41 protein-coding genes are annotated in these 45,828 nt (G+C 73.9%); 23 read left to right on the plus strand and 18 right to left on the minus strand.

Features of this window, described 5'->3' with window-relative positions:
* On the plus strand, positions 1-83 hold an 83-nt coding region (locus ACIGZJ_RS35605; protein WP_396461206.1), incomplete at its 5' end, for an acyl-CoA dehydrogenase family protein.
* 114 nt (positions 84-197) lie between these two features.
* Here the strand turns inward: ACIGZJ_RS35605 and ACIGZJ_RS35610 are convergent.
* Complete coding sequence (locus tag ACIGZJ_RS35610; protein ID WP_396461174.1) at positions 198-1,076, minus strand: LysR family transcriptional regulator; 879 nt, start codon at positions 1,074-1,076, stop codon at positions 198-200.
* 124 nt (positions 1,077-1,200) lie between these two features.
* Here ACIGZJ_RS35610 and ACIGZJ_RS35615 point away from each other — a divergent pair, with 124 nt between their 5' ends.
* The 3 genes from ACIGZJ_RS35615 (at position 1,201) to ACIGZJ_RS35625 (ending at position 4,030) form a co-directional block, all read left to right on the plus strand.
* Entirely contained in the window at positions 1,201-2,058 is an 858-nt protein-coding gene (locus ACIGZJ_RS35615; RefSeq protein WP_396461175.1) for an oxidoreductase, read from the plus strand.
* Positions 2,059-2,234: 176 nt separating this feature from the next.
* Positions 2,235-3,458 (plus strand): beta-ketoacyl-[acyl-carrier-protein] synthase family protein, encoded by a 1,224-nt coding sequence (locus tag ACIGZJ_RS35620; RefSeq protein ID WP_396461176.1) that lies wholly within the window; start codon positions 2,235-2,237, stop codon positions 3,456-3,458.
* A 98-nt stretch (positions 3,459-3,556) separates the two neighbouring features.
* Positions 3,557-4,030: a GNAT family N-acetyltransferase gene (locus tag ACIGZJ_RS35625; protein ID WP_396461177.1), complete on the plus strand. Its 474-nt coding sequence runs from the start codon at positions 3,557-3,559 to the stop codon at positions 4,028-4,030.
* A gap of 21 nt (positions 4,031-4,051) precedes the next feature.
* On the opposite strand, the gene ACIGZJ_RS35630 is transcribed toward ACIGZJ_RS35625, so the two are convergent.
* The 3 genes from ACIGZJ_RS35630 to ACIGZJ_RS35640 all read right to left on the minus strand — a co-directional run bounded on the left by ACIGZJ_RS35630 (position 4,052) and on the right by ACIGZJ_RS35640 (position 5,489).
* Positions 4,052-4,297 carry a DUF397 domain-containing protein gene (locus tag ACIGZJ_RS35630; RefSeq protein ID WP_396461178.1) on the minus strand — a complete coding sequence of 82 codons (246 nt, stop codon included), beginning with the start codon at positions 4,295-4,297 and terminating at the stop codon, positions 4,052-4,054.
* A gap of 102 nt (positions 4,298-4,399) precedes the next feature.
* Complete coding sequence (locus tag ACIGZJ_RS35635) at positions 4,400-5,008, minus strand: NAD(P)H-dependent oxidoreductase (protein ID WP_396461179.1); 609 nt, start codon at positions 5,006-5,008, stop codon at positions 4,400-4,402.
* Between the two features lie 85 nt (positions 5,009-5,093).
* On the minus strand, positions 5,094-5,489 hold the full coding sequence (locus ACIGZJ_RS35640; protein ID WP_396461180.1) for a MerR family transcriptional regulator: 396 nt from the start codon (positions 5,487-5,489) through the stop codon (positions 5,094-5,096).
* 70 nt (positions 5,490-5,559) lie between these two features.
* Here ACIGZJ_RS35640 and ACIGZJ_RS35645 point away from each other — a divergent pair, with 70 nt between their 5' ends.
* Complete coding sequence (locus ACIGZJ_RS35645; RefSeq protein ID WP_396461181.1) at positions 5,560-6,798, plus strand: alkene reductase; 1,239 nt, start codon at positions 5,560-5,562, stop codon at positions 6,796-6,798.
* On the opposite strand, the gene ACIGZJ_RS35650 is transcribed toward ACIGZJ_RS35645, so the two are convergent.
* Both ACIGZJ_RS35650 and ACIGZJ_RS35655 read right to left on the minus strand, forming a co-directional pair.
* On the minus strand, positions 6,699-7,277 hold the full coding sequence (locus tag ACIGZJ_RS35650; protein WP_396461182.1) for a hypothetical protein: 579 nt from the start codon (positions 7,275-7,277) through the stop codon (positions 6,699-6,701). The genes ACIGZJ_RS35645 and ACIGZJ_RS35650 overlap by 100 nt on opposite strands.
* Positions 7,278-7,350: 73 nt before the next feature.
* Positions 7,351-8,745 (minus strand): LCP family protein, encoded by a 1,395-nt coding sequence (locus ACIGZJ_RS35655; RefSeq protein ID WP_392941793.1) that lies wholly within the window; start codon positions 8,743-8,745, stop codon positions 7,351-7,353.
* 464 nt (positions 8,746-9,209) lie between these two features.
* Between ACIGZJ_RS35655 and ssuE the strand changes: the two genes are divergently transcribed.
* From ssuE to ACIGZJ_RS35670, 3 genes are all read left to right on the plus strand, one after another.
* The gene (ssuE, locus tag ACIGZJ_RS35660; RefSeq protein WP_396461183.1) at positions 9,210-9,764 is read left to right on the plus strand and encodes an NADPH-dependent FMN reductase; all 555 of its coding nucleotides are present in this window, start codon (positions 9,210-9,212) and stop codon (positions 9,762-9,764) included.
* A 314-nt stretch (positions 9,765-10,078) separates the two neighbouring features.
* On the plus strand, positions 10,079-10,867 hold the full coding sequence (locus tag ACIGZJ_RS35665) for an ABC transporter ATP-binding protein (RefSeq protein ID WP_396461184.1): 789 nt from the start codon (positions 10,079-10,081) through the stop codon (positions 10,865-10,867).
* A gap of 13 nt (positions 10,868-10,880) precedes the next feature.
* A complete protein-coding gene (locus tag ACIGZJ_RS35670; RefSeq protein ID WP_396461207.1) occupies positions 10,881-13,454 on the plus strand; it encodes an FtsX-like permease family protein in 2,574 nt (857 codons plus the stop codon).
* A gap of 100 nt (positions 13,455-13,554) precedes the next feature.
* Here ACIGZJ_RS35670 and ACIGZJ_RS35675 read toward each other — a convergent pair whose 3' ends face one another.
* Positions 13,555-15,036, minus strand: a complete 1,482-nt coding sequence (locus ACIGZJ_RS35675) for an LCP family protein (protein ID WP_396461185.1) — start codon at positions 15,034-15,036, stop codon at positions 13,555-13,557.
* Between the two features lie 164 nt (positions 15,037-15,200).
* Here ACIGZJ_RS35675 and ACIGZJ_RS35680 point away from each other — a divergent pair, with 164 nt between their 5' ends.
* Together ACIGZJ_RS35680 and ACIGZJ_RS35685 are read left to right on the plus strand one after the other, a co-directional pair.
* A complete protein-coding gene (locus ACIGZJ_RS35680) occupies positions 15,201-16,244 on the plus strand; it encodes a glycosyltransferase family 2 protein (protein WP_396461186.1) in 1,044 nt (347 codons plus the stop codon).
* Between the two features lie 60 nt (positions 16,245-16,304).
* Positions 16,305-16,928, plus strand: coding sequence for a DapH/DapD/GlmU-related protein (locus ACIGZJ_RS35685; RefSeq protein ID WP_396461187.1), 624 nt, complete (start codon positions 16,305-16,307; stop codon positions 16,926-16,928).
* A gap of 39 nt (positions 16,929-16,967) precedes the next feature.
* Here the strand turns inward: ACIGZJ_RS35685 and ACIGZJ_RS35690 are convergent, their stop codons facing one another.
* The 3 genes from ACIGZJ_RS35690 to ACIGZJ_RS35700 form a co-directional block, all read right to left on the minus strand.
* On the minus strand, positions 16,968-18,620 hold the full coding sequence (locus ACIGZJ_RS35690; RefSeq protein WP_396461188.1) for an LCP family protein: 1,653 nt from the start codon (positions 18,618-18,620) through the stop codon (positions 16,968-16,970).
* Positions 18,621-18,834: 214 nt separating this feature from the next.
* Positions 18,835-20,151: an LCP family protein gene (locus ACIGZJ_RS35695; RefSeq protein ID WP_396461189.1), complete on the minus strand. Its 1,317-nt coding sequence runs from the start codon at positions 20,149-20,151 to the stop codon at positions 18,835-18,837.
* Between the two features lie 36 nt (positions 20,152-20,187).
* Positions 20,188-20,979, minus strand: a complete 792-nt coding sequence (locus tag ACIGZJ_RS35700) for a TIGR03089 family protein (RefSeq protein WP_392941769.1) — start codon at positions 20,977-20,979, stop codon at positions 20,188-20,190.
* 102 nt (positions 20,980-21,081) lie between these two features.
* Here ACIGZJ_RS35700 and ACIGZJ_RS35705 point away from each other — a divergent pair, with 102 nt between their 5' ends.
* Positions 21,082-22,260, plus strand: coding sequence for an N-acetylmuramoyl-L-alanine amidase (locus ACIGZJ_RS35705; protein ID WP_396461190.1), 1,179 nt, complete (start codon positions 21,082-21,084; stop codon positions 22,258-22,260).
* Between the two features lie 26 nt (positions 22,261-22,286).
* Here the strand turns inward: ACIGZJ_RS35705 and ACIGZJ_RS35710 are convergent, their stop codons facing one another.
* Positions 22,287-22,778 (minus strand): SgcJ/EcaC family oxidoreductase, encoded by a 492-nt coding sequence (locus tag ACIGZJ_RS35710; RefSeq protein ID WP_396461191.1) that lies wholly within the window; start codon positions 22,776-22,778, stop codon positions 22,287-22,289.
* Between the two features lie 6 nt (positions 22,779-22,784).
* On the opposite strand from ACIGZJ_RS35710, the gene ACIGZJ_RS35715 reads away from it, so the two are divergent.
* A complete protein-coding gene (locus ACIGZJ_RS35715; RefSeq protein WP_396461192.1) occupies positions 22,785-23,750 on the plus strand; it encodes a DNA-3-methyladenine glycosylase family protein in 966 nt (321 codons plus the stop codon).
* Between the two features lie 137 nt (positions 23,751-23,887).
* Here the strand turns inward: ACIGZJ_RS35715 and ACIGZJ_RS35720 are convergent, their stop codons facing one another.
* Genes ACIGZJ_RS35720 through ACIGZJ_RS35730 form a run of 3 tightly spaced genes read right to left on the minus strand, consistent with a single transcriptional unit; the run spans position 23,888 to position 26,826 of the window.
* Positions 23,888-25,186, minus strand: coding sequence for a coenzyme F420-0:L-glutamate ligase (locus tag ACIGZJ_RS35720; RefSeq protein ID WP_396461193.1), 1,299 nt, complete (start codon positions 25,184-25,186; stop codon positions 23,888-23,890).
* On the minus strand, positions 25,183-26,142 hold the full coding sequence (gene cofD / locus ACIGZJ_RS35725) for a 2-phospho-L-lactate transferase (RefSeq protein WP_396461194.1): 960 nt from the start codon (positions 26,140-26,142) through the stop codon (positions 25,183-25,185). The genes ACIGZJ_RS35720 and cofD overlap by 4 nt, the downstream gene beginning before the upstream one ends.
* A gap of 42 nt (positions 26,143-26,184) precedes the next feature.
* Positions 26,185-26,826: a cysteine dioxygenase gene (locus ACIGZJ_RS35730; RefSeq protein ID WP_396461195.1), complete on the minus strand. Its 642-nt coding sequence runs from the start codon at positions 26,824-26,826 to the stop codon at positions 26,185-26,187.
* A gap of 631 nt (positions 26,827-27,457) precedes the next feature.
* Here ACIGZJ_RS35730 and ACIGZJ_RS35735 point away from each other — a divergent pair.
* The 3 genes from ACIGZJ_RS35735 to ACIGZJ_RS35745 all read left to right on the plus strand — a co-directional run bounded on the left by ACIGZJ_RS35735 (position 27,458) and on the right by ACIGZJ_RS35745 (position 33,527).
* Positions 27,458-27,730, plus strand: a complete 273-nt coding sequence (locus tag ACIGZJ_RS35735) for a WhiB family transcriptional regulator (RefSeq protein ID WP_148644569.1) — start codon at positions 27,458-27,460, stop codon at positions 27,728-27,730.
* 208 nt (positions 27,731-27,938) lie between these two features.
* On the plus strand, positions 27,939-31,817 hold the full coding sequence (locus tag ACIGZJ_RS35740) for a glycosyltransferase (RefSeq protein WP_396461196.1): 3,879 nt from the start codon (positions 27,939-27,941) through the stop codon (positions 31,815-31,817).
* A gap of 6 nt (positions 31,818-31,823) precedes the next feature.
* A complete protein-coding gene (locus tag ACIGZJ_RS35745) occupies positions 31,824-33,527 on the plus strand; it encodes a DUF5719 family protein (protein ID WP_396461197.1) in 1,704 nt (567 codons plus the stop codon).
* A 64-nt stretch (positions 33,528-33,591) separates the two neighbouring features.
* Here ACIGZJ_RS35745 and ACIGZJ_RS35750 read toward each other — a convergent pair whose 3' ends face one another.
* Positions 33,592-34,044, minus strand: a complete 453-nt coding sequence (locus ACIGZJ_RS35750; RefSeq protein ID WP_392941744.1) for a metallopeptidase family protein — start codon at positions 34,042-34,044, stop codon at positions 33,592-33,594.
* 163 nt (positions 34,045-34,207) lie between these two features.
* Between ACIGZJ_RS35750 and ACIGZJ_RS35755 the strand changes: the two genes are divergently transcribed.
* The 6 genes from ACIGZJ_RS35755 to ahcY all read left to right on the plus strand — a co-directional run bounded on the left by ACIGZJ_RS35755 (position 34,208) and on the right by ahcY (position 40,651).
* Positions 34,208-34,573: a DUF3499 domain-containing protein gene (locus ACIGZJ_RS35755; RefSeq protein ID WP_396461198.1), complete on the plus strand. Its 366-nt coding sequence runs from the start codon at positions 34,208-34,210 to the stop codon at positions 34,571-34,573.
* A 183-nt stretch (positions 34,574-34,756) separates the two neighbouring features.
* A complete protein-coding gene (locus ACIGZJ_RS35760) occupies positions 34,757-36,142 on the plus strand; it encodes a phosphomannomutase/phosphoglucomutase (RefSeq protein WP_392941740.1) in 1,386 nt (461 codons plus the stop codon).
* 86 nt (positions 36,143-36,228) lie between these two features.
* Positions 36,229-36,411, plus strand: a complete 183-nt coding sequence (locus tag ACIGZJ_RS35765; protein WP_387951742.1) for a Trm112 family protein — start codon at positions 36,229-36,231, stop codon at positions 36,409-36,411.
* Between the two features lie 82 nt (positions 36,412-36,493).
* Entirely contained in the window at positions 36,494-37,747 is a 1,254-nt protein-coding gene (locus ACIGZJ_RS35770; protein ID WP_396461199.1) for an SIS domain-containing protein, read from the plus strand.
* Positions 37,748-37,846: 99 nt separating this feature from the next.
* Positions 37,847-38,821, plus strand: coding sequence for a cation diffusion facilitator family transporter (locus tag ACIGZJ_RS35775; RefSeq protein WP_396461200.1), 975 nt, complete (start codon positions 37,847-37,849; stop codon positions 38,819-38,821).
* Positions 38,822-39,202: 381 nt separating this feature from the next.
* Positions 39,203-40,651: an adenosylhomocysteinase gene (gene ahcY / locus ACIGZJ_RS35780; protein ID WP_392941731.1), complete on the plus strand. Its 1,449-nt coding sequence runs from the start codon at positions 39,203-39,205 to the stop codon at positions 40,649-40,651.
* A 132-nt stretch (positions 40,652-40,783) separates the two neighbouring features.
* On the opposite strand, the gene ACIGZJ_RS35785 is transcribed toward ahcY, so the two are convergent.
* Together ACIGZJ_RS35785 and ACIGZJ_RS35790 are read right to left on the minus strand one after the other, a co-directional pair.
* Positions 40,784-41,875, minus strand: coding sequence for a hypothetical protein (locus ACIGZJ_RS35785; RefSeq protein WP_396461201.1), 1,092 nt, complete (start codon positions 41,873-41,875; stop codon positions 40,784-40,786).
* Positions 41,872-42,384 (minus strand): SigE family RNA polymerase sigma factor, encoded by a 513-nt coding sequence (locus ACIGZJ_RS35790; RefSeq protein WP_396461202.1) that lies wholly within the window; start codon positions 42,382-42,384, stop codon positions 41,872-41,874. Before ACIGZJ_RS35790 ends, ACIGZJ_RS35785 begins: the two co-directional genes overlap by 4 nt.
* Positions 42,385-42,507: 123 nt before the next feature.
* Here ACIGZJ_RS35790 and ACIGZJ_RS35795 point away from each other — a divergent pair, with 123 nt between their 5' ends.
* Positions 42,508-43,143, plus strand: coding sequence for a hypothetical protein (locus ACIGZJ_RS35795; RefSeq protein WP_396461203.1), 636 nt, complete (start codon positions 42,508-42,510; stop codon positions 43,141-43,143).
* A gap of 31 nt (positions 43,144-43,174) precedes the next feature.
* Here the strand turns inward: ACIGZJ_RS35795 and ACIGZJ_RS35800 are convergent, their stop codons facing one another.
* Complete coding sequence (locus tag ACIGZJ_RS35800; protein WP_396461204.1) at positions 43,175-44,137, minus strand: RDD family protein; 963 nt, start codon at positions 44,135-44,137, stop codon at positions 43,175-43,177.
* A 291-nt stretch (positions 44,138-44,428) separates the two neighbouring features.
* Here ACIGZJ_RS35800 and ACIGZJ_RS35805 point away from each other — a divergent pair, with 291 nt between their 5' ends.
* Complete coding sequence (locus ACIGZJ_RS35805; protein ID WP_396461205.1) at positions 44,429-45,433, plus strand: stage II sporulation protein M; 1,005 nt, start codon at positions 44,429-44,431, stop codon at positions 45,431-45,433.
* The last annotated feature ends 395 nt before the right edge of the window (positions 45,434-45,828 follow it).

Here is a 45,828-nt window from a genome sequence, read left to right on the forward strand (position 1 = left end):
TGATGCGGGACGCGAAGATCACGCAGATCTACGAGGGCACCAACCAGATCCAGCGGATCGTGATGGCCCGCAACCTGCCGTAGCCCACCCGCGGCCCCCGATCCCAGACCACCGGCCCCCGACCACCGTGCGTGGCCGGGGGCCGGTCGTCTGCTCAAGGCCTGTTCAGGACCTGCTCAGGACCTGCCCGGGCCTGCTCAGGAAGCGAGTTCGCGGACGACGTCGGCGAAGCCGTGGGTCAGCGGGTTGGTGGTGCCCTCGGGCCAGGCGAGGGCGACCCGCAGCGGCTCGACGTCCGTGAGCGGCACCCAGACGAGGTCGGGGCGGGCGTAGTAGCGGGCCATGCTGGCGGGGGCGAAGCAGATCGCGGCGCCCTGGGCGACCTGTTCGAGCATCTCCTCGACGTTGTCGTTGGTCGGCCCCCAGCGCGGGGTGGAGCCGTCCGGGCGCGGGTTCACCGCCCACCAGTCGACCCAGGCGCGCGGCGCGCGCTCGGTCCACATCAGCGGCTCGTCGTTGACCTCCAGGACGGAGATGCCCTCCCGCCCGGCGAGCCGGTGGCCGAGCGGGAGGCCGGTGATCCGGGGCTCGCTGTGGACGGTCTCGGCGTGCAGTCCGGTGAGGTCGGCCGGCAGCCAGACGAAGGCCACGTCCACCCGGCCGTCGCGCAGCGCGTCCGCCTCCTGGCCCCAGTCGAAGCGCTTGGGCTCGACCCGGACGCCCGGCAGGCGGCGGGCGAACTCGGCCCGCGCCCGGGTGGTCAACTCGCCCGCGCCGCTGGCCTCGAAGCCCACCCGCAGCACCCCGCTCTCGCCGCGCCGGTGCCGGTCGGCGGCCGCCGTGATCCGCTCCGCCTGGACCACCGTACGGCGGGCCTCGGCGACCACGTCGAGCCCCGCCGGGGTCGGGCTCACCCCGCCGGAGTGGCGGTCGAAGAGGCGCAGGCCGAGCTCGGACTCCAGGTTTCGCAGCGCGTAGGAGAGGGAGGGTTGGCTCACGTACAGGCGGGCGGCGGCCCGGCCCAGGTTGCCCTCGTCGGCGATGGCGATGAGGTAGTGCAGCTGACGCAGCTCCATCCGGTGATCATAAGTCGTCTCTATCGGGCGGCCGAAGCTTTGTCTTGGACGTCCCAGGGGCTGGACTGGCATAAAAGTGATCGTCAACTCCGTACCACGGCAGTCACTTGAACGGGAGAGCCCGATGACCACCTCCACGAAGAACCCCGCCGGCCGGGTCTGGCTGATCACCGGCGCCAACTCCGGCTTCGGCCAGGCGATCGCGGAGGCGGCCGTCGCGGCCGGTGACACCGTGGTGGCCGCCGCCCGCCGCCCCGAGACGCTGGACGCGCTGGCCGCCGCCCACCCCGACCGGGTCGTCCCGGTGCGGCTGGACGTCACCGACCAGGCCGCGATCGCCTCCGTGGTGGCCGACACCCTGCTCTGGTACGGGCGGATCGACGTCCTGGTGAACAACGCCGGGCGCGGCCTGATCGGCGCCGTCGAGGAGTACACCGACCGCGAGCTGCGCGAGCTGATGGAGCTGCACTTCTTCGGCCCGGCCGCGCTCACCCGCGCCGTGCTGCCGCACATGCGGGCCCAGGGCTCGGGCGCCGTCGTCCAGATGAGCAGCATGGGCGGCCGCTTCTCCTTCGCCGGCGTGGGCGCCTACTCGGCCACCAAGTTCGCACTGGAGGGGCTGTCCGAGGCCCTCGCCCAGGAGGTCGCCGGGTTCGGCGTCAAGGTGCTGATCGTCGAGCCCGGTGCCTTCCGGACCGGTTTCGCCAAGGCCGACGCCCTCGCCCAGGCGGCGGTGATCCCCGCGTACGAGCCGGTCGTCGGCTACGTTCGCAGCGGGCTGCCGGACAGCGACGGCAAGCAGGCGGGCGACCCGGCCAAGGCGGCCGCCGCGATCCTGGCCGCCCTGGACGCCGAGCACACCCCGCTGCGGCTGGCGCTCGGCAACGACGCCTTCGACGGGATCCTCGGCGCCCTCGACAACTCCCTCAAGGAGGCCGGGGACTGGGAGTCGGTGAGCCGCGGCACCGACTTCGACGCGTAGTGGGTCGACCGGTGGAGAGGTTATGGGAACCCTCCAAATACGTAGTGGTCGAATCGGTTGGTCTGCGCACCTGATCGCCCATCACCCCCCTGGCAGAGTGGCGGATAGGTCGACCGCTTCCCGTACCTACCTGAACGGGGAGTTGTATCTCCACGACAATTCTGGGGGTTTCCTCGATGAGTGATGACACCAACCGCGCAGTGGTCACCGGCCTCGGCGCGACGACGCCGCTCGGCGGCGACGTCGCGTCGACCTGGGCCGGGATGCTGGCCGGGGAGTCGGGCATCCGCGCGATCGAGGAGGACTGGGCGGCCGGGCTGCCGGTGCGGATCGCCGGGCGCCTGAAGGTCGAGCCCTCCGAGGTGCTGGACCGGGTACAGGCCCGGCGGCTGGACCGCTGCGAGCAGGTGGCGCTGATCGCCGCCCGGCAGGCCTGGGCCGACGCGGGAGCGCCCGAGGTCGACCCGGAACGGCTGGCCGTGGTGATCGGCACCGGCACCGGCGGTGCGCTCACCATGCTGGGGCAGGACGACGTGCTGGAGACGTCCGGGGTGCGCAAGGTGTCGCCGCACACCGTGCCGATGCTGATGGCGAACGGCCCGGCCGCCTGGGTCAGCATCGAGCTGGGCGCGCGGGCCGGCGCGCACACGCCGGTGAGCGCCTGCGCGTCCGGCGCCGAGGCCATCGCCATGGGCCTGGACCTGATCCGCCTCGGCCGGGCCGACGTGGTGGTGGCGGGCGGTGCCGAGGCGTGCGTCCACCCGCTGCCGCTGGCCGGGTTCGCCCAGGCCAGGGCCCACTCCACGCGCAACGACGAGCCCGGGCGGGCGTCCCGTCCGTTCGACGTCGACCGGGACGGCTTCGTGATCGGCGAGGGCTCGGTGGTCGTCGTCCTGGAGCGGGTGGGCTTCGCCGCCGCCCGGGCCGCCCGGGTGCACGCCACCCTCGCGGGCGCGGCGGTCACCTCGGACGCCCACCACATCACCGGGGCCTCGGCCGAGGGGCAGGTCCGGGCGATGCGGCGGGCGGTGAGCGAGGCCGGGCTGGCTCCGCAGGACATCGCACACGTCCATGCGCACGCCACCTCGACCCCGCTGGGCGACCTGGTCGAGGCGGAGTCGGTCGCCGAGGCGATCGGTCTGCACCCGGCCGTCACCGCGACCAAGTCGATGACCGGCCACCTGTTCGGTGCGGCCGGTGCGATCGGGGCCCTCGCCGCGATCCTGGCGCTGCGCGACGGCGTCGTCCCGGCCACCCGGAACCTCGACAAGCTCGACCCGGCCGTCCGGTTGGACGTGGTGACCGGTGCCCCGCGCCGGGGCGCCCTGGCCGCCGCGCTCACCAACTCCTTCGGCTTCGGCGGCCACAACGCCTCGCTGGTCTTCACCCCGGCACCCTGAGCCGGCCCGCCGTCGGCCCCGCCGCCTGCCGCCCGCCCCTCGTGGCCGGCCCCGAAAACCGGGGGACGCCCCCGGCCGCCGTGGCTAGGGTGACCTGCATGTCTACGTCATTGCGGCTGGAGCCGGTCACCCCCGACAACGTCGATGCCGCGCTCGCGCTGAAGGTGCGTCCGGACCAGGAGGGGCTGGTGGCGCCGGTGGTGAAGTCGCTGGCCGAGGCCTACGCGTACGGCGACACCGCCTGGCCGCGGCTGCTGTTCGACGGGGAGGAGCCGGTCGGGTTCGTGATGGCCTTCTTCGACGTCCGCTTCTACCCCGACCAGCCGGGCGACCGCCCGCGCTCCGGCCTCTGGCGCCTCAACATCTCCGCCGGGGCGCAGGCCCGCGGCTACGGCCGCTTCGCGGTCGAGCAGGTCTGCGAGGAGGTCCGCCGTCGCGGCGGCACCCGGGTGACGGTCACCTTCGTCCCCGGCGACCACGGCCCCGCCGGGTTCTACGAGCGCCTGGGCTTCCGCCTCACCGGCGAGCTCAGCGGCGACCAGGTCGTGGCCGAGCGCGAGCTCGCGGCGTAAGGCCGGACAGGCCGGCCCCCGTCAGACCAGGTGGTCGAACTCGCCGGCCTTCACACCGAGCAGGAAGGCGCGCAGCTTCGCCTTGCTGGTGGTGACGACGGTGTCCGGGTCGTCGGACTCGCGCAGGTGGATCAGATCGCCGTCGGAGGTGATCTCCAGGGCGGGCGGCTCCTCCCCGGCGCTGCGGGAGGCCGTCGGCCATACGGGCTGCGGGCGGTCGGCATTCGGCATGAGGTCGTCACCCGGCACGCGGTCGTCACTCGGCATGGGGGCAGGCTACCCGTCCCCGGCCGGTCCGACGCACGGCGAGGCGGATGGGCCGCAGGCTCGCCGGTCCGCACGGTCCGCACGGTCCGCACGGCCCCGCGCTCAGTCGAGCAGTGCGGCCGCCTCCTGGCGGGCCTGGCGCAGCCACTGCGCGCGGGCGTCGTCGGCCGAGTCCGTCACCGTGCGCAGGACGAGCCGGCGGACGTCCTCGACGCCCACGTACGGCAGGACGCAGGCCGCCCAGATGCGCTGCAGCGGATCGCCGAACTCCTCGCGCTCGCGCTCCTCCGGGGTGTCGGAGGTGTTCAGCACCAGCGCCCGGCCGGCCTTGAGCAGTCCGGCCGGTTCGCCGTCCGCCGAGCCCAGCTTGTAGGCCACACCGGGGGCGAGCACCCGCTGCACCCAGCCGGTCAGGACGGCGGGCGGCATGCCCCACCAGTTCGGGTGGACGAACACCAGGGCGTCCAGCGTGGCCAGCTCGGCCCGGTACAGCGCCAGTTGGGGGTCGTCGGCGTCGGCGGCGGCCGCGACCGTCCCGGTCTCCCCGGCGGTCAGCGCCGGCTGGAACCCCTCCGCGTACAGGTCGTGCGCCCGCACCTCGCAGCCGCGCCCGCGCAGTTCGTCCACCACGGCCTCGAACAGCGCGTGGTTGAAGCTGCCCGGCCTCGGGTGTGCCAGATAGACCCCGACCCGCGTCACCGCACCGCCCATGTCCCGTTCCCCCCTCGTGATCGGTCCGAGGGCGATGCTAGGCCATGCCAGGAGCCGGGTGCGGTCGGGGAGTTCAGGACGGCTCCTACAGCGCCCGGGACTCCTCGACGGCGGCCAGCCGGGCCCGGCCCGAGGCCGTCTCGATCACCTCGTCCAGGACCTCCCGCGAACGGACCAGGTCGGAGATCATCCGGTCGATCCGCTCGCGTTCGCCGGTGAGTTCGGCGACCAGCCGCGGGGTGGCGAGTTCGGAGGGCCCGCCGTCCGAGTCCCGCATGCAGGGCAGGATTTCGGCGATCTTCCGGCTGTGCAGTCCGGCGGCGAACAGCTCCTGGATGAGGACGACCCGGTCGACGGCCGCCTGGGGGTAGTCGCGATGGCCGCCGAGGGTGCGGTCGGCGGCCAGCAGCCCCTGCTTCTCGTAGTACCGCAGCGAGCGCCCGCTCACGCCGGTTTGACCGGCCAGTTCGCCGATCCGCATCTGTCCCCACCTCGACGTTCCCGGAAAGCACTTGAACCTGACACCGATGTTAGCTTCTACGGTTTCCGGCATGACGCAGACGACGAAGAGGACCCCGCAGCAGAACCCGCAGCAGAACCCGCAGCAGGCCCCGAAGAGCACGGCGGAGGCCTCGCCCCTGTTCCAGCCCGCCCGCCTCGGCGCCCTGGAACTGCCCAACCGCCTGGTGATGGCGCCGATGACCCGCACCCGTGCGGACGCGGACGGCGTGCCGCGGCCGCTGATGGCCACCTACTACGCGCAGCGCGCCTCGGCCGGGCTGATCATCGCCGAGGCGGCCACCCCGAACGCCGTCGGGCGGACCTACGTCAACATCCCCGCGATCCACGCCGAGCGGCACGTGGTCGGGTGGCGGAGGGTGACCGGGGCCGTCCACGCGGCCGGCGGGCGGATGTTCCTCCAGCTCCAGCACGGCGGCCGGATCGGCCACCCCGACAACAGCGGCGGACTGCACCCGGTCGCGCCCTCGCCGGTACCGCTGCCGGACACCGTCCACACCGCGAGCGGGCACCAGGAAGCGGTGGTACCACGGGAGATGACGGTCGAGGAGATCCAGGCCACGGTGGCCGACTTCGCGGCCGCCGCCCGCAACGCGGTGGCGGCGGGCTTCGCCGGCGTGGAGGTGCACGCGGCCAACGGCTACCTGCTGCACCAGTTCCTCGCCCAGGGGACGAACCTGCGCACCGACGGCTACGGCGGTTCGGTGGCGGGCCGGATCCGCTTCACGGTCGAGGTGGTCCGGGCGGTCGCGGCTGCGGTCGGGCCCGAGCGGGTGGGCGTGCGGATCGCGCCCGGGGTCACCGCCAACGGCATCGAGGAGGGCGACACCGAGGAGATCTACCGGGCGCTGGTACCGGAGTTGGCGGGGGAGGGGCTCGCCTACCTGCACGTGGTCTTCGCCGATCCGGAGCAGCCGGTGTTCCGGCGGATCCGCCGGGACTGGCCGGGCGCCCTGATCGCCAACCCGGACCTCGGCTGGGGCCGGCCGCTCCCGGAGGACGGCGGCCGCTCCGCCGGCGAGCGCCTGCTCGCGGCGGGCGCGGACCTGATCTCCTTCGGCCGGGGCTTCCTGGCCAACCCCGACCTGGTCGAGCGGCTGCGCACGGGGGCGCCGCTCAACCCGGTGCGCGGCAACCTGATGTACGCGGACGGTGCGGAGGGCTACACCGACTACCCGACGCTGGCCTCCGCGGCCCCCGGCCCGGCCGAGGCCGCGGAGGCCGCCGAGCCGGGCCCGGTGGCGCCCGTCCCGGCACCCCGTGCGGCGTAGTCCGCGGCCGCGCGGCCCGGCGCCGCAGGTGCCTCCGGTGCGGCGCCCTCGCGCATCCCCACCTTGCGGGCCGGGACGCCGGCCCAGATCTCGCCGGGGCCGGTGGAGCAGGTGAGGACGGCGTTGGCGCCGACGATCGTCCCGGCGCCCACGGTCAGCACGCCCTCCTTGCAGACCACCTTGGCGCCCGCGCACAGCACCGCGCCGTCCTCCACCACCACCCGCCGCATCGCACTGCGCTCCTGCGCCACCCACGGGTCGGCCCGGCCGATCGTCACGCCGTTGTAGAGCGTGACGTCCGCGCCGAGCGTGGTGTACGGGTGCAGGACCGTGCCGAAGCCCCGGTGGAACACCGTCAGCCCCGGCCCGATCTCGGCCGCCGCCGGGACCTCCATCCCGTAGAGCGCGAGCGCCTCCTGGACCAGGCGGCCCAGGAGGCGGTGGCGGCGGCGGTAGACGAGTGCGGCGACGAGAGACATCCACCCATTGTGTCGGCCACGTCACTCCGCGTCACGCGACGCGAGGGGCGCCGGCGTGATCCGAAGGGCGGGCCTACTTGGTGTCCGGGACGGCCGTGTCGTTCTTGAAGGCCTCGAAGACCTGCTTGGCCTTGGCGGAGTCCCACTTCACCGCGGACTCGCCGGTGTTGGTCTTGAAGTCGGGGTTGGCGATCGGCACGGTGATGCTCTTCCCGCCGCCGCCGTTGACGTCCTTCATGGCGAGGAAGAGCGAGCCGAGGTCGGTCAGGCCGGCGTCGTCGTCGACGATCAGGGTGCCGAGCCCGGAGTCCACCAGCGGGTAGAAGGTGAACGGGTTGAGCACGGTGGCCGGTGAGGCGGCCTGCTTGGCCAGGGCGCCGAGGAACTTCTGCTGGTTGCGCATCCGGCCGAGGTCCTGGTCGGCCATCTGGTGGCGCTGGCGGACGAAGGCGAGCGCCTGGGTGCCGGAGAGGGTCTGGCAGCCGGCCTTGAGGTCCAGGCCGGAGTCGGTGTCCTTGACGGCCTGGTCGATGCACATGTCCACGCCGCCGACCGAGTCGACGATGCCGACGAACCCGGCGAAGCCGATCTCGGCGTAGTGGTCGATGCGCAGGCCGGTGTTCAGCTCGACGGTCTGGGTGAGCAGCTTGCCACCGCCCGCCGCGAAGGCGGAGTTGATCTTCGAGGTGGTCGCCTTGACGGTCTTCCCGTTCTCGCCCGCGTGCTCGGGGATCGGCACCCAGGAGTCACGCGGGATGCTCATCAGGGTGTTCCCGTTGTCCCCGACGTGCAGGACCATCATCGAGTCGCTGCGCTTGCCGCCCGCGTGGCCGGTGTGCAGGTCCTCCTCCTGGCTGTCGGAGAGGCCGTTGCGGCTGTCGGAGCCGACGATCAGCCAGTTGGTGCCCTTCCCGGCGGCCGGGCGGCCGGGGTAGTCGACCAGCACGTTCTCGTGGTTGAGCTTGGAGTCGGCCCAGAACCAGGTGGAGACGCCGGTGACCATCATCGCGATCAGCAGGCCGAACACCGTCCACTTGACGATCCGGCGCCGGGGCCAGCGCGAGGGCCGGGCGGCCGAGGGCGGCTGGGTGCCGCCCGGGGCTATCGGCCCACCGGGCGTGCCGGGGCCGCCGGGCGCCCCGGGGCGCGCACCAGGCGCACCGGGCCCCTGCGGAGGCACCGAGGGGCGGGCCGGCTGCCCGTACGCCGGGGGCTGCCCGTAACCGGGCGCCTGCTGCTGCCCGTAGCCGGGGGCAGGCTGCTGCTGCGACGGCTGCTGGGCCGGCGGCTGGGGCTGGCGCGGCGCCGGGGCCCCCGGTCCGCGCGGGTTCAGCGAGGCCGGCAGGGGCGGTTCGGCCGCCGTTCCGCCCCCGCTGCGCCCGTACGCGCCGCCGCCACCGCCGTTGGCGCCGCTGCCGCCGTACGGGTTCCCGCCGCCGCCCGGGCGGCCCTCCTGCCACGTGTTCATGTGGGGAAGGATGCCCGACGCCGGGTGTGGTGACTCCCCCCGGGGCCCCTGCCAGGCCGCTTGTAGCAGTTTTGATGCACGTACCGGATCGTCCCGCCGCAAGTTCGCCGGGACGGCGCACGAGCCGTCCCGGCGGCCCGCCCGGCCGCTCGCCCACCACGCGTCCCGGTGCCCGTCCCGCGGCCCGTCCAGACCTTTGTTCACCAGCCGGACCGAACCTTGACCGGCACCACGCTGCGTGTTTGCATGAACGCCATGGATCAGCGAAGGGCTCTCACGCGTCGGCGGCACGTCGACCTTCAGCGTGTGTCCTGTTCGCTCTGTCGCGGCTGAAGCGCGCCCGGCGCACCCTCTCCAGCTCTGCCCCACCCGCCGCCTCCCGTGCGGCGTCCTCACGGTTCCCGTAGCGCCGTCCCCGCGCCCTGCCCGGAGCCGTTCCCGCTTCCAGCCCAGAGGTGAACCCCATGGCCACCGTCCTGTCCGTTTCCGGATCGCCGTCCGCGACCTCCCGCACCACCCGCCTGCTGCGCCACGTCGACGCCCAGCTGGAGGAGCTCGGCCACCACGTGGTCCCGTTCGAGGTGCGCAGCCTGCCCGCGCACGCCCTGCTCTCGGCGGACTTCGACCACCCCGAGATAGTCGCCGCCCTGGAGCTGTTCGCCCGGGCCGACGGCGTGGTGATCGGCACCCCCGTGTACAAGGCGGCCTACTCGGGCCTGCTGAAGACCCTGCTCGACGTGCTGCCGCAGTACGCCCTGACCGGCAAGGCCGTGCTGCCGCTGGCCACCGGCGGCTCCACCGCCCACGTCCTGGCGGTGGACTACGCGCTGCGCCCGGTGCTCAGCTCGATGGGGGCCGGGCACATCACCCAGGGCTGGTTCGTGCTCGACCGTCACATCACCGTGCGCGAGGACGGCACCACCGCGATCGAGCGCGAGACGGACGTGCTGCTCACGCCCGTGGTGGAGGCCTTCGCGACGGCGCTGGACCGGCTCGCCGCACCGGCCTTCGCGAGCTGACGGTCCGTCAGGATGGGTCCCGTGCGGGCGGACCCTGACGCGGGTGGCGGCTACCCCTAGGGGGAGGGGTGCCGCGCCCCGTACATCTCAGGTTGGGCGGCTTCATACCGGCGGATGACGAGTGGTTCGCCCGTCGCTCCTAACGTGGTTCACATCCCCGCCCGTGCGGACCGGCCCCCTGTGAAGGGGAGCCCGGTACCCATGGTGGGTGGGGCTGACTCCCGGTCGGGAAGTACCGCTTGCACCATGTCCACGGACGGGTGCGCTCGACAAGGCTGGGGTCAACGGGTGGGCCCACTTCTGAGGAGAATCCAGTGACGACGGCAGCAGCAGCCGTGTACGACCCCCAGCTTCCCGGCGGCACCGCCGCCGTCGCCGCCTCGGCCCGCCAGGTGACCAAGGCCTACGGCACCGGCGAGACCAGGGTCACCGCGCTGGACGCGGTGGACGTCGACATCCAGCGCGGCCGGTTCACCGCGATCATGGGCCCCTCGGGCTCCGGCAAGTCGACCCTGATGCACTGCCTGGCCGGCCTGGACACCGTCACCGAGGGGCGGATCTGGATCGGCGAGACCGAGATCACCGGCCTGAAGGACAAGCAGCTGACCAAGCTGCGCCGGGACAAGATCGGCTTCATCTTCCAGGCCTTCAACCTGCTCCCGACGCTGAACGCGCTGGAGAACATCACGCTTCCGATGGACATCGCCGGCCGCAAGCCGGACGCCGCCTGGCTGGACCAGGTGGTGGAGACGGTCGGCCTCGCGGGCCGCCTCAAGCACCGTCCGACCCAGCTCTCCGGCGGCCAGCAGCAGCGCGTCGCGGTGGCCAGAGCGCTGGCCGCCCGTCCCGAGATCATCTTCGGCGACGAGCCCACCGGCAACCTCGACTCCCGGGCCGGCGCCGAGGTGCTGACCTTCCTGCGCCGCTCGGTGGACGAGCTCGGCCAGACCATCGTCATGGTCACCCACGACCCGGTCGCGGCCGGCTACGCGGACCGCGTCCTGTTCCTCGCCGACGGCGTGCTGGTCGACGAGATGCACGCCCCCACCGCCGACTCCGTCCTCGAGCGCATGCGCCGTTTCGACGGCAAGCGCACCAGCTGAGCGGGGATTCGCCATCATGCTGCTCAAGACGTCACTGAGAAGCTTCTTCGCCCACAAGGGGCGGATGCTGCTCTCCCTGCTCGCGGTCGTCCTCTCGGTCGCCTTCGTGTCCGGCACCCTGGTGTTCTCCAACACCGCCACCAGCACCTTCGACCGGCTGTTCGCCTCGACCGCCTCCGACATCGCCGTCCAGCCGGCCAAGACCGGCCTCGACGGCGAGGATGACGCACCCCGCGGCACGACCGCCACCATCCCGGTCGACACCGTGCAGAAGGTCGCCGCGACGCCGGGCGTGAAGACCGCCGTCGGCCAGGTGTCCAGCATGGACGCCGTCCTGGCGAACCCCGCCACCAACAAGGCGATCGGCCCGACCAGCGGCGCACCCACCGTGACCGGCAACTGGACGGACACCCCGCGCAACCCGGTGGAGATCACCTCCGGGCACGTGCCGCAGGGCGCCGACCAGATCGTCCTCGACGCGGACACCGCCAAGAAGGCCGGCCTCGGCCTGGGCGCCAAGGTGCGGGTGATCGCCGGCAGCGGCAAGTACGACTTCACCGTCGCCGGCATCGCCACCTTCAGGACCACCAACCCGGGCGCGGCGCTGGCCTTCCTGGACACGCCCACCGCCCAGCGGGTGCTGCTCGGCACGACCGCCTACACCTCCGTCGAGGTGTTCGGCGACGGCAGCCGCTCCAACGACCAGCTGAAGGCGGCCGCCGTCGGCTCGCTGGGCGCCGGCTACCAGGTGAAGACCGCGGCCGAGCAGAAGGAGGAGAACAACAAGGACGTCGGCTCCTTCCTCGGCTTCATGAAGAACGCGATGCTCGGCTTCGCCCTGATCTCGGCCCTGGTCGGCGGCTTCCTGATCATCAACACCTTCTCCATGCTGGTCGCCCAGCGCACCCGGGAGATCGGTCTGCTGCGCGCCATCGGAGGCAGCCGCAAGCAGGTGAACCGCTCGGTGCTGGTGGAGGCGCTGATCCTCGGCGTGCTCGGCTCGACCGTCGGCCTCGGCGCCGGCCTCGGCCTGGCCGCCGGCCTGATCCAGCTGATGAAGGCCGTCGGCATGAACCTCAGCGCCGCCGACCTGCAGATCACCGCGGACGTGCCGATCGCCGGCTACGGCCTCGGCATCGCGGTCACCCTGGTGGCGGCCTGGTTCCCGGCCCGCCGGGCCAGCCGGATCGCCCCGATGGCCGCCCTGCGCGACCACGGCACCCCGGCCGACGGCCGCTCCAACGCCGTGCGGACCGTGATCGGCCTGGCGCTGACCGCGGGCGGCGGCGGCCTGCTGGCCCTGGCCGCCAAGGCCGACAAGGCCGCCACCGGCGGCCAGTACCTGGGCCTGGGCGTGCTGCTCACCCTGATCGGCTTCGTCGTCCTCGGCCCGCTGCTGGCCACCACCGTGGTCCGGGTGCTCGGCGCGGTGCTGCCCGCCCTGTTCGGCCCGTCGGGCCGGCTCGCCCAGCGAAACGCGATGCGCAACCCGCGCCGGACGGGGGCCACCGCCGGTGCACTGATGATCGGACTGGCCCTGGTGATCGGCGCCTCGGTCTTCACCTCGTCGGTGATCAAGTCCACCAACGAGCAGATCGACAAGTCGGTCGGCGCGGACTACATCATCTCCGGCGGCCGCACCGGCCTCACCGCCGAGATGGTCAAGGCCGCCGCGAACACGCCCGGCATCGACCACATCACCGGCCAGAAGTACCTCCCGGCCGTGCTCACCACCCCGGACGGCAAGACCGCCAAGCAGGGCGTCTCCGCGGTCTCGCCGACCTTCGTCGCGGACTTCACGATGCCGGTCCAGTCCGGCAGCCCGGACTCGCTCAACCAGGGCTCGATCGTGGTCGGCCAGGACTTCGCCAAGGACCACAACCTCCGGATCGGCGACCGGATCGGCGTCGACTACGGCAAGGGCCGCACCCAGTCCCTGCCGGTCGGGATGATCATGACGAAGGGCAACTCGCTCTTCGACGGCAACTACTTCATCGGCGTGGACACCCTCGGCAAGGCCGTCCCGGCCGCCGACCAGGGGGCCGACGTGGTCGTCTTCGGCAAGGCCAGGGCCGGCGCGGACGTCGCGAAGACCCTCACCGCGCTGGAGGACTCCTTCAAGGAGTACCCGCAGGTCACCGTCCGGGACCAGGCCGGCTACAAGGACCTCGTCCAGGAGCAGGTCAACACCCTGCTCTACATCATCTACGGCATGCTCGGCCTGGCGATCGTGGTCGCGGTGCTCGGCGTCGTCAACACCCTGGCGCTGTCCGTGGTCGAGCGGACCCGCGAGATCGGGCTGCTGCGGGCGATCGGGCTCTCCCGCCGCCAGCTGCGCCGGATGATCCGGCTGGAGTCCGTGGTGATCGCCCTGTTCGGCGCCATCCTCGGCACCGGGCTCGGCCTCGCCTGGGGCATCACCGGGCAGCAGGTCCTCAAGGACCAGGGGCTGGAGACGCTGGCCGTCCCGACCGGCACGATCGTCGCCACGCTGATCGCCTCGGTGGTCATCGGGCTGCTCGCGGCCCTCGTCCCGGCCTTCCGGGCGGGCCGGATGAACGTCCTCGCCGCGATCGCGACGGACTGACCCACAAGCCGGGGAGCGCACAGGGGGGACGGGGGGCCGCAGGGGCCGGGCGCGCATCAGCGCCCGGTCCCTGCGGCTTCCCCCGGGCCCCGCGGCGGGCTCAGGGGCAGATGATGTCGGAGGCCTTCTCCGCCGGCGTGGCGGTCGGGGTGCCGGCGGCGGTGCCGGGCCCGGGCGGCGGCGGTGCCGGGGCAGGAGCAGGGGCCGGAGAGGGGCCGGGAGAGGCCCGGTAGTCCCCGCCCGCGTACACCTGGAGGGTGGGCCCGAGGCCCGGGACGGCCGTCAGCTCGGCGCCCGGCAGGGCGGCCGCCAGCGTCCGGGCCGACTCGTCCCAGCGCGGGTCGTACCGGACGGCGGTCCGCGCCCCCGCCGTCCCCGCCGGGGCGTTGGAGGGCGACCCGGTGGTGGCGAAGCCGGCCCGCCGCAGGTCGCCGTCGACCCGGGCGCCGAGGCCGGGCACCCCGGCCGCGTTGAACACCTGGACGTGCACCTGCTCGGGTCCGACCCCGGGCGCGGTGGCGGCCGCCGCCGAGGGCGGGGCGACCGGGGCCGCCGCGGTGTCCCCGAGCGGGCGCCCGGACCGGACCGCCTCGAACAGGGCCTTCGCCCCGGCCTGGTCCCAGAGCACCGTCGACCCCCACCCGTTGACCGGGTGGTCGAGCTCGGCGAGCGGGACGGTCGCGAAGTCCGCCCGGCCCGCCGAGAGGTCCTTCATCCGGCTCGCCAGGGTGATCAGGTCGTCCGGGGTGAGGCCCTTGTCGGCCTTGACCGAGCCGAGCACGCTGTCGGTGACCCGGGCCAGCCGGACCGGGTTCAGCAGGGTGCCGCCGCTGGTGACCTGCTGCAGCAACTGGGCGACGAACTTCTGCTGCCGGTGCATCCGCCCGAGGTCGGAGCTGGCGTCCACGTGCCGGGCGCGGACGTACTTGAGCGCCCCGGCCCCGTCCAGGGTGCTGGTGCCGGCCGGCAGGTCGAGGCCGGAGTACTCGTCCTTGAGCGGCCGGGTGGTGCACACCCGCACCCCGCCCACGGCGTCCACGGCGGAGACGAACCCGGTGAAGTCCACCTGGAGGTAGTGGTCGATCCGCAGTCCGGTGTTCTGCTCCACGGTGGCGACGGCGAGCTGCGGCCCGCCCATCCCGTACGCGGCGTTGATCTTGCCCTTGGCCGCCGGGACCTCCTTGCGGGTGACCGGCTCGCGGTGGGCCGGGATGTCCACATAGGAGTCGCGCGGAATGCTGATCACACTGGCACGGGCGCCGTCCCCGGCGAGCTGGACGATCATCATGGTGTCGGTGCAGTGGCAGGACTCGCCCCCGGCGTGCAGCACGTCCTTGAGGGTCCGCTCCGGGATGCCCTCGCGGTCGTCGGTGCCGACCACCAGGAAGGTGGTGGAGCCGTCGTCGGCCGGCCGTGCCCCGTCGCCGCTGAAGGCGTCGACCCGGTCGATCGAGCCGAGGCCGTGGAACACCGCCCAGCCGCCGCAGGAGGTGGCGAGGACGGCGAAGGCGGTGCCTGCGGCCAGCCTGCGGGGCCAGGAGCGGCGCCGGCCGGGAAGGCCGGAGAGGGGGGAGACGGGCATCTCTCGGATGGTAGGGGCGCCTCGCACCGGGCCGAGTGAGGGCGCGCCGGGCCCGGGGAGTACGGTGGCCGTGTTCGAGGAAACGTTCCTCCGGTGAAGGGTGTGCGGAGGTACCCGAACCGGGACAAGACGGCGACCCGCTCACACCGGTACGGTTGGCCCCGATGAACACCAAGGCTGCTGAGGAGCTGCCGGCGGTCTCCGTGATCATGCCGGTGCTCAACGAGGAACGACACCTGCGCACGGCAGTCCGGCACATCCTGGAACAGGACTACGCCGGGCCGATGGAGGTGGTGATCGCCCTCGGTCCGTCCACCGACCGCACCGCGCAGATCGCCGCCGAACTGGCCGCCGAGGACCCGCGGGTGCGGACCGTCGAGAACCCCACCGGTCGCACCCCGGCCGGGCTGAACGCCGCGATCCGGGGCTCCAGTCACCCGATAGTGGTGCGCGTCGACGGCCACGGCCTGTTGACCCCGGGGTACATCACCACGGCGGTCCGGCTGCTCGGTCAGATGGACGCCGCCAACGTCGGCGGCATCATGCACGCCGAGGGCGAGACGGACTGGGAGGACGCGGTCGCCGCCGCGATGACCTCCAAGATCGGCGTCGGCAACGCGGCCTTCCACACCGGCGGCCTGGCCGGCCCGGCGGACACCGTCTACCTCGGGGTGTTCCGGCGCGAGGTGCTGGAGAAGCTCGGCGGCTACAACGAGGAGTTCGTCCGCGCCCAGGACTGGGAGCTCAACTACCGGATCCGGCAGGACGGCGGCCTGGTCTGGTTCACCCCGCAGCTGCGCGTCACCTACCGGCCCCGGCCGAACGTGCGCGCGCTGGCGAAGCAGTACAAGGACTACGGCCGCTGGCGCCGGGTGGTCACCCGCTACCACCGCGGCTCGGTCAACCTCCGCTACCTCGCCCCGCCGGCCGCCTTCCTGGGCGTGCTGCTCGGCCTGGTGCTGGGCGCCGCCGTCCACCCGGCCTTCCTCGCCCTGCCGGCGGCCTACCTGCTCGGCATCGCCGGCGGCGCGCTGGTCGAGGGCCGGGGCCTGTCGATCAGGGCGAAGGCCCTGCTGCCGGTGGCCTTCGCGACCATGCACCTCAGCTGGGGCTTCGGCTTCCTCACCTCGCCGCGCTCGCTGGCCCGCAAGGTGATCGGCAGCCGAGCGCCGTCCGCCACCAACGTGGTGACGGCCGAGACGACCTGATCCGGCCGACTTCCCCGACCCGCCCTCCCGCCCCGCCGCCCGGCGCTATCGTCGGTCGCCATGGGGACGGTTGAGGGCGGGTCCGGCGTCGGTGCCCGGATCGAGCCGACGGCGGACGTGGACGCGCGGGCGGTGCTCGGCGCCGGCACGACGGTCTGGCACCTGGCCCAGGTGCGCGAGGACGCGGTGGTCGGCTCCGACTGCATCATCGGGCGCGGCGCCTACGTCGGCCCCGGCGTACGGATCGGGGACCGGGTCAAGCTGCAGAACCACGCGCTGGTGTACGAGCCCGCGGTGGTCGAGGACGGCGTCTTCGTCGGTCCGGCGGCGGTGCTCACCAACGACCTCTACCCGCGCTCGGTGGACGTCGACGGCCGGCTGAAGCGCGGCGAGGACTGGCACGCCCGCGGGGTGACGCTCCGTCACGGCTGCTCGATCGGCGGCCGCGCCGTGCTGGTCGCCGGGGTCACGGTCGGCCGCTGGGCGCTGGTCGCCGCCGGGGCCGTGGTCCACCGCGACGTCCCGGACTTCGCCCTGGTCGCCGGCGTGCCGGCCCGCCGGATCAAGTGGGTCGGGAGGGCCGGCGAGCCGCTGGAGCCGACCGGCCCCGACCGCTGGCGCTGCCCCCGCACCGGCGAGGAGTACCTGGAGACGGACGGGACGCTGGCCCCCGCCGCCGGGTGAACCGGCCCGTGGGCCCGCGGCCCGCCGGGGCAGCGTCGCCTACTTGGCGCAGATGTCGGTGTCGTCCGCCTGGACCCGCTGGAGGTCCTTGGGGGCCTCGGTCGGAGCCGCGGCGGCGGTCGCCGGGGCGGCCAGGACGTCCTTGCCGAGGACCAGGACCAGCGCGTCCCTGGCGCCGGCCTTCGGGTCCTCCTTGACCGCCTCGGCGGGCAGGCCGAGGGCCGTGGCCAGGGCGGCCGCCTGCTCGGCGTGCCCGGCGGGGTAGGAGACCGAGGTGGTCGCCGTGGCGGCCGCGTTGGCGGCGGTGGCGGCCTTGCCGAAGCCCTTCGCCTGGAGCCGGTCGACGGCCTGCTGCGCCTGCCCGGGAGTCCCGCTGCCGTTGCGGACCGTCACCCGGACGTCCTTGGCGGACACGGCGGGCGCACTGGACACGGCCGGCGCACCGGGCGCGGCGGGCGCCGGGGAGGGAGCGGCCGCCGGCGCGCCGGGGGCCACCGGTGCGGCGGGAGCCGGAGCGGCGGTCTCGGTGAGCGAGCGGTCGGTGGCGATCATCGAGAACAGCTGCCCGGCGTCCGGCTGCTTGAGCACCAGCCGGTTCTCGTCCTTGGGGTCGTCCAGCACCGGCACGGTCGCGAAGGTGATGTTCCTGGTGTCGACCCCGCTGACGTCCAGCGCCAGGTCCTTCAGCCTGTCGACGCTGCCGATCCCGGAGTCCACGGTGAGCGCCTTGGTGGCGGCGTCCGCGAGCTTCCACAGCTTGGTCGGGCTGGTCAGGGTGTCACCGCTCTTGACCGTGCGGATCATCGAGCTGATGAACTGCTGCTGGAGCGGGATGCGGGTGAGGTCGCCGCCCAGGCCGACGGCGTGCCGGGTGCGGACGAAGGCCAGCGCCTCGTCGCCCTGCACCACGTGCCGGCCCCGGCTCATCTTCAGGTGCGAGTCCGGGTCGTTGATGTCCTTGGCCGCGCACACCTCGACCCCGCCGACGGCGGTGGAGAGCGTCTTCACGGCGTCGAAGTTGACCATCACGAAGTGGTCGACCCGAATGCCCGTCATCTTCTCGACGGTCTTCCAGCTGCATCCGGGATCGCGGCCGTCCTGGCCGAGACTGGTGTTGAACATCGCGCGCGCCGAACCGGGGATCTTCTTGCCGGCCGTCTCGCATTCGGGAATCGGGACCATCAGGTCGCGCGGAATGCTCATCACCGTCGCGTTGCTGCGGTCCTTGGCGATGTGGAACAGCAGGGTGGTGTCGGCGTGCCCGGTGCTGCCCTCGTCGCCGTACTCGCGGCCCAGGCCCTCACGGCTGTCGGTGCCGAGCACCAGGATGTTCAGCGCGTCGCCGGCCGCCTTGGGCCGCTCCTCCTCGCTGCCCAGCTGCACCTTGACGGCGGTGATGTTGTTGTTGAAGTGCTGGTACACGTAGTACGCGCCGCCGCAGCCGGCCACCAGCGCCATCGCTCCGACGCCCGCCGTCCACTTCAGCACCCGCCGCCGACGGCCTCGCCTGGCGGCGCCCGCCCTGCGCTGGGCGGCCCGGCCGCCCGGGGCGCGCTCGGGGGCGGGGGCCGGCTCGGGTGCGGCGCGGCGCTGCAAGGGGATCCCGGGCGCGGGGTCGAGCCGGTACTGCCCGGTGTCCGGGTCCAGCACCCACTGGTCGGCGGGGTCGACCTCCTGCCTGTCCTGCTGCACGGGTGCTCCCTCCCTCCGACCGGTCCACGGATCGGTGCGCGCGTGCTGCGCACCGACCCGGACACACTAGACGAGCCTGGCGAGGGAATTGTTCCGGATGTGATCTCCGCCATGTTCCGGAACGGCAATTCGGCAGGTAAAGCGCTCCCTGGGAATTCACCCGGAAAGCCTTGGAAGATCGTGTTCTTACACAAAAGAGTGACCCGGGGAGGCGTCAATGCGGGGAGCAGCTGTCCACGTCGGCGGTGCGGCCCTCGAAGCCGGTCGGCGAGGCCTCGGCGGTCGGTGATGCGCCGCCGGCCCGGTCCGAACCGGCCGAGGGGGTCGCGCCGCCCGGGCTCGCGAAGGGCCTCGGGGAGGGGGTCGGCGAGGGGGTCCGCGAGAGGCCCGGCGAGAGGGCGGCGGCGCTCGGGGAGGCGCCGGGCGCGGACGCCGGCGGGCGGACGGTGATCGGCCGGTCGTCGCGCAGCGCGGTGAACAGCTGGGTGGTCTGCGGCTGCACGAACTCGTCCCGGTCCGAGTCGAAGCGGTACGGCCGGCGGGGCGCGGTGAGGAAGGTGACGTCGGAGGAGGGGATGCCGCGCAGGTCCTGGGTGAGGTCGTAGAGCGCGCCCAGCGAGGAGAGGCCGCCGTCCGCCTGGATCGAGGAGGTCGCCGCGTCCAGGACCGGCCAGAGCCGGGCCGGGTTCAGCAGCACGCCCTGCGACTGCACCTTGCGGATCAGCGCGGCCAGGAACTGCTGCTGACGGCCCATCCGCTGGGTGTCGCTGCCGTCGCCCAGGCTCTCCCGGGCCCGGACGTAGCCGAGCGCCTGCTCGCCGTGCAGGGTCTGCCGCCCGGCCGGCAGGTCCAGCTTGGCGTCCTTGTCGTGGATCGCCTGCGGCACGCACACCTCGACCCCGCCGACGGCGTCCACCATGGACTTGAAGCCGGTGAAGTCGACGATCACGTAGTGGTCGATCCGGATCCCGCTGAGCTGTTCGACGGCGCGGATCGAGCAGGCCGCCCCGCCGGTCTCGAAGGCCCAGTTGAACTGCATCAGCCCGGGTCTGGTCCGGGTGCCGTCGGGCTTCTCGCAGGCCGGGACGGTGACCATCACGTCGCGCGGGATGGAGACCGCCGTCGCGTGCCTGCGGTCGGCCGCCAGGTGCAGCAGGATCGTGGTGTCCGAGCGCTGGCCGCCGGCCTCGCCGTAGGTGGCGTTGGCGCCGGTCCGGTCGTCGCTGCCGATCAGCAGGATGTTCTCGGCGCCCTTGGCCCCGGCGGTCCGACTGGGCCGCTCGGCCTCCAGCTGGGCCAGCAGCCGGTCGGTGGCGGAGTCGGTCCGGATGTTGCCGTCCAGCTTGCGGTAGGCGATCCAGAGCAGCGCGCCACAGGCGACCAGCAGAAAGGCGAGGGCGCCGGCGGTGATCATCAGCCACCGCCGGCGCCTGCGCCTGCGTCCGGGTGCGGTCGAGGGGGCCCCGGTGGGGGAGTCCTCACCGGGAGGGGGGTCGTCGGTCGGGGGGTGCTCGGTGTCGTCCTCGGCCATGGCAGGCATCCCTACCCGCCGGGCCGTGTGCGGGGGTTACCCGAGGCGCAGTGTCACCCGTTCGGATTCGGTCCGCTTCTCCCACTGCTCGTCGCTCAGGTCCTGGGAGTTCCGGCAGAGCACCACCGAGGCGCCGGCCGCCAGCGGTGCCAGCAGCCCGGCCTCCAGACCCGTCCAGTCGTCGAACGACAGGGTGGAGAGCACGCGGTCGCCGGGCCCCAGGCCGAGCCGGACGGCGCCCTCCCGGGCCAGCGCGACGGTCTGTTCGCCGGTCAGCTTGAGCGGCAGCCCGTCCACGGCGGTCTCCAGGGCGGGGGCGTCCGGGGTGACGGGGGAGTACGGCGCGAAGCGGTCGCCCTGGCCGGGGACCTCGGCGGCGTAGTCGAGGAAGCCGTCCGGGCGCTGCGGGAAGCGGCCGCCGAGCGGGCGCAGGGCGAGGGCCACCCGCTCGCCCTCGCAGGCCTGGGCGGCCGCCAGGCCGTCCGGGCCGCTGACCACCAGGTCGGCGGTGGCGGGCTCGCCGGCGGGTACCGCCGCGACCCCGACCGACCAGCAGGCCAGCAGCCAGACGGCGCTCTGCCAGTGGGCGGGCAGCAGCAGGGCGGCCCGGTCGCCGGGGCCGGCGTTCAGCTCGTCCTGGAGCAGGTTGGCGGTCTTGGCCACCCAGTTGTCGAAGGTCCTGGCGGAGAGCTCGACCCGTTCGCCGGTCGCGTCGTCGTAGAAGGTGACCAGCGGGGCCGCAGGGTCGACTGAGGGAGTGCCACCTCGCAGGAATGCGTGCAGCAGCTCGACGGGGGTTCGGGCATCGGCAGCGAAAGGCGCAGTCATGGTGCGCCCCAGCCTACGGCCTACCGGGTGGCGACCGGGAGGGGTGTCGGCCGGGTGCGGGAGGCGTGGCGGCGGCGTCGTTTTGCGGTAAACATCCCTTGTATGCGTATCTCATTGCTGGCCGTCCTCGTCGCCGGCTGTACCGCGGCCCTGCTCCTCCAGCCCGCCGCCCCCGGCGCCGCGGCCGAACCCGGGCCGCAGCGGCGCGTCTCGGCCGGCGGCGGCTCGGTGACGTCCCTTCCGCTGACCGGCGGGCGCGGCCTCGCGCCGCGCGGCACGCGGCCGTTCGAGCTGCTCGGGGCCGTCTGGGACGATCCCGAGCGCACCCTCGCGGGCGGCGCGGTGCGGGTGCGCACCCGCAGCGCCGTCACCGGGGCGTGGAGCGGCTGGCACGAGCTTGAGGCGGACGCCAAGGACGGCCCGGAGGCCCGCGACGGCCGGGACGGTCCGGCCGGGGGCGCGACGCACGGGGCGACGGCCCCGCTGTGGACCGGGCCGAGCGACGGCGTGGCCGTCGAGGCCGTGGCGGGCCCCGGCGGGCTGCCCGAGGGGCTGCGGATCGAACTCGTCGACCCCGGCCAGGGCGCCGCCGCGCCGTCCGCCCCCAGGGTGCTGCCGGCCGAGCCGCCCGCCGGGTCGTCGGCCGGGCCGTCGGCCGAGCCGCCGGCGGGGCACCCGGCCCCGCGCCCCGGCATCGTCACCCGGGCCGGCTGGGGCGCCGACGAGAGCCTGCGCGACCAGGACTTCGTCTACACCGGGCCGGTCCGCGAGGTCTTCGTCCACCACACCGCGAGCGCCACCGAGTACGCCTGCGCCGACGCGCCCCGGGTGATCAGGGCGATCTACCAGTACCACGTTCAGAGCAGCGGCTGGCGGGACATCGGCTACAACTTCCTGGTCGACCGCTGCGGCACGGTCTACGAGGGCCGGGCCGGCGGGGTCGAGCTGCCGGTGTTCGGGGCGCACACCCTCGGCTTCAACCCCGACTCGTCCGGCGTCGCGGCGATCGGCACCTTCGTCACCGACACCCCGCCGCAGGAACTGGTGGACGGCATCACCCGGATCGCCGCCTGGAAGCTCGGGCTCACCGACCAGGACGCGGCGGGCCACACCCGGCTGGTCTCCTCCTCGGACGCCAGCCGGTACCCGAAGGGCACCGAGGTCGTCTTCGACACCGTCTCCGGGCACCGGGACGCCTTCAATACCGAGTGCCCCGGCACGGTGCTCTACGGGCGGCTCGGCGACATCCGCACGGCGGCGGCGCTCCTCCAGGGGCGCTGATCCGGTACCGCGGGCCGGGGCCGGAGCTACACCGGTCCCGGCCCGCGGCCGATCAGCGCGCGCAGTTCGGCGGTGAGCGCCCGGGCGAGGTCCGGGCGCAGGTCGTAGCGGGCCGGGGTGTTCTGCAGCAGCGCGATCCGCCAGCCGGCCCCGGCGTTGACGGCGATCACGGTGTGCAGGGCGTTGAGCGCCGGGTCGAGGTCCTCGCTGTCGTCCGGCACCAGGCCGGCGACGGCGTCCAGCTGCGCCACCCCCGGCCCGAGCCCGCGCACCCGGCGGACCTTCGCCACGTACTCGGGGGTGACGTGGTCGGCGAAGATCCGGCCCAGCTCGGCGGCGATCACCGACCGCCCGCTGTGCCGCGTCCCGTCGAACCCGATCACCTCCCCGTCCTCGGCGAACGGCCCGGCGAAGCCCGAGCCGTCCCGCTGGTTCCAGCCGTCCAGCGCCCGGTGGTAGAGCGAGTGGACGGCGCTCTCGTCCCCGGAGGACAGCTCCGGCAGCCGCGTATCGTTCATATCCCCATGGTCGGTGAAGGCGGTGGCGGCGGCAGGCGGAGGAGGTGCGGGGCGGTGACGGGCGAGGCGGTTCGGCGCTGGCGGCCGGGTTTTCCGCTGGACGCGGCCCGCACCCTGCTGCCGCTGCGGCGGGGCCCCGCCGACCCGGCGTACCGGACCACCGGCGACGGTGCGGTTTGGCGCGCCTCGCGCACCCCGGGCGGGATCGGCACGCTGCGGGTGCTCGCCCGCCCGGCCGAGGGCGAGGTGGAGGCGCGGGCCTGGGGCCCGGGCGCCGACTGGCTGCTGGAGCGGCTGCCCGCGCTGCTCGGCGCGCTGGACGATCCGGCGGGCCTGGTCCTGCCGCCCGGCCGGCTGCGGGAGGCCCAGCGGCGGACGGCCGGGATCCGGCTGGGCCGCACCGGGCTGGTACTGGACTCCCTGGTGCCGGCGATCCTGGAGCAGAAGGTCACCACCGACGAGGCCTACCGCGCCTGGCGCACCCTGCTGCGGGACTTCGGCACCCCGGCCCCCGGCCCCGCCGAGGGCATGCGGGTGCCGCCCTCGGCCCGGGAGTGGGCGCTCGTCCCCAGCTGGGAGTGGCACCGCGCCGGGGTGGACCCGAAGCGCTCGGCCACCGTGCTGCGCGCCGTGCGGCTGGCCCCCCGGCTGGAGGAGGCCGCCGCGTTCGGTCACACCGAGGCCTTCGCCCGGCTGACCGCGGTGCCCGGAATCGGCGTCTGGACGGCGGCCGAGACCCTGCAGCGCAGCAACGGCGACCCGGACGCCGTCTCGGTCGGCGACTACCACCTGCCGAACCTCGTCGGCTGGGCGCTGGCGGGCCGCCCGCGCAGCGACGACGCCCAGATGCTCGCCCTGCTGGAGCCCTACCGCCCGCACCGCCACCGGCTCTGCCGCCTCCTGACGGCCACCGGCGCCCACGCCCCCCGCTACGGCCCCCGCCTGACCCCGGCCGACCACCGCCACCGGTGAACTACGCCGTAGTACCTTGAAGGCATGGAAGCAGCGCGGCCGTGCTGACCGTCGATCGTCGGCACTTTCGTGAGATCAGGCCGCTGACCGGGCACGAGGCCTTTCGGCTGTTGCCGGACGACCTGGGAGCCTGACGGCTAGCGCACCTCGATGAAGGCGTCCGCGGAGCGTTCGGTGCGCTCGCGGGGCGGTTCGGCGGGGCGGCCGACGGCAACGGCGCCCATCGGGTCCCAGTCGGCGGGGAGGTCGAGGGCGGTGCGGACGGTGTCGCGGCAGAACATCGTGGACGACACCCAGGCGGAGCCGTAGCCCTCGCCGGTGAGGGCGACCAGCAGGTTCTGCACGGCGGCGCCGAGGGCGACGGTGAACATCTCGCGCTCGGCGGCGGTGCGGCGCTCGTCCGGGTAGCTGTGCGTGCCGTCCGTCACCAGGCAGGGGACCACCAGGGCGGGGGCGTCGCGCAGGACCTGGCCGCGGGCGGTGCGGCGGGCGATCCGCTGCTCGTCCCAGCCGTCGAGCTCGCGCAGGTCGTGCTGCCAGGCGGCGAGCATCGCGTCCAGCAGCCGGGTGCGCGCCTCGGGGCTCTCCAGCAGGACGAAGCGCCAGGGCGTGGTGTGGTGCGGGGCGGGCGCGGTGACGGCGGCGGCGACCGCCCGGCGGACGGCGCCCGGGTCCACCGGCTCGGCGGTGAAGGCGCGGACGGTGCGCCGCAGGGTGACGGCCCGGCGCAGCGCCTCGGAGGTGCCGAGGCGGAACATGTCGTCGGCGGCCGGGCGGATCAGCGGCCGGACGCCGTCGCCGTCCTCGGCGGTGACCAGGTGGGCCAGGCCCCGGACGACGGCGACCGGCGTGCCGGTGGCCTTGCCCTTCACCAGGTCGGCGGCGGCGGCGAGTTCGTCGGCGGTGGCGGTGACGGTCATCGCCAGCTCGTTGCCGTGGCTGTCGGTGCGGCCGCGGTGGTCCTCCAGGACGGGCAGCCCGGCGGCGCCGATGGCGACGTCGGTGAGGCCGTTGCGCCAGGGCCGGCCGAAGGTGTCGGTGACGACGACGGCGAGCCGGCGCCCGGTGAGCCCCTGGAGCCGGGCCCGCAGCGCGCGGGCCGAGGCGTCCGGGTCCTCGGGCAGCAGCAGGACGGTGCCGGCGGCGGTGTTGGAGGCGTCCACCCCGGCGGCGGCCATCACCAGTCCGTTGCGGTTCTCGACGATCCGGATCGGGCCGCGCCGGGCGATCACCCGGACGGTCTCGGCGTCGATCGCGGCCTCGCGGTCGGCGGCGGTCAGCAGCCGGCCCTCGGCCTTGCTGACGATCTTCGAGGTGACCAGCAGGATGTCGCCGTCCTGGTACTCGCCGGCCTTGGCGATCAGCTCGGCGAGGTCGGCGCCGGCCCCGATCTCCGGCAGGCCCTCGACGGGCAGGACGTGCAGCGCGGGGTTCACGCCCGCACCTGCTCGGCGAGCGCCAGCGCGGCCCGGGCCATCTCGGCGGTGGCCGCGACGTCCGTCATCAGCAGCGGGACGGCCCGGCAGGCGATCCCGCCGGCCTCGACGGCGGCCACCGAGGCCTCGTCGACGGTGTCCACCAGCCAGCCGTCCAGGAGGTCGGAGCCGTAGTCCAGCGCGACCGCCTCCGCCGTGGCCTCGACGCCGACGGCGGCCAGCACCTTGTCGGCCATGCCCCGGACCGGGGCCCCGCCGATGATCGGGGAGAGCCCGACCACGGGTGCGGGGGCGGCGGCCACGGCGGCCCGCAGGCCCGGCACGGCGAGGATGGTGCCGATCGAGACCACCGGGTTGGACGGCGGGAAGAGGATCACGTCGGCGGCGGCGATCGCCTCCAGGACGCCGGGCGCGGGCTTGGCGGTGTCCGCGCCGACCGGGATGATCGCCTCGGCGTCGACGGCCGCGTGCAGCCTGACCCAGTACTCCTGGAAGTGGATCGCCCGGGTGCCGTCCCCGTCGGTGATCCGGACGTGGGTCTCGACCCGGTCGTCGCTCATCGGCAGCAGCCGCACGCCCGGCTGCCAGCGCACGCAGAGCGCCTCGGTGACCTGGCTGAGGGAGTACCCGGCGGCGAGCATCTGGCTGCGGACGAGGTGGGTGGCGAAGTCGCGGTCGCCGAGCCCGAACCACTCGGGCCCGACGCCGTACTCCTTCATCTCGGCCTTGATCGACCAGGTCTCGTCGGTCCGGCCCCAGCCCTGCTCCTCGTGGATGCCGCCGCCGAGGGTGTACATCACGGTGTCGAGGTCGGGGCAGACCTTCAGTCCGTAGAGGTGGATGTCGTCACCGGTGTTGCCGATGACGGTGATCTCGTCCTGCGGGCCGACGGCCTCCTTCAGTCCGCGCAGGAAGCGCGCTCCGCCGATTCCGCCTGCCAGTGCCACGATGCGCATGCGCTCATCCTGCCACGGCCGGGGACCGGTCCGGACGGGTCGTCAGTGCGTCTCGGCACCCGTCCGGGAATCCGCCTCGACCTGCTGCTCGGGCACGCTGCCGGCGCCGTACTGGTTCATCTCGGTGAGGCCGGGGGTGTAGACGTGGATGGAGACCGCGGGCTCCAGCGAGCCGTTGACCACCTCGTGCAGGTAGCCGGAGGAGAACACCCGCTGCCCGCCGGGGCGCAGTGTGCGGGCGCCCTCTCCGGCGTGCGTGAGGGAGCGCTCGACCAGCTCGCCCTGGACGACGGTCATCACGCCGGAGGACTCGCCGTGGTCGTGGAAGCCGCTGCTCTGGCCGGGCAGCCAGCTGAGCAGCCAGACCTCGTAGCCGGGGCCGGTCTCCAGCCGGGCGTACCAGCGGGTGAGCGCGTCGTAGCGCACCAGCGGCTCCCAGCGGGTCCGGTCGGCGGCGATCTCGCGGACCAGCCGGGCGTAGCCGGCGACGGTGGTGGGGTGCTGGGGCAGGTCGGTGCGGGCCAGGTGCGGGAAGGCGAGCGGGTCGCCGGCGATCGAGACGTCGCTCAGCCCGTCGCCCCACGGGTGGGCGGAGCGGGCGGCGGTCGGGGCGGTGGGCGCGAGGCCGCGGTGGGCGGGCTTGTTGCGGTCGCGGTTGCGCTTGCGGAGACGGGGCATTCGCACGGGAGTCGTCCTCGGAGTACGGCTGGTTCGTCAGGGGATCAGCCGGATCCGGGATGTCCTGGGGCGGGATGTCGCGGGCGGCCTCTGTGGTTCCTGGGCGGCGCGCGGTGGGACGCGGGCGCCTAGATACAGCAGGAACAGAGGCGACAACAGGAGTTCACGGCAGGGCGGAGCGCGGAACCGCTCCGGGGGCTGGCGAACTCTGACATAGAGGAAAGGAGACCGCATGGGGAGGGGCAGTGTCAACTCCGGAGCCCGGACATTCGGGTGGGATGGGTCATGAACCACCGGATGGGGTGATAAATCACCCTCTATGTTTCGATGTGAAGATCGCCGGGAAGGCAGCCCGATGACCGACCTGTCACGGTGACTGCACGTCATCCAGCGGGTCGTTGCGGATGGTTGCAGGTGCTTGCGGACGGTTCCGCGGGATCCGGGCGGTTAGTCCGATGTGTCCGTATATGTACACTATTCGTAACGGCTTGGTGCCGAGGAGTGAATCCTGGCCCCAATACCAGAGCTCGGCTTGACTGAGCCAGAGTGACGCAACTGTAATTTCACTCGTGTCGTCAGCCGCACCAGGCAACGGCAACCACGGGGACGCCAAGTAGGGGCAGAGGAGGCGCGCCACATGAGCGAGCTCTTTGAGCTGTTGATCGGTGACGGCATCGAGGAGGAGGAAGAGGAACTCGGCTGGCAGGAGCGCGCGCTGTGCGCCCAGACCGACCCCGAGTCCTTCTTCCCCGAGAAGGGCGGCTCCACCCGCGAGGCCAAGAAGGTCTGCCTCGCCTGCGAGGTCCGCTCCGAGTGCCTGGAGTACGCCCTCGCCAACGACGAGCGGTTCGGCATCTGGGGCGGCCTCTCCGAGCGCGAGCGGCGGCGGCTCAAGAAGAGCGCGGTCTGACGAGGTCGGCCCCGACCCCGCCGAGCCTTCGACAACCACACAGCTGTACGGGCGCCTCACCGCGGTGGTGGGGCGCTTTCGCGTCCCCCGTACACACCCTCTCCACGGACACCGCGGACAAAGGCGCCATCCAGAGCCGTTAGTGTGGTGCGCCATCCGGTTGCCGTTCACCGGCTGTGTCCACCGAGAACTGGGGCCCGCGCACTCGATGACCGTCTACAGCCACCAGAGCGGCTTCACCGCTGCCAGGCCGCCCGCCTATCCGCGCCACCTGGTCACCGCCGTGATCGTCTCGCACGACGGCGCCCGCTGGCTGCCGCAGGCCCTCGCCGGCCTGCTCGGCCAGGACCGCCAGGTCCAGCGGGTGCTCGCCGTCGACACCGGATCCACCGACAGTTCCCCGCAGCTGCTCGCCGACACCCTCGGTGACTGGCTCCCGGAGAGCGGCCCGATCATCCTCGGCCGCCGGGCCGGCTTCGGCACCGCCGTCGCCGAGGCCGTCTTCAACAGCCCGCCGCTGCGCCCCGAGGACCTCCCGTACCGGCTCGACCCCTCCGGCTACGACCCGGTCACCGGCGGCTGGGACGACTTCGGCGACCCGCTCGGCCACGAGGACGACCTCGGCCGCGGCGGCCCCCGCGAGACCCAGCCGGTCGAGTGGCTCTGGCTGCTGCACGACGACTGCGAACCGCAGACCGACGCGCTGCGCCGCCTGCTCCAGGTCGCCGACTCCACCCCCAGCGCCGCCGTCGTCGGACCGAAGCTGCGCAGCTGGTACGACCGCCGCCAGCTGCTGGAGGTCGGCGTCACCATCGCCCGCTCCGGCCGCCGCTGGACCGGGCTCGACCGCCGGGAGCAGGACCAGGGCCAGCACGACCAGGTCCGCCCGGTGCTCGCCGTGTCCACCGCCGGCATGCTGGTGCGCCGCGACGTCTTCGAGGAGCTCGGCGGCTTCGACAAGGCACTGCCGCTGATGCGCGACGACACCGACTTCTGCTGGCGGGTCAACGCCGCCGGACACCGCGTCGTCATCGCCCCGGACGCCGTGCTGCGCCACGCCGAGGCCGCCAGCCGCGAGCGGCGCGCCATCGACTGCGGCCCCTCGCACCCGCACCGGCTCGACAAGGCCGGCGCCGTCTTCACCCTGCTCGCCAACTCCAAGGGCGCGCTGTTCCCCTACGTCCTGCTGCGGCTGGTGCTCGGCACCCTGCTGCGGGTCTTCGCCAACCTGCTCGGCAAGGACCCGAAGCAGGCCTTCGACGAGCTCGCCGGCCTCGGCCACGAGCTGATCCGGCTGCCCCGGCTGCTGCTCGCCCGCAAACGCCGGGCCCGCACCCGGGCCGCCGACGCGCTGGACGACCGGACGCTCTTCCCCGCGCCCGGCGCCACCGCGCGGCTCGCCGTCGAGGGCGTGATCGGCTCGCTCGGGATAGGGGGCACCGACGACTCCGGGGCCGGCCGGCACGGCTCGGTCGAGGCCGGCCCGGGTGACGAGGACTCCGAGGACCTGGTCGTCGAGCAGTTCACCCTGATCAAGAAGCTGGCCCGGCGCCCGGCGCCGGTGCTGTTCGCCGCCCTGCTGGTGTTCGCCCTGGTCGCCTGCCGCGACCTGTTCGGCGGCGGGCACCTGTTCGGCGGCGCACTGCTGCCCGCCACCGACGGCGCCGGCGGCCTGTGGGCGATGTACGCCGACTCCTGGCACCCCGTCGGCACCGGCTCCACCGCCGCGGCCCCGCCGTACCTGGCGCTGCTGTCGGTGTTCTCCTGGCTGCTGTTCGACCACGCCGACCTCGCGGTCACCCTGCTGGTCTTCCTCGCGGTGCCGCTCGCCGCGGTCAGCGCCTACCTGGTCTCCCGGCCGCTGCTCGACTCCAAGCTGGTCCGCGCCTGGGCCAGCGCCACCTACGCGCTGCTGCCCGCCGCCACCGGCGCGCTCGCCCAGGGCCGGATCGGCACCGCCGTCCTGGCCGTCCTGCTGCCGCCGCTGGCCCGGGCCGCCGCGATCTCCGCCGGCCTCGGCATCCGCGCCGAGAGCGCCGCCAAGGGCGCCCGGCCCGGTTGGCGCCCGGTCTGGATGACCGTCCTGCTGCTCACCCTGGCCACCGCCTTCGTCCCGCTCGCCTGGGCGCTGGCCGTGCCGCTCTGCCTGGCGATGCTGGCCGCCGCCGTGGTCCGCGGCGGCGCCTTCGGCTCCGGCCTGGACGCGCTGCGCCTGCTCGGGCTGCGCATCCTGGTGATCCTCGCGGTACCGGTCCTGGTGCTCGCGCCCTGGTCGCTGCAGGTGCTCTCGCACCCGCAGCGGCTGCTGCTGGAGGCCGGCCTGCCCGGCCTGCACGGCGGCGGCGCGAGCGCGTTCGGCCTGGTCCTGGTCAACCCCGGCGGCGCCGGGGTCCCGCCGGTCTGGCTGTCCGCGGGCGTGGTGCTCGCCGCGCTGGCCGCCCTGCTGCGCGCCGACCGCCGCCGTGCGGTGCTCGCCGCCTGGGGCGCGGCCGGCGCCGGCATGGTCTTCGCCGTCGCGGTGGCCGGCACCTCCGTCACCCCCGCCTCCGGCGGCCCGGCCGTGCCCGCCTGGGCCGGCCCGGCCAGCCTGCTGGCCGGCATCGCCCTGCTGGCCGCCGCCGCGATCGGCGCCGACGGCGCCAACTCCCGGGTGGCCGGCATCGCCTTCGGCTGGCGCCAGCCGGTCGCCGCCCTGGTGGTGGCGGCCGCGGTGCTCGCCCCGCTGGGCACCGGAATCTGGTGGGCCGTCACCGGCGCCGACGGTCCGCTGCGGCGGACCGAGGCCAGCCAGGTCCCCGCCTTCATCGCGGAGGAGGCCGGCACCAGCGACCGCTCCCGCACCCTCGTCCTCACCGGGGACCAGGGCGGCGGCGCGGTCCGCTACGTCGTGGTGCGCGGCGCCGGGCTGACCCTCGGCCAGGCCGAGTCCACCGTCGACCCCGAGACCGGCACCGAGGACGGCCTGAACCGGATGGTCGGCAGCCTGCTGGCCGGGTCCGGCGCCGACCAGGCGGGCGCGCTGGCCGCCTACGGCATCGGCTACGTGCTGGTCGACCAGCCGCTGATCGGCACCTTCAAGGACGTCCTGGACACCACCCCCGGCCTGGTCAAGGCCAACCAGGACGGCAGCGCCGCGCTCTGGCAGGTCAACGGCGCCCCGGCGACCCGCGCCGTGATCACCGCCCCGGGCGCCCGCCCGGTCGTGGTGCCCTCCGGCCGGCGCGACCTGGACACCGCCGTCCCGGCCGGCCCCGAAGGCCGGGTGCTGCGGCTCGCCGAGACCGCCGCCCCCGAGTGGAAGGCCACCCTGGGCGGCACCGCGCTGGAGCCGGTCACCGTCGACGGCTGGGCGCAGGGCTTCAAGCTCCCGGCGGGCGGCGGCAAGCTCGTCGTCACCCGCGAGGGCAGCCTGCTGCACACCGGCTGGATCTGGGCCCAGCTGCTGCTCGGACTGACGATCCTGGTGCTGGCCCTGCCCGGCCGCCGCAGCCACAAGGACGACGACCTGCCCGAGGAGGTGGTCGCCGCCGCCGCGCTGGCCGCCGCCGCCCAGGCGCAGGCCCCCGCGCCCGGCAGCCGCCGGGCCCGCCGGATGGCCGAGCGGGGCGAGGGCGGGGAGCCCGGCGCCGAGGACGGCGGGGTCTACGAGGGACGACCCGGTGCGATCCCGCAGCAGCCCGCGGGCGAGCCCCCCGTCGAGGCCGTCGCGGCGGCCGCCGCCGTCCAGGACGCCGAGCCCTACGCCGACCCGTACCAGACGTACCAGCAGGCCGACCCGTACAGCTACGACCCGTACACCGCCCAGCAGCCGGTGGCCGCCCCGTACGGCGGCCAGGGCTACGGCCAGGACGGCTACCCGCAGCAGACCGCCGACGGCGGCTACCAGCAGGGGGCCCAGCACGGGACCCAGCAGGGCGGCTACGAGCAGTACCAGCAGGACCAGCAGTACGGCTACGACCCCTACCAGCAGGACGGGCAGCAGCCGTGGGTGCCGGGGCAGCCGCAGGCCGAGCCCTACTACGACCCGAACGATCCCGATCCCAACGGGCCGGGCCGGTACCCGCACCACCACGGATCGGGGAGCTGACCCGCGATGAAGAAGCCCGCCTTCACCAGGAAGTCCAAGCCCGCCGCCGAGGCGCCCGGCCCCGCCGCAGGCGCGTTCGGCGACACCTCGGGGGATGCCACCGCCAAGGCCGCCTCCTCCGGGGGGACGCGGACCACGCAGTCCTTCCTGGCCGCGGCCGCCGTCCTCGCGGTGGTGTTCGGCATCGCCGAGCTGCGCCCGCCGGCCGCCCCGGCCAAGGCCGACCAGGGCGCCGCGACCTCGGCGCAGGTCGAGCGGACGGCTGCGGTCTGCCCGCAGCCGATCCAGGGCCTGACCGGCTCGACCACCCTCACCGCGTACACCCCGCCCGGCACCGCCGCCGGCGGCGCCACCGCCGGGGCCGGCTGGATCAGCGACGCGGCGGCGCCGGCCACGCCCCCGACCGCGGCCCCCGCCGCACCGGCGGCCCCCGCCGCACCGGCGGCGCCCGCCGCCCCGGCCGGCGGGGACAAGGCCGGTGCGGACAAGGGCGGCGCGCCCGCCGACGCCCGGCTGACCCTGGCCAAGCCCGGCACCCCCGTGGCCGCCCCCGCCGGCAACGGCGACACGGCCCCCGGCGCAGGGGCCGTCGCCACCGGCGCGCTCGCGCCCGGCTTCACCGTCACCCAGACCACCACCGTCACGGAGCAGCGCGGGCTGGGCCTGTCCGGCCTCACCTGCACCCCGGCCGGCACCAGCTTCTGGTTCGCGGGCGCCAGCACCGCGGGCGACCGCACCGACTACGTCAGCCTGGTCAACACCGAGGCCACCGCCGCCGTCGTCGACCTCAAGCTGTACGGCGACAAGGGCCTGATCGAGAACGACGCCGCCAACGGCATCACCATCGCCCCCGGCAGCTCGCAGTCCGTCCTGCTCCCGACCATCAGCAAGGGCCAGGTCGCCGACCTCGCCGTGCACGTGGTGGTGCGCAGCGGCCGGGTCGGAGCCGCCCTGCACGCCGCCGACGGCGCCAAGGGCGCCGACTGGGTGCCCGCCTCGGCCGACCCGGCGCCCACCCAGGTGCTCCCGGGCCTGCCCGCCGACACCGCGGGCGCCCGCCTGGTGGTCTGGGCTCCGCCGGAGGACGACGCGGACCTGAAGATCCAGCTGTCCGGCAAGAACGGCTGGTTCACCCCGGCCGGCAACGAGTCGATCCACGTCAAGGCCGGCATGGTGGCCGCCGTCGACCTCGGCAAGGTCACCCGCGACGAGGTGGCCGGCCTGCGGCTGTCGCCCAGCGACGACAAGCACCCCACCCCGGTGGTGGTCGGCCTGCGGATCGACCGGGCCGGCCAGAACGGCAAGTCCGACGCCGCCTGGCTGAGCGGGACGGTGCCGATCGGCGCCCGCGCCACCGTGGCCGACAACCGCGGCGGCGGCGCGTCCACGCTGTTCCTCACCTCCACCGGCGAGGCCGCGACCGTCCGGGTCACCTCCTCGGCGGGCACCGGCGGCGGCACCCCGGCCACCACGGAGGTCCAGCTGCCGGCCGGCGGCACGGTCGCCCTCCCCGCACCCGAGCCGGGCGGACTGAACGGCGCCTACGCGCTCACCGTGGAGACCGTCTCCGGCGGCCCGGTCGCGGCCGCCCGGATGCTCGCGATCCCCGCCAAGGACGTGCCGATGTTCACCATCCAGGCGCTGCGCGACGACCGCAGCAGCGTCAAGGTCCCGCAGGCCGCCCAGGACCCGGGCGTCGTCCAGCGCTGACACACCGTCGAGGGGCGGTACCCGGGCCCGGGTACCGCCCCTCGACGTCGGCCGTGCCGACCCGTCAGTCCTCGTCGTACCGGGGGTCGATGGCATCCGGGGACAGCCCCAGCAGCTCCGCCACCTGCTCGATCAGGATCTCGTGCACCAGCGCCGCGCGGTCCTCCCGGGTCTTCGCCCGGATCTCCACCGGCCGCCGGTACACCACGATCTGGCTCTTGCGCCCCTGTCGGCCCGCCGACACCCGGCCCAGCGGCACCCCGCCGTCCGCCTCCGCGTCCTCCGGAGCGTGCAGCGGCACCTCCTGGACGGCGAACTCCACCTCGATCAACTGCGGCCAACGCCGTTCAAGACGCTCCACCGACTCGCGCACGTAGTCGTCGAACAACTCGGAGCGGGTGAGCGAGATCGGCACCTGCGGTGGCGCCAGCGGGCCGCGCAGGCCCCTGCCGTGCCGGTCGCGGTGCCGGGGGCGGCGCGAAGGTCCCGTCGATGACTGCGGTGCAGAGCTGTCCATATCACTGCCGAGGGTAGTCCTTGGGCGGTCGGAAGTGGACCACCCCGACACCGAAACGCCAGGGGTGGCGGGCGCACGGACGGGCGCGCGGACCACGACACGGCACACCCGCCGGGCAGCCGGTCTTCGCTCCCCGGCGAGGAGTGCGGTACCGTCCACCCTCGTGAGCTCTGTACGTCGTTGTTCGCGGACCGCGTGCGGCCGGCCGGCCGTCGCAACGCTGACGTACGTCTACGCGGACTCCACCGCCGTCCTCGGTCCGCTCGCCACCTACGCCGAGCCGCACTGCTACGACCTGTGCGCCGAGCACGCCGAGCGGCTCACCGCCCCGCGCGGCTGGGAGGTCGTCCGGCTCGCCGCCGAGGCCGGCCCGCTGCGCCGCAGCAGCGACGACCTCGAAGCGCTCGCCAACGCCGTCCGCGAGGCCGCCCGCCCGCAGACCCCCCGTCAGGGCCGCGGCCCCGAGGGCGAGTCCACCGAGGCCGGCCGCCGCGGCCACCTGCGCGTGCTGCGCTCGCCGGACAGCTGACCCGGCCCCCCACCGCCCGCCCGGCCGGGCCCAGGCCCTGGTCAGGGCGCCTCCCGGCACCGGCCGTTCGCCGGATCCCGGTACGCTGCCCCCCTACCGGGTACCGAACGGCATGGCACCCGGACGTATCGTGACCATGGGCGATCAGCCCGTCGATCAGACAGACACCAGGGTGGAGCCGCAGTGCGCGACCTCAAGCAGCTCGTGAAGGCGTACGACGTTCGAGGCGTTGTGCCGGACCAGTGGGACGAGAGCCTGGCGCGCGCCTTCGGCGCCGCGTTCGTGAAGGTCACCGAGGCCTCCGCGATCGTCATCGGCCACGACATGCGACCGTCCTCCCCCTCGCTCAGCCGGGCCTTCGCCGAGGGCGCGGCCGCCTACGGCGCCGACGTCGTCGAGATCGGCCTCTGCTCGACCGACCAGCTGTACTACGCCAGCGGCAAGCTGGACCTGCCCGGTGCGATGTTCACCGCGAGCCACAACCCGGCCGAGTACAACGGCATCAAGCTGTGCCGCGCCGGCGCCGCCCCGGTCGGCCAGGACACCGGCCTCGCCGACATCCGCGAGCTGGTCGAGTCCTGGACCGCCGAGGACGACACCGTCACCGTCCCCGCCGTCGACGTGAAGCCCGGCGCGCTGTCCGCCCAGGACACCCTGCGCGGCTACGCCGACCACCTGCTCGGCCTGGTCGACCTCCGGGCGATCCGCCCGCTGAAGGTCGCCGTCGACGCGGGCAACGGCATGGGCGGCCACACCGTGCCGACCGTCTTCGACGGCCTGCCGATCGAGCTCGTCCCGATGTACTTCGAGCTGGACGGCACCTTCCCCAACCACGAGGCCAACCCGCTCGACCCGAAGAACATCGTCGACCTGCAGGCCAAGGTCCGCGAGGTCGGCGCCGACATCGGTCTCGCCTTCGACGGCGACGCCGACCGCTGCTTCGTCGTCGACGAGCGCGGCGAGCCGGTCTCCCCGTCCGCGATCACCGCCCTGGTCGCCGCCCGCGAGATCGCCCGGGCCAAGGCCGCCGGCGAGGACGAGCCGACCATCATCCACAACCTGATCACCTCCTGGACCGTCCCCGAGGTGGTCCGGGAGCTCGGCGGCAAGCCGGCCCGCACCCGGGTCGGCCACTCCTTCATCAAGCAGGAGATGGCCGTCACCGACGCCGTCTTCGGCGGTGAGCACTCCGCGCACTACTACTTCCGCGACTTCTGGCGCGCCGACACCGGCATGCTCGCCGCGCTGCACGTGCTCGCCGCCCTGGGCGGTCAGGAGGGCACCCTCTCCGCGCTGACCGCCGAGTACGACCGCTACGCGGCCTCCGGCGAGATCAACAGCACCGTCGCCGACCAGGCCGACCGCTCCGCCGCCGTCAAGGCCGCCTACGCGGGCCTGGAGGGCACCACCACCGACGAGCTCGACGGCCTCACCGTGGCCGGCGACGACTGGTGGTTCAACCTGCGCGCCTCCAACACCGAGCCGCTGCTGCGCCTCAACGTCGAGGCCAAGGACCCGGCGAGGATGGCCGAGCTGCGCGACGGCGTGCTCGCCATCGTCCGCGCCTGACGCAGGCTCGTGGTGCCCCGGCCGGTAGGGTTTCCTCTCGGCCGGGGCACCGCCGTGCCACCCCTCTGAACTGGAGCCCGAACCCCATGAAGCTGGAATCCTTCCTGCTGGAGATCCTGGTCTGCCCGCAGTGCCGGGCCGCGCTGACCGAGGGCGGCACCGAGGAGCAGCCCGAACTGCTCTGCACCGGCGAGAGCTGCGGCCTGGCCTACCCCGTCCGCGACGGAATTCCGGTACTGCTGGTGGACGAGGCCCGCCGCCCGGCCTGATCCTTGGGGGCGGACGCCCGCGTACCCAGCCAGCACCACCGCTCAGCCCGCAGCGCCCAGCCAACAGCCGGAGGCCCGCCGCATGCTCGACGACACCCTGCTCGACGACCCGGCCGCCCTCCAGCGCGCCGACCACGACCGCGCCCTGCTCGCCCTGGCCGGCTCCGGCGCCCGGGTCCGCACCGCGCTGCGGCTCGCCGACGCGGCCGGCGTCGACCGGCTGCGACCCGACGGCCGGCCGCGTTCCGTGCTGGTCGCCGGGCACGGCAGCGCCCTGACGGCGGCCGGGATCCTGGCCGCGCTGGCCGGCACCGCCAGCCTGGTCACCGCGCTGGCGCCGACCGACGCGGCGTTCGTCCCGCGCACCGACCGGTCGGTCGCGCCGCCCGCCTTCACCGCCGGGTTCGCCTGGCAGCTCCCCGGCTGGGCCGGCCCGCTCGACCTGCTGGTGATCAGCTCCGCGGAGGGCGGCGAGCGCGGCCTGATCGCGCTCGCCGAGCAGGCCTACGCGCGCGGGTGCGCGATCGTCGTCACCGCCCCCGCCGGCAGCCCGCTCGCCGAGGCCGCCCTCCAGGTCCGGGCGCTGCCGCTGCCGTACGTGCCGTCGGCCCTGCCCGAGGACGGAACGCCGCAGCCCGGCTCCGCCGCCGAGCCCGACCTGCCCGCCGAGGACCCGGCCGCGCTCTGGGCCCACCTCGCCCCGCTGCTGGCGCTCACCCAGAAGATCGGCGTGACCCAGCTGGCGTACGACTCGCTGCCCGCCACCGCCGACCTGCTCGACGCGGCCGCCGTGCGCTGCCGCCCCGACGCGGCCGCGTACCGCAACCCCGCCAAGAGCCTGGCCGCCCGGCTGGCCGGCACCGTCCCGCTGCTCTGGGCCGAGGGGCCGGTGGCCGGCGCCGCCGCCGACCGCTTCGCCGCCCAGCTCGCCGACCGGGCCGGCCGCCCGGCCCTCGCCGGACTGCTGCCGCAGGCGCTCACCGAGCACCGCGGGATGTTCACCGGCCAGCTCGGCGCGGGCGCGGACCCGGACGACTTCTTCCGCGACCGGGTCGACGAGCCGGACCCGCTGCACCTGCAGGTCCTGCTGCTGCGCCACGTCCCGGGCGAGACGCCCGCGGAGGAGGAGGACGAGGGCCCGACCGAGGTCCCGGCCGACGACGAGGGCCCGCGCAGCTTCGGCGCCGCCCGGGCGCACCGGCTCGCCGCCGCCCACGAAGTCCGGCTGACCGAGTACGCGAGCGCCCGTCCCGACCCGCTGCACGCGCTGGCCGAGCTGGTCGCGCTCACCGACTTCGCCGCCGTCTACCTGGGGCTCGCGGCGGCGCGGTCGTAGGACGGCGGCGGCGGGCCGGTACCGTATGCGCTCGACGGGACTCGACAGAGCAGAGCGCGGGCTGCGTGAACGGCCCCCGGCGGAGGGACCATTCCGAGCATGAGCACCGAAGGCGGCACCAAGGCACTGGTCGCGGCGTTGTCCGCGAACCTGGGGATCGCGGTCAGCAAGTTCGTGGCCTTCGCGTTCTCCGGCTCGTCGTCGATGCTCGCGGAGGGCGTGCACTCGCTGGCGGACTCGGGCAACCAGATCCTGCTGCTGGTCGGCGGCAAGCGCTCGCAGCGGCTGGCCACCCCCGAACACCCCTTCGGGTACGGGCGCGAGCGCTACATCTACGCCTTCCTGGTCTCGATCGTGCTGTTCAGCGTCGGTGGCATGTTCGCCGTCTACGAGGGCTACGAGAAGATCGCCCACCCGCACGAGCTGGACAACTGGTACTGGCCGATCGGCGTGCTGGTGCTCGCGATCCTGCTGGAGTCCTGGTCCTTCTTCACGGCGTACCGGGAGGCCGTCAAGGACAAGGGCGGGCACGGCTGGCCGGCCTACATCCGGCGGGCCAAGGCCCCGGAGCTGCCGGTCGTCCTGCTGGAGGACACCGGCGCGCTGATCGGCCTGGTGCTGGCGCTGTTCGGCGTCAGCCTGACCGTGATCACGGGGGACGGCGTCTGGGACGGCATCGGCACCGTGTCGATCGGCGTGCTGCTGATCGTCATCGCGCTCGTGCTGGCGATGGAGACCAGGTCGCTGCTGATCGGCGAGTCCGCCCACCCGGAGGTGGTGGCCCAGATCCGGGACGCCCTGGTCGACCACGACTCCGTCACCACGGTCATCCACATGCGGACCCTGCACCTCGGCCCGGAGGAGCTGCTGGTCGCCGCCAAGATCGGCGTCAACGCGGAGGACACCGCCGTCCAGGTCGCCGAGGCCATCGACGCGGCCGAGGTCCGGGTCCGCCGGGCCGTCCCGATCGCCCGGGCCGTCTACCTGGAGCCGGACATCTACAGCGCGGAGAAGGCGGCCCAGGGCGACGACCCGACCGCCACCCCGGGCGGGCCGGTACCGGGCGCGCACTGACCGCGGGGCCCCGGGCCGCTCCGGCGCGGCCCGGTCCGGCGCGGCCTGTTCCGCGACCGGTCCAGGGCCGGTCCAGGCCGCGTCCAGGCCCGGGCCGAAAAAGGTCTTTCCGAGTCGGCATCCGGGGCCGCCGGTGTAGATTCGTCCCAGAGCCAGAACGTCGCTGCTGATGGCGGTCGATCGGCGGCCCGTACCCGTGAGGGTGCGCGCCGGTCGAGGGAGAGAGGTCCTCCGACGGTTTGTGCTGTGCAGCAGGGAAGCCTGCCCCCGTTCGGGGCCGGGCCGCCCCGGCGTTGCCGCGCACCCGTGCAGCCCCGCCGTGCTGCGACGCACACCAGGACCTTGGCCATGCCCCACCCCCCATCAGCGAGGAGCAGACGCATGTCGACCGACATCACCGGTGACTTCAAGGTCGCCGACCTTTCCCTGGCGCCGTTCGGGCGCAAGGAGATCCAGCTGGCCGAGCACGAGATGCCCGGCCTGATGTCCATCCGCGCGGAGTACGCCGCTTCGCAGCCGCTGGCTGGCGCCCGGATCACCGGCTCGCTGCACATGACCGTGCAGACCGCCGTGCTGATCGAGACCCTCACCGCGCTCGGTGCCGAGGTCCGCTGGTGCTCCTGCAACATCTTCTCCACCCAGGACCACGCCGCCGCCGCCATCGCGGTCGGCCCGGAGGGCACCCCGGAGAACCCGCAGGGCGTGCCGGTCTTCGCCTGGAAGGGCGAGACGCTGGAGGAGTACTGGTGGGCCACCGAGCAGGCGCTCACCTGGCCGAACGGCCAGACCCCGAACATGATCCTGGACGACGGCGGTGACGCCACCCTGCTGATCCACAAGGGCGTCGAGTTCGAGAAGGCCGGTGCCGCTCCGGACCCGTCCACCGCGGACAACGACGAGTACCGCCTCATCCTCGAGGTGCTCAACCGCACCCTGGTCGAGACCCCGAACAAGTGGACCGAGATCGCGGCCACCATCAAGGGCGTGACCGAGGAGACCACCACCGGTGTCCACCGCCTGTACGAGATGCACCGCGACGGCAAGCTGCTGTTCCCGGCGATCAACGTCAACGACTCGGTCACCAAGTCGAAGTTCGACAACAAGTACGGCTGCCGCCACTCGCTGATCGACGGCATCAACCGCGCCACCGACGTCCTGATCGGCGGCAAGGTCGCCGTCGTCGCCGGCTACGGCGACGTGGGCAAGGGCTCCGCCGAATCGCTGCGCGGCCAGGGCGCCCGCGTCATCGTCACCGAGATCGACCCGATCTGCGCCCTGCAGGCGGCGATGGACGGCTACCAGGTCGCGACCCTGGACGACGTCGTGGAGACGGCCGACATCTTCATCACGACGACCGGCAACAAGGACATCATCATGGCCTCGCACATGGCCCGGATGAAGCACCAGGCCATCGTCGGCAACATCGGCCACTTCGACAACGAGATCGACATCGCGGGCCTCGCCGCGCTGCCCGGCATCGTCAAGACCGAGGTCAAGCCGCAGGTCCACGAGTGGCGCAAGGCCGATGGCAAGACCATCATCGTCCTCTCCGAGGGCCGCCTGCTGAACCTGGGCAACGCGACCGGCCACCCGTCGTTCGTGATGTCCAACTCCTTCGCCAACCAGACGATCGCGCAGATCGAGCTGTTCACGAAGACCGAGCAGTACCCGATCGGCGTCTACGTGCTGCCGAAGCACCTGGACGAGAAGGTCGCCCGTCTGCACCTCGCCGCGCTGGGCGTGAAGCTGACCACCCTGAGCCAGGAGCAGGCCGACTACATCGGCGTCCCGGTCGAGGGCCCGTACAAGGCGGACCACTACCGCTACTGATCCGCCCGGCCCGCCGGTCGAGCGACCGGCGGGCCGACTGATCGGCTCCGGAACGCACGGCGGCCGGCACCTCCCCTGTGGGTGCCGGCCGCCGTGCGTTCCGCCGTCTTCCTCTGTTCCCGCCCGGGAGCGTCAGTACCGCAGGACGTCGGTGGTCCAGGAGCTCTCGTCCATGCCCAGCACCGTGGTCCTGGCGAGCAGGCCCTCAAGGCCGCCGATCTGCTCCAGCGAGGGTGCGATACCCGCCCCCACGCCCACGCAGACCTTCACGTCGCTCTCCACCCGGCAGACGGGCGGATTGGGGTCGGTGTACGGCGAGCCGTCCGTCCCGGTGGGGGACGCGGTGGGACCGGCGTCCACCGGCTCCAGGTTGACCGAGACGTTCTTGCCCTCGAACTGGAACATCAGCCAGAAGTACCAGGGCGAGTTCTTGAGGGGGCTCGGCCGGGTGAGCGACACGTCGGTGGCCTTGAACGCCTCGGGCAACCGGGCGAACCGCACCGGCAGCGGGATGTCCCACTTCCCGTACTTGGCGTCGGCCGCGACCCGCAGCAGGACCTCGTCCGTCAGGTCCGCGGGCTCGCCGCCGTAGGCGCGGATCTGCGCCCACCGGCCCGAGGGCGTCTGCCAGCGCAGCAGGCGGTCCGGCCTCTCCTGCGCCCGCGCGTTCGGGTCGACCAGCCAGAAGGCAGGCTGTCCGTTGACGGACGGCGCCTGGACCTTCTGCCGGCTCTCGTTCGGGCCCTGCTCGATCTCCGGCTCGGGGCCGGCCGGGTACAGGGTGAGGTAGATCCGCGGAGCCTGGTCGCCCTTGCCGATCGCCTCGGTGAAGATCCCGTGGTAGCCGGTCTCGTAGCCGATGCCGGACTTCCCGCCCGCCCAGTCCGGCAGCCAGCCGAACATGACGTCGGTGGTCAGCGGGTCGATCGTGGGGGGCGCCGGGGGCACGGTCGGCGACGGCGCCGGCGACCCGGTCGGAGTGACCGAGGGCGCGGCGGGCGGGGGAGGGGCCGCGGCGCCCCCGGCCGGCTGGAGCAGCAGGGCGCCGGTCAGGACCGCCGCCGTCACCGCCGCCACCGCACCGATCGCGGCGCCGCGCCGCCGGCGCAGCCGGGCCCGTCCCTTGCGGACCGCCTCCGCGGGGTTCAGGGCGGCCGGAGGCGCGGGCGTGTCCGCCAGTGCGATCAGCTGTTCGGCCAGCCCGCTGGACTCGTTGCTGGTCATGACGTCCTCTCTGCGGCTGCGGGGCGAACGAGAAGCGTGGTGCGGAGCGTCTCCAGACCGCGCGAGGTCTGGCTCTTGACGTTGCCCGACGAGCAGCCGAGCGCCTCGGCCGCCTGGTCGACCGTCAGATCGCAGTAGTAGCGGAGCACCACGGTGGCCCGTTGGCGGGGCGGCAGAGCGGCGAGGGCCTGCCGAAGGTCGAGTGAGGCGTCGAGGTCGACGCTCACGCCCGCCGCGTCGGCCTCGATCCCGCTCCGGGTCGTCCGCCGCCACCAGGGCGATCGCTGCTCCGCCAGGAACGTGTTGACCAGCACCTTGCGGGCGTAGCCGTCGACGTTCTCGACCCGGCCGGCCCTCGACCAGTTCACATAGAGCTTGGTGACGCTCTCCTGGACCAGGTCGTCCGCACGGTGCCAGTCCCCGCACAGCAAATAGGCGACCTTGCGCAGCCAGCCGCTCCTGGAGGCCACGTACTCGGTGAACTCCTCGTCGCGTGCCTGCTTCGCCATCTCCGCCCCCTCCCTCGTACTCGTACCGACGGCGCCGGTGCGCGCCGTCCACCCCCTAATGCGGGCACCCGCACCGAACGTTGCATGCCGGTCGCCACTGATCGCGGACGTAGGCTTCGCTCCATGCCCAACGGCCGGTACTCGCACCACGACACCCATGACCACGTCCTGCTCGGCGAGGAACGCTTCAGCTGCGCGCCCGGGCCGGCCGGCTGGCGGTACGTCTCCAAGACGTACGGACCGGACGGCCAGGTCCTCGGCACCGTCGACCTGACGCTGGACTCGCGGGCCCGGCCGCTGCGGATGGAGCTGCGGGCGGGCGGCTGGCAGGTCCGGGGCGGCGCCGTCGACGGGGTGGCCTGGGTGCGGACCGACCCGGCCGATCCGGCGGGGGAGCTCGCGGCGGAGGGACACGACCGGGCCCACGGCTTCACCGGGCGCTCGCCGGGCTTCCTGGTCGCCACCGCCCGGATGCTGCGGCTGCGGGAGGGGGCGAGTGCGCGGGTGCGGCTGGTCGCCTTCACCGAGCCGGTCCTGGCGCCGCGCACCTTCGACCAGGGTTGGCTGCTGGAGGGTGTGGACACGCACGAGACGGACTCCGGTCCGCTGCTGGTCGAGCGGTACCAGGTCGCGGACCTGGAGACGGGCGAGCAGCAGGTGGTGCACCTGGCGGGGGACGTCGTGCTGGCGGCCGCCGGGGTCGAGCTGGAGGAGCTGGAGTCGCCGCCGAACGCCTGGCCGGCCGAGTTCGGGGGCTGAGTAGTCCGGGGGCTGGGCTCGGGGGCTCGGGTTATGCAGGTGGGGCGAAGCCCGTGCCGGGTGCCTGCGGGGGAGCGGGTGCGGTCTGCTGGGCCGGTGCCGGTGCCGGGTGCTGTGGGGGCCGGTACCCGTGCACCTGCTGGGCCTGCTGGGCCTGCTGGGCCTGCTGTGCCTGCTGTGCCTGCTGTGCCTGTTGGGTGAGCTGGGCCTGGTGGGCCTGCTGCGCCGCGTACCCCTGGGCCCTGGTCCACTCGCGCCGCTGGCGCTCCGCGAGCACCGCGCCGAGGTACGCCGCCGGGTGCAGGCCGTAGGGGACCGGGTGGCCCGTACGGGCGGCGAGGTCCTCGGCCAACCGGGCGGAGAGCTGGTGCGCCACCGCCTGGTCCAGCTGGCCGACCCGGCCGAGCAGCTGGCGGATCGCCAGCCAGAGCGGCTCCGGCACCGCCGAGAGGTCCAGGGCGACCAGCTCGCCGCCCAGCGCCTGCAGCAGCTGGGGAGGCACCGGCGGCAGCGCCGTCGCGGCCCCGCTCCCACCGGGCACCCGCTCGCGGACGACCAGCGTCCCCGCGAAGACGTCGCCCAGCCTGCGGCCCTCGGAGGACACCGCGGAACAGATCGCGGCCGGTACCCCGCTCATGACGACGATCTCGAAGAAGCCCACCAGACCGCGGACCAGCGAGTGCCGGAACCGGACCGGCCCGCCGTCGCTGCGCACCACCCGCAGGCCCAGGGCCGCCTTGCCGAGCGAGCGTCCGCGGGTGAAGGTCTCGATCATCACGGGGACCGCGACCATGAAGAACACCGTGAGCCCGAGCGTGAGGGCGGTGAAGGCCGCGCCGTCGAGGTCGGTCAGGGCGAGGCCCAGGACCAGCGAGGTCACCACCAGCGCCGCGGCCTGCACGAGCAGGTCCATCCCGACCGCCAGCGCCCGGCTGGGAAGCTTCGCCGCGCGCAGGCCGAGAACGACCGCCTCGCCCGTCACCAGGTCGCTCAAGACACCCGTCCGTTCCCGTTCATGGCCCGCGGGGGAGGGGACGTCCGCCGGATCGGCCCCCACGACCCCGTGAATTGCAGTCGCCAACATACGGGGCCGCCCGCCCGGGCGGGAAGGGAGGTCCGGGCCGCCCACCGCGCGGACCGGCCTCGGCAGCGGGTCCGGCCCGGGGGCCAGGCGGTCCGGCACCGCCCGTGAACGCCCGTACGCCCTCTGGCATGCTGGGCCGCACCTGTCCGCACGCGCCTGCCCGCGCGCCCGCGTGCCCCGCGCCGACCATGGAGCTGCCGCATGGACCTGGACGTCTTCGTCGCCACCCACCAGGGGGAGTGGGCACGGCTGGACGCCCTCGCCAGGACCAGGCGGCTCACCGGCGAGGAGGCCGACGAGCTCGTCACCCTCTACCAGCGGGCCACCGGCCACCTGGCCAAGGTCCAGGCCGCCGCCCCCGATCCCACCCTCGAAGGCCGGCTGACCAGTCTGGTGTCCCGGTCCCGCGACGCGGTGGCGGGCAGCCGAAGCAGCGGCTGGCGCGACGTCGGCCGGTACTTCACGGTCAGCTTTCCCGCGGCGCTGTATCGGGCGCGGCGCTGGTGGCTGCCGGTCGCGATCCTCTCGCTGTTCGCCACGGCGCTGGTCGCCTGGTGGGTGGCCAGCCACCCGGAGGTCCGCAACAGCCTCGCCACGCCCGCCGCGCTGCGCGAGATGACCAGGCCGGGCGGTGAGTACGAGGCGTACTACTCGGACCGCCCCGCCAGCTCCTTCGCCGCCCAGGTCTGGACGAACAACGCCTGGATCGCCGCGACCTGCCTGGTCTTCGGCGTCGCGCTGGGCCTGCCCGTCCTCTACATGCTCTGGACCAACATCCTGAACCTCGGGCTCGGCGTCGGTCTGATGGCCTCGGCCGGCCGCCTCGACACCTTCCTCGGCCTGCTGATCCCGCACGGTCTGCTGGAACTGACCGCGGTCTTCGTCGCGGGGGGCCTGGGCCTGCGCCTCGGCTGGACGGTCATCGACCCCGGCCCGCGCACCCGCGCCACGGCACTGGCCGAGGAAGGCCGCTCCGTCATCGGCATGGCGGTCGGGCTGGCCGTGGTGCTGGGCATCTCCGGAGTCCTCGAAGCCTTTGTGACGCCGTCCGGCCTCCCCACCTGGGCCCGTATCTCGATCGGCGTCCTGGCCGAGGTCTGCTTCCTGCTCTATGCCCTGGTCCTGGGGCGGAAGGCCGCCGCGACCGGGGAGACCGGCGATGTGGACGTGGCCGACCGGGCCGACCTGCAGCCCGTCGCCGCCTGAGTCGATGTGATCGGCAGGCCTCTGACCTGCTACTCTTCTCGCATCTCAGCCAAACCATTGACGTGGTTCGGGTGGGCTAGTAGGTTAGAACGGTTGGGACAGACTGGACAACGGTCGTCCCGGGCGTTAGTGTCTACGACACCGCCAAATCGACGCGAACTCGGTTCACGAATAAGCGTCCGACGAGGTAAATCCTGGAACTGAGCACACCGAATCCTTTGATAGGCTTCGGAGCGAAGTTGAAGGAAATCCCCTCCAGCGGGAATTCAGAGAAACAAACGCCGGGTAAAACCGGCCGAGCGGATCTGCTAAGCTGGAAACACGAAAGAACGAAGCGCCCGGAGGGCCCGCTGGAAGGCGGTCCGAAGGAAGTGTCCGTTCCTTGAGAACTCAAC

Origin of the sequence: Kitasatospora sp. NPDC052868 (assembly GCF_044547105.1) — a bacterium.
Taxonomy (GTDB): Bacteria; Actinomycetota; Actinomycetes; order Streptomycetales; family Streptomycetaceae; genus Kitasatospora.

Coding starts and splice junctions, on each gene's coding strand:
- ACIGZJ_RS35745 (WP_396461197.1), top strand. CDS start 31,824: ATGAAGAAGCCCGCCTTCACCAGGAAGTCCAAGCCCGCCGCCGAGGCG.
- ACIGZJ_RS35765 (WP_387951742.1), top strand. CDS start 36,229: ATGAAGCTGGAATCCTTCCTGCTGGAGATCCTGGTCTGCCCGCAGTGC.
- ACIGZJ_RS35650 (WP_396461182.1), bottom strand. CDS start 7,277: ATGTCTCTCGTCGCCGCACTCGTCTACCGCCGCCGCCACCGCCTCCTG.
- ssuE (WP_396461183.1), top strand. CDS start 9,210: ATGGCCACCGTCCTGTCCGTTTCCGGATCGCCGTCCGCGACCTCCCGC.
- ACIGZJ_RS35775 (WP_396461200.1), top strand. CDS start 37,847: ATGAGCACCGAAGGCGGCACCAAGGCACTGGTCGCGGCGTTGTCCGCG.
- ACIGZJ_RS35610 (WP_396461174.1), bottom strand. CDS start 1,076: ATGGAGCTGCGTCAGCTGCACTACCTCATCGCCATCGCCGACGAGGGC.
- ACIGZJ_RS35785 (WP_396461201.1), bottom strand. CDS start 41,875: ATGACCAGCAACGAGTCCAGCGGGCTGGCCGAACAGCTGATCGCACTG.
- ACIGZJ_RS35635 (WP_396461179.1), bottom strand. CDS start 5,008: ATGGGCGGTGCGGTGACGCGGGTCGGGGTCTATCTGGCACACCCGAGG.
- ACIGZJ_RS35740 (WP_396461196.1), top strand. CDS start 27,939: ATGACCGTCTACAGCCACCAGAGCGGCTTCACCGCTGCCAGGCCGCCC.
- ACIGZJ_RS35770 (WP_396461199.1), top strand. CDS start 36,494: ATGCTCGACGACACCCTGCTCGACGACCCGGCCGCCCTCCAGCGCGCC.
- ACIGZJ_RS35735 (WP_148644569.1), top strand. CDS start 27,458: ATGAGCGAGCTCTTTGAGCTGTTGATCGGTGACGGCATCGAGGAGGAG.
- ahcY (WP_392941731.1), top strand. CDS start 39,203: ATGTCGACCGACATCACCGGTGACTTCAAGGTCGCCGACCTTTCCCTG.
- ACIGZJ_RS35615 (WP_396461175.1), top strand. CDS start 1,201: ATGACCACCTCCACGAAGAACCCCGCCGGCCGGGTCTGGCTGATCACC.
- ACIGZJ_RS35620 (WP_396461176.1), top strand. CDS start 2,235: ATGAGTGATGACACCAACCGCGCAGTGGTCACCGGCCTCGGCGCGACG.
- ACIGZJ_RS35695 (WP_396461189.1), bottom strand. CDS start 20,151: ATGGCCGAGGACGACACCGAGCACCCCCCGACCGACGACCCCCCTCCC.
- ACIGZJ_RS35705 (WP_396461190.1), top strand. CDS start 21,082: ATGCGTATCTCATTGCTGGCCGTCCTCGTCGCCGGCTGTACCGCGGCC.
- ACIGZJ_RS35790 (WP_396461202.1), bottom strand. CDS start 42,384: ATGGCGAAGCAGGCACGCGACGAGGAGTTCACCGAGTACGTGGCCTCC.
- ACIGZJ_RS35715 (WP_396461192.1), top strand. CDS start 22,785: ATGGTCGGTGAAGGCGGTGGCGGCGGCAGGCGGAGGAGGTGCGGGGCG.
- ACIGZJ_RS35805 (WP_396461205.1), top strand. CDS start 44,429: ATGGACCTGGACGTCTTCGTCGCCACCCACCAGGGGGAGTGGGCACGG.
- ACIGZJ_RS35655 (WP_392941793.1), bottom strand. CDS start 8,745: ATGAACACGTGGCAGGAGGGCCGCCCGGGCGGCGGCGGGAACCCGTAC.
- ACIGZJ_RS35685 (WP_396461187.1), top strand. CDS start 16,305: ATGGGGACGGTTGAGGGCGGGTCCGGCGTCGGTGCCCGGATCGAGCCG.
- ACIGZJ_RS35710 (WP_396461191.1), bottom strand. CDS start 22,778: ATGAACGATACGCGGCTGCCGGAGCTGTCCTCCGGGGACGAGAGCGCC.
- ACIGZJ_RS35625 (WP_396461177.1), top strand. CDS start 3,557: ATGTCTACGTCATTGCGGCTGGAGCCGGTCACCCCCGACAACGTCGAT.
- ACIGZJ_RS35640 (WP_396461180.1), bottom strand. CDS start 5,489: ATGCGGATCGGCGAACTGGCCGGTCAAACCGGCGTGAGCGGGCGCTCG.
- ACIGZJ_RS35630 (WP_396461178.1), bottom strand. CDS start 4,297: ATGCCGAGTGACGACCGCGTGCCGGGTGACGACCTCATGCCGAATGCC.
- ACIGZJ_RS35700 (WP_392941769.1), bottom strand. CDS start 20,979: ATGACTGCGCCTTTCGCTGCCGATGCCCGAACCCCCGTCGAGCTGCTG.
- ACIGZJ_RS35750 (WP_392941744.1), bottom strand. CDS start 34,044: ATGGACAGCTCTGCACCGCAGTCATCGACGGGACCTTCGCGCCGCCCC.
- ACIGZJ_RS35680 (WP_396461186.1), top strand. CDS start 15,201: ATGAACACCAAGGCTGCTGAGGAGCTGCCGGCGGTCTCCGTGATCATG.
- ACIGZJ_RS35795 (WP_396461203.1), top strand. CDS start 42,508: ATGCCCAACGGCCGGTACTCGCACCACGACACCCATGACCACGTCCTG.
- cofD (WP_396461194.1), bottom strand. CDS start 26,142: ATGCGCATCGTGGCACTGGCAGGCGGAATCGGCGGAGCGCGCTTCCTG.
- ACIGZJ_RS35675 (WP_396461185.1), bottom strand. CDS start 15,036: ATGCCCGTCTCCCCCCTCTCCGGCCTTCCCGGCCGGCGCCGCTCCTGG.
- ACIGZJ_RS35645 (WP_396461181.1), top strand. CDS start 5,560: ATGACGCAGACGACGAAGAGGACCCCGCAGCAGAACCCGCAGCAGAAC.